Below are 56717 nucleotides of genomic sequence, written 5' to 3'. Positions count from 1 at the left end.
CACCGTCGCGCCGGCCGCGCCCCGCAGCACGGCCCCGGTCGCGCCCCGCACGCCCCCCACCCCGGTCGTGCGCCCCGGCGTCAATCCCGGCGAGATCGGCCGGATCACCCTGCGGGTCTCCCTGGAGACCATGCCGTACCTGCTGGACCACTGCTTCTTCGTGCAGCCGGACGACTGGCCGGACCCGGAGGACCGGTGGCCGGTGGTGCCCGCGACCGCCCTGGTCGCGCACATGATGGACGCGGTGGAGCAGCTGCTGCCCGGCACCCGGGTGGTCCAGGTGCACGACGCCAAGTTCAACAAGTGGCTGATCGCCGAGCCGGCCACGGACGTCGAGATCGTGGTGAAGGCCGCCGGACCGAACCTGTACTCGGTCGTCTTCGCCGGCTACGCCCGGGCCACGATCGAGGTCGGCACCGCGTACCCGGCACCGCCGGAGGTCTGGACGCACGACCCGGCCACCGAGCGCCCGCCCACCCTCGGCGCCGCCGAGATGTACGCGGAGCGGCTGATGTTCCACGGGCCGCAGTTCCAGGGCGTGACCGAGGTCCACGCGCTCGGCGACATGCACGTGCGGGGCATCGTCACCGCCCCGGTGCCGCCCGGCGCGCTGCTGGACAACGCGTTGCAGCTCATCGGCAACTGGCTGATCACCACCCAGCCGTTCCGGACGGTGGCCCTGCCGGTGGGGCTGGGCCGGGTGCGGTTCTTCGGGCCGCCCCCGCCGGCCGGCCGGGCGTTCGTCTGCGTCGCCCGGGTGCAGTCCATCGACGACGGCAAGCTCGTCGCCGACACCCAGCTCAGCTACCAGGGGCGGGTGTGGGCGCAGATCGAGGGGGCCGTCGACCGCCGGTTCGACAGCCACCCGCAGGCCCGCGTCGCGGAGCGCTTCCCCGAGCGGTACCCGATGTCGCACTTCCAGCCGGAGGGCTGGACGATGGCCTTCGACTGCTGGACCGACCTGGTCACCCGGGGCATGGCGGCCCGGGGCATCCTCGGCGGCGCGGCCTACGCCGAGTACGAGCGGCACCCGGCCAAGACCCGCAAGCAGTGGATGCTCGGCCGGATCGCGGCCAAGGACGCGGTGCGGTCCCGGCTGTGGGAGCAGGGCCACACCGACATCTACCCGATCGAGCTGACCGTCGGCAACGACCCCGACGGGCGGCCGTGGGTGCGCGGTCGGCCCGGCCGCGGCCTCGACGACTGCGACGTATCGCTGGCGCACTGCGCCGAGATCGGGGTGGCGATCGCCCGGTTGCGTCCCGCCGGTTCGCCGGCCGCGACGCCGGGCGTCGGCATCGACGTCGCCGAGGTCACCGACCACCCGGACAGCACGTTCGGCTTCGCCCTCACCGACGGCGAGGCGGCGCTGCTGGCGTCGCTGGCCGGCGGGGACGCCGCCGCACGCCGGCTGTGGTTCACCCGGTTCTGGGCGGCGAAGGAGGCCGTCGGCAAGGCGGAGGGCACAGGGCTGGACGGCAAGCCGCGCATGTTCCAGGTGCGCGAGGCCGCCGACGCCGTGCTGACCGTCGAGGTCGCCGGACGCGGCTACCGGGTCGGCTACCGGGAGGTCGACAACCCCGAGGACCTGCCGCCCCGGCGCTACGTCGTCGCCTGGACCTGGGGCCCGGAGCCGGCCCCCGCCACCCCGCCCGGGGTGTCCCGACCGTGAACGACCGACCGGGCCGGCCGACCGGCCGGCCCACCCCGACAGCAGGTCACCCCACCGGAACAGTAGAAGGAGCAACCATCATGGCCGCGGCCCAGGACAGCATCCTCGCCGACCTCACCGAGATGATCAACGCCGTACTGGGCGACTTCGCGACCGACCAGGTCATCACCATGGACACCACGTTCCGCGACGACCTGGGCATGGAGAGCATCGACGTCGTCTCGCTCGCCGGCCGGCTGCAGGCCCGCTACGGCGACACCGTCAACTTCGCCCACTTCGTGGCGAAGCTGGACCTGGAGACGGTGGGCGAGCTGCGGGTCGGTCAGCTCGTCGACCACATCGCCACCTCCCTGGAGGGCGACGGGGTCCCGGCGGGCAGCCGGTGACGATGGTCAAGGCGAACGGGATCACGCTGCACGTGCAGCGGCTCGATCCCGCCGGTCCGGCCCCCGCGGGCCGGACCGGGCCGACGCCGACGGCGGTGCTGATCCACGGCATGGCCTCGGACACCATGGCGAGCTGGTACTTCACCATGGCCGAGCCGCTGACCCGGGCCGGCTTCCCGACCGTCCTGTACGACCTGCGCGGCCACGGCCGCAGCGACCGCCCGGCCACCGGGTACGCCCTCGACGACTTCGTCGACGACCTGGCGGCGCTGCTGGTCGAGCTGGACGTCACGGGGCCGCTGCTGCTGTTCGGCAACTCCTTCGGCGGGACGATCGCCTTCGGCTACGCCGCGCGCCACCCGGACCGGGTGGCCGGCATCGTGGCCGTGGAGTCGTCCCCGCCGACGCCGGAGTGGATGGGCCGGGTGCGGATGCGGCTGGAGCGGGTCGCCGCCCGGCTTCCCCGCGAGGGGGCGCTGGCCGAGATCGGCGCGGCCCGGGGGCGCATCGCCGCCCGCCGGGCCGCCGACACCGGCCGGATGCTCGCCGAGACCACCATGACGGCGGAGCTGCCGGCGAGCCGGCTGCCGGCGGGCGACGCGCTCGCCGCGATCGCCTGCCCGGTGCTGTGCCTCTACGGCGGCGACTCGGCGGTGGGCGAGCTGGCCCCGGCCGTACGCGGGCTGCTGCCGCAGACCCGGGTCGTCGTCCTGCCCGACGAGAAGCACTCCGTCCTGATCGACCGGCCCGACTCGGTACGCCGGCACGTCCTCGCCTGGCTGGGCGAGGAGTGCGGGCTCGACGTGGCCCCACCCGTCACCACATGACAGCGCGACTTCCAGGAGGAATCCCGATGGACACCCCGATCACGGGTCGGTCGATCATCATCAGCAACGGACGCTGCGGCTCGACGCTGCTGTCCGACCTGATCCACGAGGAGCCCGACACGCTGTCGGCCCAGGAGTTCTTCATGTCGGTGACGCCGTGGGCGCGCAGCGCCGAGGTGATCACCGGCGCGGAGTACTGGGCGGTGCTGGCCAGCCCCAAGCCGGAGCTGGCCACGCTGTTCCGGATCGGGCTGCCGCCCAAGGAGGTCCGGTACCCGGCCACGGGCCGCTGGGCCGGCCGGATGACGGAGCTGCCCCGGATCCTGGCGATCACCCTGTCGAAGCTCACCGACGACCCGGACACCCTGTTCGACCAGCTCGCCGAGCGGGTCCCGAGCTTCGGCACCCAGTCGGTGGCCCGCCACCACAGCGACTTCCTGGACCTGCTGGCCACGCTCACCGGCAAGACGCGCTGGGTGGAGCGCTCCGGCGGCTCCAGCCACCTGGCGCCGCACCTGCTCAAGGGCTTCCCGGACTGCAAGATCGTCTATCTGACCCGGAACCGCGAGGACACGGCGAAGTCGATGAGCCGGCACTCGTCGTTCCAGCTTATCCAGCTGCGGGTGGAGTTCCTGGGCCGCTGCGGCCTGGACCCGTTCCGGGTCACCGACGCCGACGACGTGCCGGCGGACCTCCAGCCGTTCCTGCCGCACCGGCTGACCGCCGAGGCGCTGCGCGAGCGCGGCGAGGACATGCGCCGCTACCTCGGGTTGTGCGCGTTCATGACCAGCCAGGCCGACCAGGCGCTGGCCGACGTGCCGCCGGAGCACCTGCTGCGGATGCGCTACGAGGACCTGGTCGCCGACCCGGTCGGCGAGCTGACGCAGCTCGGCGAGTACCTGGAGTTCCCCGAGGCCGCGCAGTGGGCCGAGCGGGTCGCCGGGCGGGTCGTCGCCCCGGCCCGCAAGCCCGCGCCCGCCGCCGCCTGACCCGCCCCACCCCACACCGCACCCCGTTCTCCTGCGCGCCGCGGCCCGGACCGCCGGGCCCGGCCGCCGGTGTCCCACCCTTTTTGCTGGAAAGAGAGGCAGTTGGTGAATCCACTCCGGATCTCCACTCGGCGGCTGTTAGCCGCCGTTGCCGTGCTCGGGCTCGGGCCCGTGCTGGCGGTTCCCTCGGCGGCGCTCGCCGCGCCGCTCGACGCCGCCGGGGCGGCCGGCGGCCAGCCGCCGACCACGCAGCTCCTCGCGAAGGCCCCGCCGGACGAGTGCTTCGCCGGGATCGGGCAGCCGTACCCGGCTGGTCCGCCCTGCGCCACGGGGCAGGCGAAGGTCAACCAGGCGTACCTGTGGGGGATGACCCGCGCCGGCCGGACGCTGTTCTTCGGCACCGGAGCGAACGTCAACTGCCTCACCAGCGGTCGGACGCTGGAGAACACCGTGCCCACGCAGAACGCCGACTGGGTCTGCGAGTACGGCGAGAGCCAGATCGCCAAGCGCAACCCCCAGTTGCCGGTCAAGCTGGGCGACCACCGCATCCCGCGGCTGTACACGTACGACACCAAGTCGAACCAGCTCACCGAGAAGACCGACGTGGTGAAGGCCGCCTCGCCCGACGACGCGACCCGGCTGCAGAACACTGTCGGCATCCGGGCCGCCGGCAACTACGGCGGCGTGGCCCTGCTGGGCGGACCGGCGCTGGGCGAGAGCATCAACCTCTTCGCCTTCGACACCGACACCGGTGCGTACCTGGGCTCGCACAACTTCACCTCGTACGGCAACATCCGGCACTTCACCGTGGCCGACGGCGCGCTGTACGCGGGCGTGGGCGTGGGCAACAACGGCGGCAACCGCGGCCACGTGCTGCGGTGGATGGGCAGCAAGACCGACCCGTTCAACTTCGCCCAGGTGGCGACCCTGCCCGCGCAGGCCGCCGACCTGACCGTCCACGAGGGCCGGATCTTCGTCACCACCTGGCCGGGCTCGGACAACGAGCTCGGCGGCGAGGCCGCGCCGGCCCCGGTGCCGGCGAGCATCGCCTCGGTGTGGATGAGCCCGAAGCTCTCCGACGGCGCGCCGGGGCTCACCCCGGACGACGACGCCGCCTGGCAGCAGGTGTGGAACGTGGCCAGCTACGAGCCGGACGCGGTGGTCGCCCGCAGCTACGGCCTGGGCGGCCTGGCCTCCTACGGCGGCTACCTGTACTGGGGCACCATGCACGTGCCGATGAAGGCCACCAGCCTGCACCTGAGCATCTACCCGCCGGTGGACGAGGCCGGGATCACCGCGACGGCCCAGAACACACAGCGGGCGATCAGCATCTACCGGGGCAAGGGCTTCGGCTCGTCGAAGCAGAAGGTGGACCTGCTCTACGGCTCGACCGAGCTGCCCGCGTTCGACCCGGAGGCCAACGGCGGGGTCGGAGCGTGGACGACGAAGTCGACCAACTACACGCCGAAGTACGGCCCCGCCGGCTTCGGCAACCCGTACAACAACTACACCTGGAAGATGGCGGTCGCCGGCGGCAAGCTCTACGTCGGCACCATGGACTGGAGCTACCTGGCCAAGGAGTTCGGCCAGCAGACCGCCGCCCAGCTCGGCCTGTCGCCGCAGATGGGTGACGTGCTGGCCAAGGCCCCGGCCGTGGCGGCGGCGCCGGCCGGAGCGCGGGCCACCGCCGAGATCCCCGAGGCGGTGTACGGCGGTGACCTGTACGCGTTCCCGTCGACGAAGAAGGCGGCGACGACGATCAGCGACACCGGGGTGGGCAACTACCTGAACTACGGGGTGCGCAACATGGTGGTCGACGGTTCGACCATCTACCTGGGCATGGCGAACCCGATGAACCTGCGTACCGACCCGAACGACGACGTTCCCGAGGGCGGTTGGGAGCTGATCAAGCTCAAGGCCGGCTGCTGATCTCCGTGCCGCCGGCCCGGCGTCCCCTCCTGCGCCGGGCCGGCGGCCGGCAGCCCTTGCCGAACCCTGGCCCGTTCCTGACATTCCTCGAACATTCGCGGGCGAAAGTGTTCATATGATGACTTTTTCCGATTTTCGCCCTGCCGTCGGGGCTCCCGGCGGTCGGTCACGCCGGTCGCCCTCCCCCGCCGCCACCCGCCTCGCCGGGGCGCTCGCGCTCCTCGTCGGGCTGACCCTGCTCGCCGGCTGCACCCGGGGCGGCGGCGGGGCCGACGACGGCGGGCCGGGCGCCGGCCCCGCCTCCGACGGCGCGTCGGCGGCGGACGTGCCCGTCGGCTCCTCCGAGCGCACCCTGACCGTCGACGGGCGGGACCGCACCTACCGGCTCTACCGGCCCGCCTCGGCGAAGCTGACCGACCCGGTCCCGCTCGTGGTCATGCTGCACGGCGCGGCCGGCACCGGCGAACAGGCCGAGGAGGCGTACGGCTGGACGGAGGAGGCCGACCGCAAGGGCTTCGTGGTCGTCTTCCCCGACGGCATCAACCGTGCCTGGGCGGTCGGGCCCGAGTGCTGCGGCGCGCCCGCCCGCGAGGGCGTCGACGACGTCAAGTTCATCACGGAGCTGGTCCGCACCGTCGGCGAGACCGTCCCGGTCGACCCCGCCCGCACGTACGTCTCCGGGATCTCCAACGGCGGGCTGCTCGCGTTCCGGCTGGTCTGCGACACCACGGTCTTCGCCGCCGTCGGCGCGGTGGCGACCACGCTCACCGGGCAGTGCGCCGACCCGAAGCCGGTGTCGGTGCTGCACATCCAGGGCAAGCTCGACAAGACCATGCCCTACGGCGGCGGCCCCGGCCGGCGCGACAACGGCGGCACCGGCCGCAACCCGGTGAAGATCGACGGCCCGCCCGCCCCCGAGCTGGCCGCCCGGTGGCGCGCCGTCGACGACTGCGGCGAGCCGAAGACCACCACCGAGGGCCCGGTCGTGCGCACCGCCGCGACCTGCCCCGAGGGGCGCGGCGTCGAGCTGATCACCATCACCGACGCCGGCCACCAGTGGCCCGGCGGCAAGCCCAACCCGCCCCGCGCGCAGCGGCTGCTCAACCTCGACCCGCCCTCCACCGCGCTGAACGCCACCGAGACCATCTGGCAGTTCTTCAGCGCCCACCCCAAGCCCGCCGGCGGCTGACCGCCGCACCGCGCCGTCCGCCGCCGGCACCCCTCGTGCCGGCGGCGGACGGCGGCACCCCGCACCCCCAGACAGGAGAGCAGATGCCCAGCAGAGACGGGCCGGCCGTGGTCGAGGTCGCCGACCTCGTCAAGCGCTACCCCCGCAGCGACACCAACGCCGTGGACGGGCTGTCGTTCACCGTCGCGCCGGGCGAGATCTTCGGGCTGTTCGGGCCCAACGGCGCCGGCAAGTCCACCACCGTCGGCATCCTCACCACCCGGCTGCGGGCCACCGGCGGCCGGGTGATGGTCGGCGGCGTCGACGTCGGGCGCGACCCGGCGGCCGCCCGCGCCCAACTGGCCGTCGTGCCCCAGCACAACAACCTGGACCGTGCCCTGACCCCCCGGCAGAACCTGGTCTACCACGCGACCTACCACGGGCTGCCCCGGCGGGAGGCCGAGAGCCGGGCCGGGGAGCTGCTGGAACGCTTCGGTCTCACCGAGCGGGCCGACCGGCGCATCGAGGCGTACTCCGGCGGGATGGCCCAGCGGCTGATGATCGCCCGGGCGCTCACCCACGACCCGATGGTGCTCTTCCTCGACGAGCCGACCAACGCCCTCGACCCGCAGACCCGGCTGCTGATCTGGGGCCAGATCCGCCAACTGCGCGAGCGCGGCGTCGCGATCGTGCTCACCACCCACGCGATGAACGAGGCGACCCGGATCGTCGACCGGGTCGGCATCGTCGACCACGGCCGGCTGCTCACCCTCGACACCCCGGACAACCTGGTCCGGGGCCTGGCCGGCGACGCGCTGCTCGACCTCACGCTCACCCCGGCCCCCGGCGACGACCCGGAGGCGCTGTGCGCCGCGCTGGGCGAGCTGGACGGCGTACGCAAGGCGGAGCGGCTCGCGTCGCCCACCGTGCCGGCCGGTCTGCGGCCCGGCGCGGGGCTGCCCGGCGGGGCCGGCGGCGGCGCGGCGCTGGCCGCCCTGGCCGCGCGGGCCGGCGGCGGGGCGCGGCCCGGTGGCGGCGGCCTGGCCGCCCTGGCCGGCGCGGGCCTGCTCGGGCGCGGCGGCGCGGCGGGCCGCAACGGCGGGGGCCCGGCCGGTCGTGGCCGGCTGCGCGTGCGCCTGCACCTGGCCACCGACCCCGCCGCGCTGCTCGGCGCGGCGGTCACCGTGCTCACCGCGCGGTCGGCGGCGCTCAACGCCATCGACATCGGGGAGCCGAGCCTGGAGGACGTCTTCATCGAACTGACCGGAAGGGAACCACGGTGACCGCTGTAGACACGCCGACCCCGCTGCGACCGGCGGTCACCCCGCGCGCCCGGCCCGGCGCCGGCCGGGTGTTCGCCGCCGTGCTGCGCCGCGACCTCATGGTCACCGGCCGCGAACTGTGGGTCATCCTGGTGCAGGTCGGGCTGACGCCGCTGTTCATGCTCTTCGTGTTCGACACGATCCTCGGCGGGCAGGGCATCGTCGGGCGCAACTTCGCCGACCTCTTCCTGCCCGGCATCATCGCGCTGGCCGCCCTCACCACCGCGCTGCAGAGCGTGGCCCTGCCGCTGGTGAAGGAGTTCGGCTTCACCATGGAGATCGAGGACCGGCTGATGGCCCCGCTGCCGACCAGCCTCGTCGCGATCGGCAAGCTGGTCATCGCCACCGTCCGGGGGCTGCTCGCCGCCCTGCTGATCTATCCGCTCGGCGCCCTGGTGGTCGGCTCGGCCCCGTGGCGGCCGGAAGGGCTGCCCCTGGCGTTCGTGGTGGCGCTGCTCGGCGCATGGATCGGCGGGGCCATCGGGATGAGCCTGGCCACCACCCTGCCGGTGCAGCGGATCAACGTCACCTTCTCGGTGATCCTCACCCCGATCATCTGGACCGGCTGCATCCACTACCCCTGGCCGAGGCTGTCGCTGCCCTGGTACCAGGTGGTCACCGCGCTCAACCCGATGACGTACGTCTCGGAGGGGGTGCGCGGCGCGCTGCTGCCCGAGGTGCCGCACATCCCGGCGTGGGTGTGCCTGAGCGTGCTCACCGGGGTGGCCGTGGCGCTGACCTGGCTCAGCGTCCGCTGCTTCAGTCGACGGGCGGTCCAATGACCGCCCGGGCGTTTCCCACCGGCCCCTGCGAGGAGCTGCCATGCCGCCCCTGACCCCTCCGGAAACCGACGCGGGCCTCGCCCGCCGGCTCGCGGCCCACGCCGGCGAGCTGCTGCTGCGGGTACGCTCCGCGCACGGCCACGGTGACCCGGCCGCGCTGAAGGCCGCCGGTGACCGGGCCTCCCACGACCTCCTGCTCGCCGAGCTGGCGACCCACCGCCCGGACGACGCGGTCCTGTCCGAGGAGGACAAGGACTCCCGCGTCGTCGGAAGCGTCGACGCCGGCGGCCGGCTCACCGCCGACCGGGTGTGGATCATCGACCCGTTGGACGGGACCCGGGAGTTCTCCGAGGAGGGCCGTTCGGACTGGGCGGTGCACGTGGCGCTGTGGGCGCGTACGGCGTCGACGCCGCACCGCCTGGTGGCGGGGGCCGTCGGCCTGCCCGCGCAGGGGCGGGTGCTGGTGACCGACGACCCGCCGGCCCCGCCGGCACCGTCCGCCGGCCCCGGCGCGCCGCTGCGGCTGGCGGCCAGCCGCAGCCGTCCCCCGGCCTTCCTGGCAGAACTGGCCGCCGAGATCGGCGCCGAGCTGGTGCCGATGGGCTCGGCGGGGGCGAAGATCGCCGCTGTGGTGACGGGTGAGGTCGACGCGTACGTCCACGCGGGCGGCCAGTACGAGTGGGACTCCGCCGCCCCGGTGGCCGTGGCCACCGCCGCCGGGTTCCACGCGTCGCGCGTCGATAGTTCCCCGCTGACCTACAACCAGGCTGACCCGCGCCTGCCCGACCTGCTGGTGTGCCGTCAGGAGCTCGCCGCGCCGCTGCTCGCCGCCCTCGCGCGGCAGCTCTCCGGCGCGGCGGCCCCCGGCTCCGGCGTCCCCTCGACCGGAGGCGTCCCCTCGACCGGAAAGGACACGCGATGAGCAGCGGATCGGCTGCGTACCAGGTCTCCCAGCTCGACGAGTTGGAGGCGGAGAGCATCTTCGTGATGCGTGAGGTGGTTGCGGAGATGGAGCGGCCGGTGCTGCTCTTCTCGGGTGGTAAGGATTCGATCGTGATGTTGCGGTTGGCGCAGAAGGCGTTTGCGCCGGCGAGTGTGCCGTTTCCGGTGATGCATGTGGATACGGGGCACAACTTTCCCGAGGTGTTGGAGTATCGGGATCGTCGGGTGTCGGAGTTGGGGTTGCAGTTGATCGTGGCGTCGGTGCCGGAGGCGTTGGCGCGGGGGTTGGTGCGGGAGTCCGGGGACGGGATGCGTAACCGGATCCAGACGCCGGTGTTGTTGGACGCGGTGGAGAAGCACCGGTTCGATGCCCTGTTCGGTGGGGCGCGTCGGGATGAGGAGAAGGCGCGGGCGAAGGAGCGGGTGTTCTCGTTCCGGGACGAGTTCGGGCAGTGGGATCCGAAGAACCAGCGGCCGGAGTTGTGGTCGTTGTACAACGGTCGGCATCATCCGGGTGAGTCGATCCGGGTGTTCCCGTTGTCGAACTGGACCGAGTTGGATGTGTGGCACTACATCGCCCGGGAGCGGATTCCGTTGCCGTCGATCTATTTCGCGCACGAGCGTGAGGTGGTGCAGCGGGACGGGATGTTGTATGCGGTGAACGAGTTCTTCACCCCGAGGGCGGGTGAGGAACGGTTCGTGGAGGTGGTGCGGTACCGGACGGTGGGTGACGCCTCGTGCACGGCGGCGGTGCGGTCGGATGCCGACACGGTGGCGGCGGTGATCGAGGAGGTGGCCGCGACGCGGATCACCGAGCGGGGCGCGACGCGGGGCGACGACCGGGTCAGCGAGGCCGCGATGGAGGACCGTAAGCGGGAGGGGTACTTCTGATGAGCATCGACATGGCGCCGGTCGAGGTGGAGACGCGGCCGATGGATCTGTTGCGGTTCGCCACGGCCGGGAGCGTGGACGACGGTAAGTCGACGTTGATCGGCCGGCTGTTGTATGACACGAAGTCGTTGTTCACCGATCAGTTGGCGGCGGTGGAGGCCGTCAGTGCGGCGCGGGGGGACGAGTACACGAACCTGGCGTTGTTGACCGACGGGTTGCGGGCGGAGCGGGAGCAGGGCATCACGATCGACGTGGCGTACCGGTACTTCGCGACGCCGCGGCGGAAGTTCATCATCGCGGACACGCCGGGGCACATCCAGTACACGCGGAACATGGTGACGGGGGCGTCGACGGCGGACCTGGCGTTGATCCTGGTGGACGCGCGTAAGGGCCTGGTGGAGCAGTCGCGGCGGCACGCGTTCCTGTGTTCGTTGTTGCGGGTGCCGCATCTGGTGTTGTGTGTGAACAAGATGGACCTGGTCGACTTCGACCGGGAGGTGTTCGAGGCGATCGCGGACGAGTTCACGGCGTTCGCGGCGAAGCTGGACGTGCCGGACCTGACGGTGGTGCCGGTGTCGGCGTTGCAGGGTGACAACATCGTGTCCCGGTCGGAGAACATGCCGTGGTACGAGGGTCCGTCGTTGTTGCACCATCTGGAGCGGGTGCACATCGCCTCGGACCGGAACCTGCAGGACGTCCGGTTCCCGGTGCAGTACGTGATCCGGCCGCAGTCCACCACGGTGACCGACTACCGGGGGTATGCCGGTCAGGTCGCCTCGGGCGTGTTGAAGGCCGGTGACGAGGTGATGGTGCTGCCGTCGGGGTTCACCTCGCGTATCGCGGCGGTGGAGACCGCCGACGGGCCGGTCGAGGAGGCGTTCCCCCCGATGTCGGTCACCGTGCGCCTGGAAGACGAGATCGACATCTCCCGCGGGGACATGATCTGCCGCCCCCACAACGCCCCGACCGTCGCGCAGGACATCGAGGCGATGGTCTGCTGGATGGACGAGACCCGACCGTTGACCGTCGGCGGCCGCTACGCCATCAAGCACACCACCCGCAGCGCGCGGGCCATCGTGCGGGGCCTGCACTACCGCCTCGACATCAACTCCCTGCACCGCGACGAAACCGCCACCGACCTCAAACTCAACGAGATCGGCCGGATCCGCATCCGCACCACCGTTCCGCTGCTCGTCGACGACTACCACCGCAACCGCACGACGGGAGGCTTCGTGATCATCGACGAGGCCACCAACCGCACGGTGGGCGCGGGCATGGTCGTGCAGCGCGACTGACGTCGCGCCGCGAAGAGGATCGGGGGTCGGCGTTCGCCGGCCCCCGATCGTCGTGTGCGCCGGCGGCATCGTCGGGCACGCCACCGCGATCGTCGGGCACGCCGCCGGCAGGTTCGTGCACGTCGCGCCGCGATCGTGGGCGCAGCGGCCAGCTAGGCCCCGCGCCCCGGCGGGTCGACCCGGGCCGCCCAGCGGCGCAGCAGGTCGATGCCCTCGTCGAGCTGCCCGCGCTCGGTCAGCAGCGTGATCAGCAGCGGCAGGGACCGCCGGTTGCCCTGCTCGACGGAGCGGCGCAGCAGGTCGATCGCCTCGTCCGGGCGGCCACCTGCGGCCAGCAGGGCCGCCAACTCGTCGTGCGCCCCGGGATCGCCGAGGTCGGCGGCCACGCGCCAGTAGCGTTCGGCCTCCTCGGCCTGGCCCCGCTCGGCCAGCAGCGCCGCCAACCGGGCGGCGGCGTGCCCGTCGCCGTGGTCGGCGCGCAGCCGCAGCTCGTCGGTGTGCCCACGGTCGGCCAGCAGGTCGACCAGGACGCTGCCCGCCCCCCGCGCCCCGGAGGCCCCCGAGTCGGCGAGGTCGCGCAGGTAGCCGGTCGGGTCGGGCACCGGGGTCAGCCCGGTCGCCTCCGACCCGAAGAACCGGCTGCCGCCGAACTCCAGGCGCAGCCGGTCGTCGAGGTCGTCGGCCAGGGCGATCATTCCGCGTACGGCCAGCAGCAGGTGGGTGGGGACGAAGTCCTGCCCGAAGACGGGGATGGAGGCCCAGACCGTGCCGCCGGTGCAGTAGACCCGGCCGACGACCAGCCCGTTGGTCAGGTCGGAGAGGCGCTGGTAGAGCGTCTCGGTCGGCTCGACGCCGGTGAGCAGCGGCGAGAAGACGTCCACCAGGGGCGGGTCGTCCTGGACGCGTACGAAGATCATGGCGGAGCCGGCGCGGATGCCCACGTCGCCGTCGGCGTCGACCCGCAGCTGGTCGGCGGTCACGCCCAGGACGGCGGCCAGGATTCCCTTCACCCGCTCGGTGAGCTTGCCGCCCTCGGCGTGCGCGTCCCCGAACGCGGACGGCGGCGGGCGGCGCGGGCCGGCGACCGGCCGCGCGGCCAGCGCGGCGGCCAACCTGGTGCGCCCGGGAACGGGTGCGGCGGTCGTGGTCGTCGCCGGCCGGGCGGCCAGCGCGGCGACCCACCGCTGCCACCGGCTGTCACGCGCCGTCATCGTGGTCACCGTCCGGTGTGTCGGCGGGCGGTTCGGCCGGCGGTTCCACCCGGACCTGGTCGAACATCTTGGCGATCACCAGCGGCGCGGCCACCCCGAAGGTGAAGCTGGCGAACGCCGTGTCGGCCAGGCCACCCGCGCCGGCCGCGGCGGCCAGGCCGGTCCCCGCCGCCGCCCGCAGCAGGACGGCGAAGACGACGATCGGCCGGTCCCGCCGGTCCCGCCACGGCCACTGCCACCGGCCCCCGGACTCGCTGGTCGGGCGCATCATGGCGGAGAGATTCAGTGCCTCCGCGACGGCGCTGCCGACCATTCCCCACATCGCGGCCATCCATAGAGACACGTCCCAACCCTAGCGATCGAGGGAGCCGCCACCGGCACCGCCCCACGCGTGGGTGGCGACGCCACTGCCCACGGTAGCCGGGCGCCACAACGGACCGTCCGGCCCGGACCGTCCGTTGTGGTGGGCCGCGAAAGCGCGGTCAGGAGGCCGCCGGCACGGTCAGCAGGTAGTCGTCGGCGTCGGCGCTCCACCGCAGGTCGACGACCCCGCTGGTCGCGGCGGCCTTGCAGAACTGGAGGAAGCTGCGGTAGCCGAGCTTCTTCTCGCTGAAGTCCGGGCGCGCCCGGCGCAGCTGGTTCTTCAGCCCCGACAGGGCGACGTCGCCCTCGCCGCGAGCCAGGTCGGCGACGACGGACCGGAGCAGCCCGAAGGCCACCTCCCGGTCGCCGTGCTCGGGCAGGGACACCTCGGGGTCGCCCTTCGCCGGCCCCTCGGCCAGCTCGATCACCGTCCGGCCGGCGAGGTGCCGCAGCAGCTCGCCGAAGGTGCGGAAGCCGTAGTCGGACTCGCTGAACGTCGGGTCCTTGCGCAACAGGGTGCGCTTGAGCGTCGAGGCGGTGACCTCCCCGCTGGAGCTGCCCTGGAGGCCGGCCACGGTCTGGGCCACCAGCACGCTGAGCGTGTCGACGTCGCGGGCCGGCTCCGCGCCCACCGGCTGCGCCTCGGGCTCCGCCGCCTCCACCGGCTCCGCCTGCTCGACCTGCCCGGCCTGCTCGGGCTCCGGGCTGGGCAGCCGGGCGGGCCGGCCGCGCCGGGCCCGCGCCGGCGGGACGTCGACGCCCTCGAGACGGTCGTAGTAGAGGAACTCGTCGCACGCCGGTGGCAGCAGCGCCGAGGTGGACTTCTCCACGCCCACGCCGATGACCCGCTTGTTGAGCTCCCGCAGCTTGTGGACCAGCGGGGTGAAGTCGCTGTCGCCGGTGCAGATCACGAACGTCGAGACGTACGCGCGCTCGAAGGCCAGCTCCACGGCGTCGACGGCCATCTTGATGTCGGCGGCGTTCTTGCGCGAGGCGCCCATGCGCTGGGGCATCTCGATCAGCTCGACGTGGGAGCGGGTGAGCATCCGCCGGTCCTCGTCGAAGTAGGACCAGTCGGCGTACGCCCGGCGCACCACCACCCGCCCCCGCTCGGCGAGGGCGTCGGCGATCGGACGCAGGTCGAAGACCATGCCGCCGAGGTGCTCGCGCGCCCCCAGCGCGAGGTTCTCGTAGTCGAGGAACAGGGCGATGCGGTCTTCGTGATCCACGGACGCCAGCGTACGCCCGGGGCCGGCCACCTGCGGCGTACGCGCCGCGCGGCACGGCTGTCGGAGGTGGCGGCGCGGCGCGACTGTCGGAGGTGGCGGCTAGCGTGCCGGCATGGACCTCATCCTGATCCCGGGCTTCTGGCTCGACGGCTCGTCGTGGCGCGGGGTCGCGCCGGCCCTCGAACGGGCTGGCCACCGCGTGCGGGCGCTCACCCTGCCCGGCCTCGACCCGGCCGACGTCGACCGCGCCGGCGTCCGGCTGCGCGACCACGTCGCCGCGGTGGTGGCCGCCGTCGACGAGGCCGACGGGCCGGTCGTGCTCGTCGGGCACTCCGGCGGCGGGGCGATCGCGCACGCCGCCGCCGACGCGCGGCCCGACCGGGTCGCCCGGGTCGTGTACGTGGACGCCGGGCCGCTCGGCGACGGTCAACCCGTCAACGACCAGATGCCGGTGGTCGACGGCGTGATCCCGCTGCCCGACTGGTCCGCGTTCGGCGAGGAGGACCTGCGCGACCTCGACGACGAGCTGCGGGCGGCGTTCCGGGCCCGGGCGGTGCCCCAGCCCGCGGCGGTCGCCCGCGACCCGCAGGTGCTCACCGACGCGCGCCGCTACGACGTGCCCGCCACGATCATCGCCTGCGAATACCCGGCCGCCCAGCTGCGCGAGTGGATCGACCAGGGGCACCCGTACGTGGCCGAGCTGGCCGCCGTGCGCGACGTCGAGTACGTCGACCTGCCCACCGGCCACTGGCCGCAGTTCACGAAGCCGGCGGAGCTGGCGCAGGCGATCCTCGCGGCGGTCGACCGACGCTGAGACGGCGGCCGGGCTGCGGAGCGGCGGCGGGCACGGCGCGCCGGGGCTACGCCGGGGCGGGGGCCGGGGCTACGCCGGGGCGGGGGCCGGGGCTACGCCGGGGCGGGGGCCGGGGCTACGCCGGGGCGGGGGCCGGGGCTACGCCGGGGCGGGGGCCGGGGCTACGCCGGGGCGGGGGCCGGGCGGATGACGGTGAACACCGCGCCCGCCGGGTCGGCGAGCGCGGCGACCCGGCCGGTCGCGACGTCCCGAGGCGGCACCAGCAGCCGCCCACCCAGCCCCTGCGCCCGCCCGGCCACGTCGTCGGGGTCGGCGACGGCGAAGTAGACCATCCAGCCGGTGGGCAGCAGGCCCGCCAGCGGCGGGGGCAGCGCCAGCCGGCCCGCCACGGGCCGCCCGGCGGCCAGCAGCAGGGCGTACGAGTCGTCGGGGGCGCCCGGCGGCGTGCTCGCCCGCAGCCCCAGGGCGTCGGCGTGGAACCGGTCGGCGTCGGCGGGGGCCGTCGTCATGTACTCGTACCAGCTGGGCCGGCCGGGGCCGGGGGCGACGAGGTCGGTGCCGGCGCGCAGCCGGAAGGACCCGCCGAGCGGGTCGTGCACGTCGTCGCCGTCGAGGCGCGCCCCGGACCGGCCGGCGGCGGCCCGGACGGCCTCGACGTCGCCGGCGGCGAGGACCGTCCACCAGCGGGCCGGGGCGGCAGCCGGCTCCAGCTCGGCGGCGGGTGTCCCCCCGGCGTACGCGGCGGTCGCCCCGGCCCGTGCGGGGTGCGGGCCGGCCGGCGCGGCGTACGTCCAGCCGAGCAGGTCGGCGTAGAAGGCGCGGGCGGCGTCGAGGTCGGGGGTGGCGAGCGTGACGCCGCCGGGCAGCGCCGGTGCGGGGGATGCGTTCACCTGGGTCTCCGGGGGGCGGCGGGTCGGTGGTCGGGCCGGGGCGGCGGTCAGTGGTCGGGGCGGCGGAGCGGAGCGTCCAGGGCGACGGGACCGTCGTCGGGCACCCGGTTGAGCAGGACGTCCAGCGGGACGGGACGGCCCAGGTGGAAGCCCTGGCCGGCGTCGACGCCCAGCCGGCGCAGGGCGGGCACCAGCGCGTCGCGGTCGACCGACTCGGCGACGGTGCGCATGCCCAGCCCGTGCGCGGCGCGCACGACCGCGTCGATGAGCACCGGGTCGGCGCCGCCCCGATCGGCCTGCCGGACGAAGTCCCCGGCGATCTTGACGGTGCTGAACGGCAGGTGCTTGAGGTAGGCGAACGAGCCGAAGCCGGCCCCGAAGTCGTCCAGGCTCAGCCGGCAGCCGGCGTCGCGCAGCGTACCGGCGAGGTTGCGCACGGCGGCGACGTTGGTGATCGCCGCCGTCTCGGTGACCTCCAGGCCCAGCCGGCGGGCCTCGACGCCGGCCGCGCGCAGCCGCCCCACCACCCAGTCGCCGAAGCCGGGCGACTCCAGCGACCGGGCGGAGATGTTCACGTCGAAGCGGGTCCCGGCCGCCGCGGCCGCCGGGTCGGCCAGCGCCGCCGTGGCGGTGGCCACCACCCACCGGTCCAGCTCCCCGATGAGGTCGTCGCGCTCCACCGTGGGCAGGAAGTCGGCCGGCGCCAGCTCCGGCTCCCGGCCGTCGCGCAGCCGGATCAGCAGCTCGTGGCTGACCACCTCGCCGGTCAGCAGGTCGATGATGGGCTGGGCGTCGAGGCGCATCCGGCGCTCGTCGAGGGCGCTGCGGACCCGGGCGACCACGTTGACCCGCTGCACGGCGTGCCGGTACTGCTCGGGCAGGTAGAGCCGGGCCCGGTTGCGCCCGGCGTTCTTCGCCTCGTAGAGCGCGAGGTCGGCGTGGGCGAGCGCCACGTCGCGGGTGTCGCCGGGGGTCAGCGACGCGGCCCCGATGCTCAGGGTGACCCGCAGGCCGGCGTCGACCAGCGGCACGGGGCTGCGCACCGCGGCGTTGCACAGGCTCTCGGCGACGGCGAGGGCCCCGCCGGCCGTGGCCTCGGGCAGCACGACCGCGAACTCGTCGCCGCCGAGGCGGCCCAGGACGGTGCCCGCCGGCAGGTGCCGGACGAGCAGGCGGGCCAGCACGCGGAGCACGTCGTCGCCCACGGCGTGCCCGTGCACGTCGTTGATGTCCTTGAAGTTGTCGATGTCGATCAGCAGCAGGGCGCCCGAGCGGCCGCCGCCGGAGGCGAGCAGGTCGTCGAGGCGGGCGAGCAGGGCGCGCCGGTTCGGCAGGTCGGTCAGGGGGTCGCGCTCGGCCAGCCGGGTCAGCTCGTCCTGGGCCCGGCGCATGGCCGTGATGTCGTGGGCGGTGCCCAGGACGCGTTCCGGGGCGCCGGTGGCGCCGGTGACGACCTCGCCGTAGCACTCGAAGACGCGGATCGTGGCGCGGTCGGGCAGGTACATGCGGTGGGTGTAGGAGAAGGGCGCCGCGTTGGCCAGCGCCGTCTCCAGGGTCCGCTCGATGAGGCCGATGTCGTCGGGGTGCACCAGCTGCCGGTAGGACGGGTAGTCCAGGGTGGTGCCCGGCGGCAGGCCGAACATCTGCAGCAGCACGTCGGACCAGACGACCTCGCCGGTCGCCACGGTCCACTCCCAGGTGCCGACCTTGGCCAGCTGCTCGATGCGGGCCAGTCGCCACCGGTGGTTGCGGCCCCGCTCGCGCTCGCGGCGCTCGGCGCTGACGTCGCGTACCTCGTACACGCGCAGGGGTTGCCCGTCGGAGTCGACGCCGTGGCAGCACACCTGCAACCACCGGGTGGCGTGCTCGGCGGCCGGCCAGGGGACCTCGACGGCCGGGCCGCCCGGCTCCACCCGCGCCAGCGGCAGCTCGTCCGGCCGGACCCCGAGCCGGCCGGCGGCCACGTTGGACCAGAGGCAGCGGCCGTCGGGGGCGAGCACCAGCAGGGCGGTGCAGGAGGCGTCGGCCGCGACCGCCGCAAGAGTCATCACCTGGCGGGCACCCCATCCCTCTCCCCGGGCACGGATCGCACGAGGACGCCCTCGCACGAGGGGCCCCGACGCATGGTCATCCGGCCGCGACGCGGAGTCTACCCACGGTCGTGGCCGCCGCGCGTCCCGCGCGCCGCGCGCCCTGGTCCGTCCGGCGCGGCCAGGTAGTCGGCGAGGTCGCGGCGCGGCCGGTAGCCCTGGGCGAGGGCCCGGCCGAGGTCGAGCACCATGTCGCGGGCGAGCTGGTCGACCGCGTACCGGGTCAGCAGCGGCGGGCGGCGGGTGAGCCCCGACCACGCGGTCGACGCCGACGCGGCGGCACGGGCGAGACCGGCCGGCAGGTGCGCCAGCCGCGCCGGATCGCCCGCCGCGGCGAGGACCGCGCGCAGCACGGCGTCGCGCGAGTACGGCCGGGCGTCGGCGATGTTGTACGCCCCGGCCGGCCAGGCGGGGGCGGCCAGGCAGGCGTCGGCCAGGTTCTCCACGGCGGTGAGGCTGAGCCGCACGTCGGGGCCGGGCACCGGCAGCCATCCGCCCCGGCGGGCCCGCAGCAGCCGGGGCAGCAGGTGCGGGTCGCCGGGGCCGTAGACCGCCCGGGGGCGCAGCACGACGGCACCGGCGGCGAGGGCGAGGCGCTCGCCGGCGGCCTTGGTGCGCCCGTACGCGGAGAGCTGCCCGTCGGTCGGGTGGTCCTCGGTGACCAGGGCCGCGCCCTGCGGCCGGTAGACGCTGGCGCTGCTCACCCAGACCAGTGGGCGACCGGCGGCGGCGTCGAGCACCCGGGCCGCCCCGTCGACGTTGACGGCCCGGTAGGCGCGTTCGGCGGCCCGGCCGGGCGGCGGGTCACCGACCGCCGCGGCGAGGTGGACGACGACGTCGGCGCCGGCGAGGTCGGGGGCGGTGCGCGCGGCGTCCCACGGGACGTGCCTTCCGACCGGGCCGGGGCGGCGGCCGAGGCAGCGCACCCGGGCACCGGCCGCCAGCGCGGCCCGGGCCACGGCGGCGCCGCAGAAGCCACTCGCCCCGGTCACCGCCACCTCGGCACCGTGGAGGTCCACGCGCCCGCCCCGCGCACCGGCCGAACTCACGCGCCGGCCCGGATCACCAGGCGCGCCCAGCCGGGCAGCGCGGCGCGGCCGTCGGCGCGGGCCCGCGCCACGACCGGCCGGTGCGGGGCGAGCGCGGCGAGGGTGTCGGCGAGCTGCGCGCGGGCCAGCCGGGCCCCCGGGCAGGAGTGCGGGCCGGCACCGAAGACGAGCCGCGCGATCCGGGGCGGGGCCGGGGCGGCCGGGTCGGGTCCGGCGCGGTGCGCCCCGGCGGCGTGCCGGGCGACCAGCAGCAGCCGGTCCCCGGCCCGGACGGGGCAGCCGGCTGCGGTGCCCGCCGCTGCGGCGGCCCGGGGCAGCAGCGGGCTCGGCGCGGTGACCCGCAGCAGCTCGTCGACCAGGGTGTCCCGGCGGGCCGGGTCGGCGGCGGCGGCCCACAGCCGGTCGTCGGCGCACCAGGCGACCGCCCGGGGCAGGCCGGACACGGTGGTGTTGACGGCGGCGACGGCGAGCATGCCGGCCAGGCCGGCGGCGTCCGGCGGCACGCCGAGCAGGGCGGTCAGGTCGGCCACGGCGCGGCGGGCGGCGCGGGCCCGGCCGGGCGGGTGCGGGCCCGGTAGCTGCGCGGCGGCGGCCGTGGCGGCGGCGCGGCGGGCGGCGGCGGCCAGGGCGGCGGGGTCGGCGTCGATGCCCAGCAGCGCCGCCGTGGTGACGCCGGCCAGTTCGGCGGCGACCGGCACCAGGTCCACCGGCTCCCCGGCGGCGAGCGGGGCGAGCCGCCGCCGCAGCACCGCCGTCCAGACCGGGCGCAGCCGGGCCACCCCGGAGCCGCCCAGCCCGTCGTGCAGGGCGCGGCGCAGCCGCCGGTGCTCGGGGCCCTCCTGGTCGAACAGGAGCCCGTCGGCGCCGAGCCGGTGGGCGGTCCCGCCGACGGTGCCGGCGGCGGCCCGGTCCAGGGGCAGCCGGGTCAGCGCGTCGAGGTACGCCTGCGGGTCGTGCACGAGCACGGTGCGGCCCAGCCGCAGCGCCGGCCGGTGCCGGGTGGCGACGAGCAGGCCGAACAGCAGCGGATAGCGCCGCAGGTAGACCCGGCGGTCGCGGCGGCGGCCCCGGCCGGGACGTGCGGCCCCGGCGGGCCAACCGGGCCCGGCGGGGGCCGCGTCGGCAGGGGCCGCGGCGGCGGGGCGTTCAGCCACGGCCGCCCCGCCGGGGGCTCGGGACGGGCCGGCCCGTCGCGGCGGCGGCCAGGGCTGCCGTGGCGGCCCGGTCGGGCTTGCGGGACCGTCCGCTCGTCGGCACCGGGGCGATGAGCAGCGCGTCGGGGCGGGCGGCACCCATCCGCGCGAGCACCGGGTCGAGGGCCCCGCGCAGCCGGCCGGGGTCGGTGCCGGGCTCGGGTTCGACGACGGCCACGAGCCGTTCGTCGCCGTCGCCCGCGGGCACGCCGACCAGCACCGCCAGGTTGACCCCGGGCACGTGCAGGGCCGGCTCGTACAGGCCGGGGTAGATGTTCTCCGCGCCGCGCAGGATCATGTCCTTGCTCCGGCCGGCGAGGACGATGCGGTCGCCGTCGAGCCGGGCGACGTCGCCGGTGTCGACCAGCTCGTGCGGCTCCTCGCCGAGATAGCGGTGCGCCTGCCCCGGCCCGGTGAGCAGCAGCCGCCCGTCGGGCCCGACCCGGGCGTCCACCCCGGGCAGCGGCGCGCCGACGAGGTCGCCGTCGCCGGTGAAGGCGGCCTTCTCGGTCGCCTCGACGGCGGCGGCCGGGAAGAGCTCGGTGAGGGCGTACACCCCCCATGCCTGCTCGGCGCCGGCCCGCCGGGCCCGGTCGAGCAGGGTGGCGCTGACCGGCGCGGAGCCGCTGTAGAACCGGCCGGACAGCCGGGGCCGCTGCGCCAGCAGGGCGCGCAGCTGCGGCGGGGTGAGGTAGCTGGCCTGCGGGCACAGCCGGGCCACCTGCCGGGCCAGGACCCGGGGCGAGCGGGCCGGCAGGGCCACCGGCGCGCCGCTGGCCAGGGCCGGGACGAGGACGAAGAACGTGCCGCCGAGCACCGGCGCGCCCGCGCGCGGCCGGACCAGGTCGGCGACGGCGCGCATCCCGGCGTCCAGGCCGGCGCGGCGGTGCACGACCGCCCGGGGCCGGCTGGTCGTGCCCGAGGTGAAGATGATCACCGCGTCGTCGTCGGGTCCGCCCCGGTCGGGGGTCGGGCCGGAGCGGGGGCGCAGCGCCGGGGCGCAGCCGGGCAGCCGGCGGCCGACGGTGCGCACCGGCCCCAGCTCGGCCAGCCGGGGCAGGGCCAGCCGGGCCCGGTCGGCCAGCGGGCGCGCCCACCCCGCGACGGCCTGCGCCGCCGCGTCGGCGACGACCAGGGCCGGGCGGGCCAGGGCCAGGCGCGCGGTGAGCACGTCCGGGCCGGCGCTGGGGTCGAGCACCGCCACCCGCAGCCCGAGCCGGTGCGCGGCGAGCAGCACCGACAGGGCCCGGGGGCCGGGGCGCACCGCCACCCCGAGGGTGTCCCCGGCGGCGAGGCCGTGGTGGTGCAGGGCGGCGGCGTACCCGTCGGCGAGGTCGGCCAGCTCGCCCCGGGTGGCCCGGGTGCGGGTACGGCCGGTGGGGCCGGCGGCGAGCACGGCGGGCCGGTCGGGGTGGCGGCGCAGCACGGCGGCCAGTTCGTTGAGCATCGTGGGACTCGTTTCCGGGCGGGGGTGCGGTCAGCGCGGGTCCGGGGAGAGCCGGCCGCTGCCCCGGTCCAGGTACCAGGCGGCGGTGCGGCGCAGCCCGTACGCCCGCAGCCGCCGGGTGGAGTTCTCCACCACCATGGTGCGCTCGTGGACGATGGCGTCGGTGTGCCGGCGTACCCGGTTGAGGAACTCCCGGTCGGTCGGGGACGGGCGGCGGGGCATGCCCCCGGCGGCGAGGTACGCCTCGGCGGTGATCGCCATGTTGTTGCCCGCGTGCATCCGGTACGGGGCCCGGTAGCCGGGACCCCGGTGGGCGGGGCGCAGCCGGCCGAAGGTGGCGGCGACGGCGACCAGGCAGCGGAACCCGGCCCGGCCCAGCGGGCCGTGCTCGTCGCGGCGGGCCTCGATCCGGCCGCACGCCATGGCAGCCCCGCCGGTGAGGGCGCGGCGGGCGGCGGCCACCCAGCCGGGGTGGGGCAGGCAGTCGGCGTCGGTGCGGGCCAGCAGCGTGGCACCCTGCGCGATCGCGTGCCGGAAGCCGGTGTCGACGGCCGCGCCGACGCCCCGCTGTTCCTCCCGCAGCAGCCGGGTCGGCACCGGCGCGCGCACGGCGAAGCGGCGCACCTCGTCCCGGGTGCCGTCGGTGGAGCCGTTGTCGACCACGAGCAGGGTGAAGTCCCGGTCGGTCTGTGCGGCGAGGGCGGCGAGGGTGCCGCCGATGCGGGCGACCTCGTTGTACGCGGGCACCACCACCCACAGGGCGGTCACGACTTCTCCCAGACCATCGTCATCAGGCTGACGCCGCCGCCGAGGCCGACGAAGAGCACCCGGTCGCCGGGGCGCAGCGTGGCGTCGACGCGGGCGAGCTGCACGCCGAGGGTGGCGCTGGCGAGGTTGCCCAGCTCGCCGACGGTGATCTCCAGCTTGTCCCGGGGGACGCCGGTGACCTCGACGAACCGGTCGAGGTAGGGCAGGGTGACCTGGTGGACCAGGACCCGGGCGTAGTCGGCCCAGTCGAGGCCCGTGCGGCCCCGGACCCGGTGCAGGATGTCGCCGCCGATCTTCTCGAACACGTCGCGCAGGGCGCGCCCGTCGCCGGTGAAGTAGGTGTGTTCGTCGCCGCGGGGGTGGCGGGAGCCGCCGCCGGGGATGCCGCCGACCGTCCAGTGCTCCGACCAGGTCTCGGTGTCGACGTCGACGATCCCGCCGCGCGCGACCGGCTCGACCAGGACGGCGGCCCCCGCGTCGCCGAAGGTGTAGCCGGCGAACGCGCCCCGGGCCTGGTCGAGGTCGGTGACCTGCCAGCGCATGGCCCGGGTGGGGGTCTCCCCCGTCACGACCAGCGCGCGGCGGGCCCGGCCGGCGAGGATCGCCGAGCGGGCCAGGTCGATGCCGTTGAGGAAGCTGTTGCAGGCGTTGGTGACGTCGAGGGCGTGGGCGTGGCTGCCGAGTTCGGCCTGCACGATGTGGGCCGTGGCGGGTTCGGCGACGTCCCGGGTGGCGGAGGCGAACAGCAGCAGGTCCACCTCCTCGGGTTCCCGGCCGGCGGCGGCGAGCGCCTGCCGGGCGGCGCGCACGGCGAGCGTGGAGGCGTACTCGCCGTCGGCGGCCAGCCGCCGGGAGGAGATGCCGGTCATCCGCGCGAGCAGGCCGTCCGGCAGGGTCAGCCCGCTGGCCTCGGCGAGCCGCCGCTGCACCTCGGCGGTGGGCACGGCCTGCCCGGGCAGGCTGGCCCCGACGGCGGTGATGCCCACCCGCCCCCGGGCCGGGCTCAGTGGTGGTGTGGGGTCCATCATGCGTCGAGCTTGCCCAACGCCCCCGGCCAACGGATGAGTAGGGGTGCTCATGTTCGCCCGGCGGGGGCACGGCGCGCGCTCGCGGGCGCGCGGGGTGGCGGCGGAGTCGCCCGCCGCGACGCCACCCTGTGGCGGGAATCACGCGCCGCGGCGGCCCGGCGGGAATACCGGGCCGCCGCGCGGCGCGTCGTCCGGCCCGCTACCTGCGGAAGGGGCCGGTGATCTCGAACGTCGTGCCGGGGGCGTAGCAGTTGACGTACATGGTCCGCCGGTCGTCGGCGAAGCAGGCCCCGGCGAACTCGCCGTACGACGGCGCGGACTCGGTGCCGAGGTTCTGCCGGTTGCGGGCGAACAGGTACGGCTCGCCGTCGACGGTGGTGCCCATCAGGTAGCTGTCGCCGTCGCCGTCCTGGCAGAGCATCAGGCCGCCGGCCGGGGTCATGCAGATGTTGTCGGGCGTCTTGTACAGCTCCGCCCCCGGGTCGGTGCCACGGAACACGACGACCAGCGTCAGCGTGTTGGTGGCGGGGACGTACCGCCACACCTGGCCCTGGTGGTCGGCCTCGGAGCCGTGCTCGCGCACCGCGAAGGAGGAGACGAAGTAGGCCGCGCCGTCGGTGCCCCACCACGCGCCCTCCAGCTTCTGGGCGTGCGTCACGCCGCCGGGGCCGTAGTCCTGCAGCCGCACGGGCACGCTCGTGGCGAGGGGGTCGGGCACGTCGAGCCACTCGACGCCGCCGAAGACGGCCCCGGGCTCTCCAACGGTGGACAGGTCGGCCACGCCGGGCACCCGCATCACCTGGAGCCGCCCGCCGGCCCGCAGGCTGCCGTGGCCGCCGAGCGGCCGGCGGGGCAGGAAGCGGTAGAAGCAGCCGAACTTCTCGCCGTAGGCGTCCTCGGTCTCGTACACCACGCCGGTGCGGGGGTCGACGCAGGTGGCCTCGTGCGCGAAGCGGCCCATGGCCGTGAGCGGCGTCGGGTCCACGTTGCGGTCGGTGCGCCACGGGTCGACCTCGAAGATGAAGCCGTGGTCCTTCTCGTGGCCGCCCTCGCCCCGCCGGATCTCCGTCTCCTCGCAGGTCAGCCACGTCCTCCAGGGGGTCACCCCGCCCGCGCAGTTGGTCGAGGTGCCGCCCAGGCTGATCCGCTCGGCCACCCCGCGCGGCCCGACGACCAGCGTCGTGGTCCCGCCCACGGCGACGGGGTCGTAGGTCAGCTCGGCGGGCGCGACCACCGGCGCGGCGGCGCCCACCCGGTTCTCGTGGTTGCGGACGAGCCGGACGTCCCGGCCGGGGCCCGAGAACGCGGCCATCCCGTCGAAGCTGCTGGGCGCCGCGCCGCCCGGCGCGGTGCCGCGCTCCCGGGAAAGGACCCGGTAACGGAATCCGCGGGGCAGGTCCAACAGCCCGGCCGGGTCGGCCACGAGTGCGCCGTATCCGCCGCCGTGGCCCGCGAGGGCGGGGGCCGCCGTGAAGAGCGCGTCAATTGTGCCCGAGAGCGCGACACCTGCGCCCATGATTCCTGTTTGCGCGAGGAAACTTCGCCGGTCGAGACCCAAGACAGCTCCTTAGTACGAGAGGGCGAGCAATCGTAACCGCTCAATGCCAGGACTGTCGTTGCGCGTTACCCGTACATCGTCCGTACCAGTGCCCCTATTTCTTTTCGCGGGCCCCCTGTCCCGGCGGCCGGCGGGCGTCCGGCGCGCGCCCCGCGCCGGGCGCGCGCTGCTACGGTGCGGGGCGTCGCGGGCCCGGAGCCGACGGGCCGTCGCACGGGGAGGTCGGGCCGGGATGCCGCTGCGCGTCGTCACGTACAACATCTGGGGCACCGGAACCCCGCACCGGTACTGGCACGACCGGGCCGTCCTGCGCGGGGCCCGGGCGGGCAGCCCGGCCCTCGCCGAGGCCGACGAGCGCCGGGTGTGGCGACGCCGGGCCGCGCTGTTGACCCGGGCGCTGGCCGACGCCGACGCCGACCTGGTCGCCCTCCAGGAGGTGCCCGCGCCGGCCGGGTCGGGGGCCGGGCGGGCACGGGAGCTGGCCGACGGGCTGCCCGGGCGGTGGGAGGTGGCGCACTCCGGCCCCGGTCACGCGCCCGGCCTGGCGGTGCTGAGCCGCGCGCCGATCCACTCGTGGCGGGTCTTCCCCGTGCCCGGCTTCGGCGGCTTCGGCGGGCACCCGGGCGTGCTGGAGGTGTCGACGTCCGCCGTCACGGTGTGGGTGGCGCACCTGCCGGTCGGGCCCGACGAGGTGAAGGAGGCGTGCCTGCGGGGCCTGGAGGCGGCGGCCGGGGCGGCCCCGCCGGAGCGCCCGCTGCTGGTCTGCGGCGACCTGAACTGCCCGGCGGACGGCGCCCTGATGGGCCGGTTGCGCGACCGGGGCGCACTGGTCGACGCGTGGGCGGCCGCGGGCGGCTCCCCGGCCGCGCTGACCATGCCGGCGCCGACGCCGACCTGGCGGCTCGACCACGTCCTGGTGCGCGCCGCCGACCCGGTCCGCGCGAGCCGCCCAGCCCTGCTGGGCACCGCCTGCGACGACAGCGGCCAGTATCCCTCGGACCATTTCGGGGTGTCGCTGTCGCTCGACGTGCGGACGCCCGCGTCCGCATCGTCCGACCCCGCCTCGCATTGACCGACGACAAAGCAATGCGACCGCCGACACGCGAAGGGGAAACGGCATCAGGGGTCGCCCCCGATCGGCAACGCTGGTACGTTGACCGCGATCCACGCCGATACCCGATCGTGACACCGCCGGCCGGAAGGAGAAGGAGTTGTCTCATGGTGGCGTGTCCGTAGCCGTCATGACGCATCCGTCCCGGCGACACCTCGCGGAGGACCTCGCGCGGCGGCTGGCTCCCTACCCGGTCGAGATCGTCCTCGACCCCGAGCCCGACGGCCCGCCGCGGACGCTGCGCACCGCCAGCGCGGCGTGGGCCGCCGTCGGGCCCGGCTGCACCCACCACCTGGTGTTGCAGGACGACGCGGTGGTGTTCCCCGGTTTCCTGGAGCACGCCTTCCGGGCCGTGCAGGCCCGGCCGGACGGCGCTGTCGCCCTGCACAGCGACTGGGGGTCGCGCAACGGGGCCGCCGTCCGGATGGCCGCGCTGCTGGGCGCGCGCTGGGTCCGCGCCGTCTGCGACTACGTGCCGACCATCGCGCTGGCCCTGCCGGCCACGGCGGCCAAGGGGCTCGTGGACTACCTGGCCGGACAGGACCCGGACGAGGCCGACGACGTCGCCGTGGCCCACTTCGCGCGGGAGGTCGGGCTGCCGGTCCACCTCACGGTGCCGAACCTGGCGGCGCACCACGACGTGCCGAGCGTGGTCGGCAACAACGACCGGGGCCGCCGCGAGGCGTCCTGCTACGTGGGCGAGCCGCCGCCGGGCTGGTCGCCCGACCCGGCGCGCACGCTCGACGGCTTCGACTGCCTGCCGTACTTCAAGCACAGCGAGCCGCGCGTCGTGGTCGAGAACGACCGGCCCACCAACAACTGGAGCCCGGTGCCGCTGGAGGCCGCCGTCGACCGGTTCGGCGTCGACGTGCCGGCGCTGCGCGAGCGCTACGCCCGTGACGTGGCGGACCCGCAGCCCTGGCTGACCGACCTCGCGGCGCGCGTGCCGGCCGACCAGCTGTGGTCGCTGTGGGTGACGGCGTGCCTGATGGGCCTGGCCCGCACACGGGTGGAGCCGTTCCGGTCGCTGTGGGACTCGTGGGGCCGGCCGGTCGAGCCGGTGCTGCGCGATCGGGTCCTGGCCACGCTCGCCCTCGGCGGGATGTTCCCCCGGGTGACGCACCCCGAGGTGGAGCGGCTCGGCGCGGCTCCGGCGCGGCTGGCCGCGTTGGGGTTGGCCGCCGGCGACGCCTGGGGGCGCGACTGACCGCCGGGGCCGCCCGCGCCCCTCGTCGTCCGTCAGATCGGAGCACAGCGCCATGGCCCCCACGGCCGCACTGGTCGAGGCCTCCGGCCTCGTCAAGGAGTTCCGCCGCCCGCGCAAGGCGCCGGGCCTGGCCGGCGCGCTCCGGCACCTGGTCACCCGGCGCTTCGACGTCCACCGCGCCGTCGACGGCATCGACCTGCGCGTCGACGAGGGCGAGTCCGTGGCGTACGTCGGTCCGAACGGCGCGGGCAAGTCGACCACCGTGAAGCTGTTGACGGGCATCCTGGTGCCCACCGCCGGCGAGGTGCGCGTCGCCGGGGTCGTGCCGCACCGGGACCGGGTCGCCAACGCGCGCAACGTGGGGGTGGTCTTCGGCCAGCGCACGCAGCTGTGGTGGGACCTGCCGGTGCAGGACACGTTCGAGCTGCTGCGCGACATGTACCGCATCCCGGCGGCCGACTACCGCCGGTCGATGGACCGGCTCTGCGAGGTGCTGGAGATCGGCCCGCTGCTGCCGGTGCTGGCCCGCAAGCTGTCCCTCGGGCAGCGGATGCGGGCGGACCTCGCCGCCGCGCTGCTGCACGAGCCCCGCATCGTCTACCTCGACGAGCCGACCATCGGGCTCGACGTCTCGGTCAAGGACCGGGTGCGCGCCTTCCTGCGCCAGCTCGTCGCCGACGGCACGACCGTCCTGTTGACCACGCACGACGTGGGCGACATCGAGGAGGTGTGCCGGCGCATCGTCGTCGTCGACGAGGGGCGGATCCGGCACGACGGCCCGGTCGACGTCCTGCGCGACACCCTGGCGGGCCACTCGACGGTGCGCTTCCAACTGGCCGCGCCCGCGCCGCTGGAGCTGATCCGACAGCACCTGCCCGACGCCGAGGTGAGCGCCGGGGCCGGCGAGCGCGACCTGGTGGTCCGCTTCGACCGGACGCTGCGCCCGGCGGGCGCGGTCGCGGCCGCCGTGATGGGGCTGGTCGAGGTGCGGGACCTGCGCATCGACGACGAGGGGGTCGCCGACCTGATCCGCCGGCTGCACGAGCGCGACTCCCCGGCCGCCCTGACCGGTGCCGGCTGATGCGGCCCTACCGGGCCATGGCGCGGATCGCCTGGCGCAACGCCCTGGCCTACCGGGTGCCGTTCCTGATGAGCCTGTCCATGCTGGTGTTCAACCTGGTGGCCATGTTCGCGCTGTGGCGGGCGCTGCTGGGCGACGGCAACTCGCTGGCCGGCTTCACCTGGCCGCAGATGAAGGCGTACCTGCTGGTGTCGTTCTTCACCAACTGCCTGGTCTCGACGTTCACCGACTTCGCGATGGCCTCGCGGATCCGCAGCGGCGCGGTGGCCGTCGACCTGGTCAAGCCGGTGGACTACCAGAAGGGCCGCTTCGCCGAGGCGCTGGGCTTCGCGCTGCTGGAGACGGTGGCGGCGGCGACCGTGTGCGCCGTGGTCCTGGTGGCCTTCGGCGGGGTGCCGCTGCCGCCGCCGGGGCGGCTCGCGCTGTTCGTGGCGAGCCTCGCCGCCGTGGTGCCGCTGAAGTTCCTCATCGTCTACATGTGCGGGCTGCTCTGCTTCTGGACGCAGAACTACCTGGGCATCAGCCTGGCCCGGGTGGCGGTCTCCGGGATCCTGTCCGGGGCCACGGTGCCGTTGGCGTTCTTCCCGGCGTGGCTGCGCCACGTCGCCGAGGTGCTGCCGTTCCAGGCCGTCACGAACACCCCCGCGATGCTGTTCCTGGGCCGCTCCCCCGGGCTGCCGGGCGCGCTGGCGGTGGCGGTGCAGCTGCTGTGGGTCGTGGCGCTGTGGTGGCTGGCCCGGCGGTTGTGGCACGTCGCGGTCCGCCGGCTCACCGTGCACGGGGGCTGAGCCGGTGCACACCCTGCGCGTCTACCGGCGCTGCCTCGGCGCGCACCTGCGGGCCACCCTGGAATACCAGGCCGACTTCTGGATCCTGGTGGTCGCCGCCGTGCTGACCCAGGGCGCCGGCCTGCTGCTCATCGCGACGATCTTCGCCCGGGTCCCCCGCATCCACGGCTGGGGGGTGTGGGAGGTCGTGTTGATCTTCGGGATGATGGTGCTCGCCCAGGGCGCCAGCGAGCTGCTCGCCGAGGGCACGTGGGGGCTGGCGGGGCTGATCAACCGCGGCGAGCTGGACCGGATGCTGCTGCGGCCGTACCCGTGCCTGTTGCAGGTGTGCAGCAGCCGGGTGGGCATGAACGCGTTCGGCAACCTGACCGTCGGCGGCGGGCTGCTCGGCACCGCGCTGGCGCACCTGGACGTGGCGTGGACGCCGGGGCGGGTGGCGCTCGCGGCGGTGCTGCTGCCGAGCGCGCTGCTGATCAAGGTGTCGCTGACGGTGGTGGCGAACTCCACCTCGTTCTGGCTGCGGGGGGCGATCAACACCTTCGCCGCCGGCCTGGACCAGCTCGGTGAGCTGACGAAGTATCCGCTGAGCATCTACTCGGTGGGGTTGCAGGCCGTGCTGGCGACCGCCCTGCCGTTCGCGTTCATCGGCTTCTTCCCGGTGTCGGCGTTCCTCGACCACGGGCGGCTGGCGTGGGTGGGCCTGCTGACGCCGGTGGTGGCGGCCTGGTGCGTGCTGCTCGCCGTCGCCGTGTTCCGTCGGGGGCTGCGCCGCTACGACAGCGCCGGGAACTGAGCCGACCGAGTCGGCCCCGGGCGGCCGCCGCCCGCCCGCCTCAGCCGACCGACGCCCGGGGGCCGTCGAACGCGTCGAGGGTGAGGGTGGCCTCGCCGGCCCGCGCGCGGATCGCCGCGACGGTCTCGTCGACCGTCAGGTCGCCGTTGTCCAGCCAGAGGCCGACGCCGGCCAGCTCGCCGGCCATCTCATCGGCCAGGTGCAGCCAGCCGTGCAGGACCGTCTTGTGCGGGCGGCGCTCGTCGCGTACCGCCGCGACGGCCAGGTCGGGACGCAGCATCACGAAGCCCAGCGGCGCGGGGTGCAGCAACTCCAGGTAGTGCCGCAGCCGCTGCCGGGACGTCACCACGTAGTCGAGGGCGACCAGGAAGTCTGCGGCGAGGAACGAACGCGCCAGCAGGCACTGGTTGCGGACGTTGAGCAGGATCTGCCGCTCGGCCTCCTCGTCGTGCTGCGGCTGCGGCGGCCGGCTGCCGGCGACGATGAGCCGTTGCAGCGCGTCGCCCTCGACGTGCACGCCCCGGGGCACGGAGCGGGCCAGCGCGCGGGCGGTCGTCGACTTGCCGGCCCCCGGCACCCCGGTGACCATCCAGACCCGGGGCCCGGCGTCACCCCCCGGCACCGGCCATGACCTCCTCGCGCACGTCGCGCAGCAGGCGCAGGGCGCGGGTCAGGTCGCCCGGGTCGGCGGACAGGGCGGCGAGCGCCGCCTCGACGCCCCCGCGGAACCCGGCCGGGGTGGTCGGGAAGGTCGCCGCCTCCGCCACCGCGCCCTTCTCGTTGACGAGGTAGCGGCCGGCGGTGGCGAAGAGCACCTGGGTGAGGCAGGCGACGGCCCGGTAGGCGCAGCCGGTGACGTACGCGACGTCGCCCCGGCCGGCGGCGGTGACCGCCGTGTCGAGGGCGAACTGCGACTCCCAGCCGAACTGCCCGACGAGCGCCTTCGCCAGCGGCTCCGGGTAGGGGTCGGTGAGCGAGCGCAGCTGCGCGAGCACGCCCTGCGGGTCGTGGAACGCGACGTTGTGGTGCAGCTCCCCGGCGTAGATGACGGTGCAGAACCCGTGCGGGTGGCCGGGCTGGTAGTGGATCTCGGGGCGCCCGGCGGCGCACGCCCGCACGACGGCGCGGACGCGGTCGACCTCCCGCAGCAGGACGTCGGTCTTCACCCCGTCGACGACGAGCCAGCCGCCGCCGTTGATCCACGGCCCCCACTCGCCGTAGTCGGTGCACCCGGCGTCGCCGCTGTCGTCGATGCGGGCGAACGCGGCGCTCAGCTCCCGGACGTCGGGCCGGCCGTCGCGGTGGTAGTAGACCCCGACGTCCACGTCGGAGCTGCGGTCGGCGGTGCCCCTCGCGCGCGATCCGCCGAGGGCGAGGCCCGCGATGCCGGGCAGCCCCGAGAGCGCGTCACGGATCTTGGCGAGGATCGCGTCCTGTTCGGCGTCACCCACGGGCCGCCACCCTTTCTGTACCGTCACCGGCCGCGTGCCAACGTAGCACATCCCGGGCCCGCGCCCGGCCTCCCTCCGGGGCCGGCAATAGGGGTTTCCAGCCGTTCTCGGCGTGTCGTATAAGGGCGTCGCATCGGCACTGGGAAATCAATTCTGGACCGGTCGAAGACATTGACGTACGCTGCGGTCTGACGACACGGTGGCGTCGCCATGGCATCGAGTGCCATCGACGGCCACGACCGAACCACGAACCATTGCGGGGCTCTCATGATTCGGCCTTTGCCGTGACGGATGCGCAACGCCGGGCGCTCGCCGAGAAACTGCGCCGCCACGCGGCGACGGCCGGGCGGCCGGTGCGGTCCTTCCTGCGCCGGCCGTACCCCACCGTCTTCCCGTCCACGGCGCGGCTGCGCCGCTGGCGGCACCGCGGCCACGCCCGGCTCGCCCACGGCCGCACGTTCTGGGGCGACCGGCTGCGGGTGCGGCTGCCCGACGAGATCTCCATCGCGATCCGCCGGCACGGCTTCATCGAGTACGAGCTGAGCGCCTTCCTGCTGCGCCACCTGCGCACCGGGGCGACCTTCCTCGACGTCGGCGCCCACCTCGGCTACTTCACGGTGCTGGCGGCGCGCTGCGTCGGCGAGTCCGGCCGGGTGGTGTCGTTCGAGCCCACGCCCGCGACGTACGCGCTGCTGGCGCAGAACGTGGCCGACCTCGGCAACGTCACGGCGGTGCCGGCGGCGGTCTGGTCGTCGCCGGGGACGCTCTCGCTCACCGACCACGGCGTCGGCTACAGCCCCTACAACTCGGCCTACCGCTCCCGGCTGCCGGCGGCGGTGCGGCAGCGGGTGGCCACCACCGTGCACGAGGTCGCCGCGGTCACCCTCGACGAATACGTCGCGGCGCGGGCGCTGACGCCCGACGTGGTGAAGGTCGACGCCGAGAGCGCCGAGAAGAACGTCCTGGAGGGCATGGGCCGCCTGCTGGGCACGGTGCGCCCGGTCGTCTCGCTGGAGGTCGGCGACCTCGACGTGCCGGGCGCGCCGCGCAGCGCCGAACTCGTCGAGTTCATGGTCGGCCACGACTACCGGGCCTACGAGCTGTCCGACGGAATACCGCGACCGCATCGACCGAGGTCATCGTATGAATACGACAACCTCGTCTTCGTCGCCGCCGAGAAAGGACACCTGTTCGATGTATGACGTCGTCGTTCGGTCCGGCACGGTCGTGGACGGCACCGGGGACGCCGCCCGGACCGGTGACGTCGCCATTTCCGACGGCCGGATCGTGGCGGTCGGCAGGGTTTCCGGCCGGGGCCGGCGCGAGATCGACGCGGACGGGTGCATCGTCACTCCCGGATTCGTCGACATCCATACGCACTTCGACGGCCAGGTGACCTGGGACCCGTTGTTGACGCCGTCCTGCTGGCACGGCGTGACCACGGTGGTGATGGGCAACTGCGGCGTCGGTTTCGCCCCGGTGACCGAGCCCAACCGGGAGTGGTTGATCGGGCTGATGGAGGGCGTCGAGGACATTCCCGGCGCGTCGCTGTCCGAGGGCATCCGGTGGGCGTGGGAGAGCTTCCCGGAATACCTGGAGGCAGTCGCCGGCCTGTCCCGGGTGATGGACGTCGGCGCCCAGGTGCCGCACGGCGCGGTCCGGGCGTACGTGATGGGCGAGCGGGGCGCCGCCAACGAGCCGGCCACGCCGGAGGACATCGCCGCGATGACGGCCATCGTCCGGGAGGCGATGCACGCCGGGGCGCTCGGGTTCTCCACCTCCCGCACGACCACCCACCTGGCGATCAGCGGCGAGCCGGTGCCCGGCACGTTCGCGGCCGAGGACGAGCTGTTCGCCCTCGGCGGGGTGCTCGGCGAGCTGGGCACCGGCGTGTTCCAGCTGGTGCCCGCCGGGGCCGGCGGCGAGCCGATGGAGGACCAGTTCCGCGAGGTCAAGTGGATGCGGCGGCTCTCGGCGCAGGTGGGCCGGCCGATCACGTTCGGCCTGTTCCAGAACGACCACGAGCCGCACCTGTGGCGGGAGATCGTCGACATGGCGCGCCGGGCCAACGAGACCGAGGGCGCGCAGCTGTACCCGCAGATCGCCGGGCGGCCGTTCAGCGTCATCGTGGGCCTGGAGAGCACCCACCCCTTCAAGCGCCGCCCCACCTACCAGGAACAGCTGGCGCACCTGCCGCTGGCCGAGCGGGTGGCCCGGATGCGCGACCCCGAGATCCGGCGGCGGATCCTGGCCGAGTCCCCGGCCACGGTCAACCCCCGGGCGCACCTCTTCCCCGAGGACTACGAGAAGTACTTCCCGTTCGGCCGGCAGCCCGACTACGAACCCGGGCGCGAGGACAGCGTCGCCGCCATCGCGGCCCGCGCCGGCCGCGACTGCGAGGAGGTCATGTACGACCTGCTCGTCGCCGGGGACGGCACGCAGACCTTCCTGCGTCCGCTGCTCGGCTACAGCGAGTTCAGCCTCGACCCGATCCACCAGATGCTCCGCGAACCGCACTGCGTGGTCGGGCTCAGCGACGCCGGCGCGCACTGCCGGCTCATCTGCGACGCGAGCACCCCGACGTCGCAGCTGACCCACTGGGCCCGGGACCGCTCGCGCGGCGAACGGCTCGGGCTGGAGTTCGTCGTACACAAGCAGACCTGGCAGACGGCAGCCCTGTACGGGCTGCGCGACCGGGGGCTGCTGCGGCCCGGGTTCAAGGCCGACGTCAACGTCATCGACTTCGACAACCTCGCGCTGCGGCCCCCGCAGTTCGTGCACGACCTGCCGGCCGGCGGCGGCCGGCTGATCCAGCGGGCCGACGGGTACCGGGCCACGCTGGTCTCCGGCGAGGTGACGTTCGTCGACGGCGAGCACACCGGCGCGCGCCCCGGCCGGCTGGTCCGGGGCGCCCGCGACACCGCCGGGGCGCGGCCGTGAGCCGGGCGCGGCGGCTGCGGGTGGGGCTCGTCGGGTGCGGCCAGATCGGCCGCATGTACGCCGAGCACCTGGCGGCGTCCGGCGACGTGGCGCTCACCTGCCACGACGTGCGCGCCGGGCAGGCGGCGGCGCTGGCGGCGCAGGTCGACGGCGAGGCGTGCGACGACGTCGAGCGGCTCCTCGACGGCGCGGAGGCGGTGGTGGTGACCTCCTCGACGGAGAGCCACGACGCGCTGGTCGCGCTGGCGCTGGAACGCAAGCTGCCCACGTTCTGCGAGAAGCCGCTGACGCTGGACCTGCACCGGACCCGGGAGCTGGGCCTCGCCGCCGACCACGGCGGCACCCCGCTGTGGATCGGCTTCCAACGCCACTTCGACGCCGGGTTCAGCGCGCTGCACGACCGGATCGCCGACGGCGACCTCGGCACCGTCTACACGGTGCGGATGTTCTCCCACGACGCCGCCTGGCCGCCGCTGGAGCGCCTCGCCGCCTCCGGCAGCATCTTCCGCGACCTGATGCTGCACGACTTCGACATGGTGCGGTGGCTCACCGGCCGGGAGGTCAGCGGCGTCGCCGCGATCGGGGACGTGCTGGCCGTGCCCGAGCTGGTCGAGCTGCACGACTACGACGCGGTGGCGGCGACGCTGGGCGTCGAGGGCGGCGGGGTCGCCGTGCTCACGGCGGGGCGGCACAGCCCGCTCGGCTACGACGTCCGCATCGAGGTGCTCGGCTCGCGGGACTGCCTGACCGTGGGGCTCGACGACCGGACCCCGATGCGGCAGGTCACCGAGCACGGCCCCGACCGGCGCCCCCGCCACCGCGACTACCGCGACCGCTTCGCCGCCGCGTACCGCGCCCAGATCGACGCGTTCCTCGCCGCCGCGCGGGGCGGCGAACCCGACCCCCGGGCGGGCACCTGGCGCGACTCGTACGCGGCGCTGGCGCTGGCCATGGCGGCGGAGCGGTCCGTGCGTACCCGGTCCTTCGAACCGCCGGTCGAGGCGACGCCGTAACGCGCGGCCCGCCGTGACGCGGCCCGGGGAGCGCACCGACGCACCGACCCGTCGGGCGGGGCGCACCGGCCCCGGCGACGTACCGCCACCTGACTGAAGGGTTGTCCCATGACCAGACGCGCACTCGTCACCGGAGCCGGCGGCTTCATCGGCGGCCACCTGGTGACGTACCTGCAGGACCAGGGCTGGTGGGTCCGCGGCGCCGATCTGCGGCTGCCGGAGTTCCGCGCCACGACCGCCGACGACTTCGTCGTGGGCGACCTGCGCGACCCGGAGGTCTGCCGGCGGGCGTGCGACGGCGTCTCCGAGGTGTACGCCCTCGCGGCGGACATGGGCGGCATGGGCTTCATCTCGAAGGACCCGGCGACGATCCTGCGCAACAACGCGCTGATCAACCTGCACACCGTCGAGGCGGCCCGGCTGGCCGGCGCGCAGCGCTACTTCCTCGCCTCGTCCGCCTGCATCTACCCCGAGTACGCCCAGACCACCCCGGACGTGCGGCCGCTGCGCGAGGACGACGCCTTCCCCGCCGGCCCGCAGGACTCCTACGGGTGGGAGAAGCTGATGGCGGAGCGGCTCTGCGTGTACTACGCCGAGCAGTACGGCCTGGACGTCCGCATCGCGCGCTACCACAACGTGTACGGCCCCTACGGCACCTGGGACGGGGGGCGGGAGAAGGCCCCCGCCGCGCTGTGCCGCAAGGTCGCCGAGGCGCCTCCCGGCGGCGAGGTGGAGATCTGGGGCGACGGCCGGCAGACCCGGTCGTTCTGCTACGTCGACGACTGCGTCGAGGGCACCTACCGGCTGATGCGCAGCGACCACGCCGAGCCGGTGAACATCGGCTCCGACCGCCTGGTGACGATCGACGAGCTGGCCGCCCTGGTGATGACGGCGGCCGGCCGCGACGACCTGCGCCTGCGCCACGTCGCCGGGCCGCAGGGGGTGCGCGGGCGCAACTCCGACAACACGCTGGTGCGCCAGGTGCTGGGCTGGGCCCCCCGCATCCCCCTCGAGGAGGGTCTCGCCGTCACGTACCGGTGGATCGCCGGTGAGGTCGCGGCCGCGCGGGGCGCCGCGGCGCACGCGACGCCGGCATGACGTCCCCCGGTTTCGTCCTGTTCGACCTCGACGGCACGCTCATCCGGCCCGGCGCACCGGTGCAGCGCCTCCACATGTCCACGATGGCCGCCGCCATCGCCGACGTCTGCGGCACCGCCGAGGAGTTCCGCTACGAGGGCGGCCAGCTCTTCTACGCCGACATCGACCTGGCGGGCTTCACCGACGCCGGCACGGTGCACGCGGCGCTGCGCCACCACGGCGTCCCCGCCGGCCGGCTCCCCCGGCTCACCCGGCAGGTCATGGACGCGCTCGCCGCGCGCATCGGCGGGTCCGCGGCCGACGGGGACGCGGGCGCCGGCGACCTGCTCCCCGGCTGCCGGGCCCTGCTGGAGGCGCTGCGCGGCCACGGCTGCCCGCTGGGCATGAGCACCGGCAACGCCCGGTCGGTGGCCCGGTGGAAGATGCGCCGCACCGGCCTGGCGGACCTGCTGCGCGACGGCGGCTTCGGCGACGCCGCCCGCGACCGCGACGACGTGGTGGCCGCCGGGGTGGCCGCGCTGGGCGGCCACGGGCCCGGCGTGGTGGTCGGCGACACCGCCAAGGACGTCACGGCGGCGCACGCGTCGGGCCTGCGCTGCCTCGCCGTCGCCACCGGGGCCACGCCGGCCGACGAGCTGCGCGCGGCGGGCGCGGACGCGGTCGTGGCGGACCTCGGCGGCAGCGCCGCCCTCGACGCGGTGCTGCGGCTGCTCACCCCCGTTGCATCCACAGAAGGAGTCCGATGAGCGAGACACTGCCCCGCGTCGACGTCGTGATGACGACCATCGGCGACGGCGAGGCGTTCCTGTCGGCGTACCGGACGCTGCTCGGCGCGGCCGACGCGTACGGGCGGGTGCGGATCGTCGTCATCCCCGACCGCAAGACGCCCGCCGCCCTGTTCGACAACGTCGAGCGGGCCCGCCGCGACGGCCTGCACGTCGTCTGCCCCACCGTCGCCGAGCAGGACGCCCTCCTAGCCGACCTGGGCGCCCCCACCCTCGTGCCGTACGACTCCGACAACCGGCGCAACGTCGGCTACCTGCTGTCCTGGCAGTCCGACGCCGACTTCCTCGTCTCCGTCGACGACGACAACTTCCCTATCGACGGCGACTTCCTCACCGCCCACGCGATCGTGGCCGCCGGCCCCCGGCCGGCGCGGGTCGTCACCGCCGCCTCCGGCTGGTGGAACCCGTGCGGGCAGCTCACCGTCGCGCCGATGCCGGTCTACCCGCGCGGTTTCCCGTACGCGCACCGCAACCCCACCCCGACCTCCGAGCGCACCGAGACGGTCGACGTGCGGATCAACGCCGGGCTGTGGCTGGGCGACCCCGACGTCGACGCGATCACCCGCATCGCCGTGCGGCCCGAGGTGACCGCCATGCCCGCGCCGGCCCTGGTCTGCGACACCGACACCTGGGCGCCGGTCAACTCGCAGAACACCGCCGTGCACCGCGACGCCATCCCCGCCTACTACTTCCCGCGCATGGGCTACCGCCACCACGGCCAGGAGATCGACAGGTATGCCGACATCTTCAGCGGCTACTTCGTGCAGGCGTGCGCGAAGCGGCTCGGGCACGCCGTGCGGTTCGGCGACCCGCTGGCCCGACACACCCGCAACGAGCACCTGCTGCTGCGGGACCTGCAACAGGAGCTCACCGCGATCGCGGTTCTGGAGGACGTGCTCGGCTGGCTGCACGACGCCAAGCTCGACGGCGACACCTACGCCGAGGCATACGTGTCGCTGTCGTACCAGCTCCAGGACGCCGTCGAGGCGATGACCGGCCGGGTGTGGACCCACGAGCTGCGCGGCTTCGTCCACCAGATGGCCCACCTGATGCGGCAGTGGGTCGGCGTGCTCCAGCGCTGCCACGGCGGAACGCCGGCATGACCCGGCGCACCGTCCTCGTCACCGGCGCGACCGGGGCGATCGGGCAGGCGGTGGCGCAGGCGCTGGCCGGCCCGGACGTGTCGCTGGTGCTGCACTACCACCGCGACGAGGCCGCCGCCGAGCGCCTCGTGGCCGAGCTGACGCCGCACACGGCCGGCGTCGCCACCGTACGGGCCGACGTCGGCACCGACGCGGGGGTCGCGGCCGTGCTCTCGGCGGCGCGCCGGTCCGGGCCGGTCGACGTGCTGGTCAGCAACGCGGCGGTGCTGCGCCCGGCCCCGGTGGCGCGGGTGCGCGCCGACGACTGGTCGGCCACCCTCGCGGTCAACCTGACCGCCGCGATGCTGCTCATCCGGGGCGTGCTGCCCGACATGACCGGCCGGGGACACGGCCGGATCGTGGTCACCACGTCCGTGGCGGGGCTGCGCGGCTGGCCGTTCCAGGCGGCGTACGCCAGCGCGAAGGCGGGGCTGGTGGGGCTGGTCAAGTCGGTGGCCCGGGAGACCGCCCGGTTCGGGGTCACCGCCAACGCGGTCGCCCCGGGCTACGTGCCGTCGGCGATGAGCGCGCTGGGCGGCGACCCGGCCCGCGAGGCGATCCTGGCGCAGACGCCGATGGGTCGGGCCGGCACGCCCGCCGAGGTGGCCGCCGCCATCGCGTTCCTCGCCTCGCCCGGGGCCTCCTACGTCACCGGGCAGGTCCTCGCCGTCGACGGGGGGATGAGCGCGTGACGACCCCCCGGTACGCGCTGCTCTTCCCCGGCCAGGGCGCGCAGTTCCCCGGCATGGCCCAGCGCTTCCACGACGCCTCCCCCGCCGTGCGGGACCTGTTCGACCTGGCGGAGTCCCGCACCGGCCTGCCGCTGCGCGAGATCTGCTTCCGCACCGAGCGCACCGACCAGGCGCGGACGGACTGGAACCAGCCGGCGGTGTTCCTCGCCGGCCTCGCCGGCTGGTACGCCCTGGTCGAACAGACGGCGCGGCGCGGCGCGGAACACCCGCCGGTGTGCGTGGCCGGGCACAGCCTCGGCCACTTCACCGCCCTCGCGGCGGCCGGGGCGTTGTCCGCGACCGACGCGCTGGACCTGGTGGCCCGGCGCGGCGAGCTGATGCACCGGGCCAGCCTGGCCGCCGACGGCGCGATGGCGACCCTCATCGGGCTGTCCGAGCCGGCCGTCGCCGACCTGGTCCGCGCGGCCGGGGACGACGCCGTCTCGGTGGCGGCGGTGAACGGCCCCGACCAGGTGGTCGTCTCCGGCGCGGGCCCGGCCGTCGCCGCCGTCTCGCAGCGGGCCGTGGCGGCGGGCGCGGAACGGGTGGTGCCCCTCGCCATCGCCCTCGCCGCGCACTCGCCCCTGATGGCCCCGGCCGACGCCGGGTTCACCCCGCTGGTGGCCGACGCCGACCTGCGGGAGCCCCGCGTCCCGGTGGTGCTGAACACCACCGGGCGGGCCAGCCGCGACGTCGCGGAGATCCGGGCCGACCTGCACCGGCACATGCTGGCCCCGGTGCGCTGGTGGCAGTGCCTGGCCACCGCCCGGGACGCGGGCGCCGACCTGCTGGTCGACGCGGGGCCCGGCCGCACGCTGAGCAAGGTGCTGCGCCGGGACCTGCCGGCCGACGCCGTGCACTCCCTCGACCATCCCCGTGGACTGGAGGCGCTGCTCCCATGACCCGAAAGGTCCTCTTCTGCCCCTGGTCGGCCGGCGGCGGCGCCGGGTACACCGGCCGGGCGCTCGCCGCCGCCGCGCGGCTGCGCGGGCGCTTCGAGTGCGCCTTCGGCCCGTCCGGGGTGCCCCGGATGGTCGCCGAGGGCGGCTACCGGATGATCGGGGAGCCGGCGCCGGACGGCGCGCCGAAGCGGGTGCCGGCGTTCCTGCCGTTCGCCAACGTGGAACGCGTCTACGCGGTGACCGCGCGCTACTACCGCCGGTCGGTGCTGGCCGAGCACCTGCGGCGGGACCTGGCCGCCATCGACGAGTACCGGCCCGACGTCGTGGTCACGGACATGCAGCCCACGGCGGTGCTCGCCGCCCGGCTGCGGGGCCTGCCCCTGGTGTCGATCGCCGACACCGACTTCCTCAGCCCCGACCCGCTGGCGTGGATGCCGTGGAGCGCCGCCGACCCGACGACGCTGCTGCCGCACCCGAGCGCCCTGGACGCCCTCGACGCCGTCGCCACCGAGCACGGGCTCGACCCCGTCGGCAGCATCCCCGAGCTGCTGTGGGGCGACCTGACGGTGGTGCCGAGCGCGCCGGAGGTGGAGCCGCCCCCGCCGGCACCGCCCGGCCAGTCGGGTCCGGCGTACGTCGGCCCGCTGTACTGGGATCCGCCCGGCGCGCCGTACGTGCCGCGCGCCGCCGCCGGCACCCGCCGGGTGTACGTCTCCATCGGCAGCGGTGGGATGGTGGCCGACACGGCGCTGCGGGAGGTGCTGGCCGCGTGCGACCGGCCCGACCTGTCGGTGTTCCTGTCGGCCGGGTTCGCGGCCCGCGAGTGGCTGCACCGCTACCCGAACGTGGAGCTGGGCGGGTTCACGGGCATCACCGGGCCGATCGGCTGGGCGGACCTGGTGGTCAACCACGGCGGCTACTCCACGGTGCTCGCCGGCCTGCTGCACGGCAAGCCGCAGGTGGTCCTGCCGTTCATGAGCGAGCAGGAGGCCAACGGCCGGCAGTTCCTGGCCGACCACGGCGCGGGCCTGGTGGCGCGGACCACCGAGGTCGAGCCCGACGGCCGGATCCGGTACGTCAACCGGCACTCGGGGGCCACCGACGATCCGGTCGTGCCGGCGGCCGACCTGGCGGCCACGATCGGAGAGGCGCTCGACGACGCCACGCTGGCGCAGCGGGCCGGCTACGCCCGGGACAGCCTCGCCCGGCTGCGCGCCGAGTCCGACCTCGCGGAGTCGTTCGCGGCGCTGCTGCGCTGAGCGGCCCTCGTCCGCGCCGAGCGGCCCGCCGCTGTGCCGAGCGGCCCGTGTCCCACCACGGCACGCCGCCGGTGCCCGACGCCGGCCCGCCCGCGCGGGTCAGCGCCAGGTGCCGGCGGCCAGCCCGCGCAGCAGCTCGGAGCGCAGCAGCTTGCCGTTGACGTTGCGGGGCAGCCGGTCGACGACGACCACCCGGGCCGGCACCTTGTACGCGGCCAGCCGCCCGTGCAGGAACGCGTACAGCGCCCGGTGGTCCAGCTCGCGGACGGTCTCGACGAACGCCACGACCTCCTGCCCGCCGCCGGGCCCCGGCGCGCCGACCACCGCGCAGTCCCGCACGGCCGGGAACGCCCGCAGCGCGTCCTCGACCTCGGCGGCCGGCACCTTGTTGCCGGCGACGTTGAGCGTGCCGCCCCGGCGGCCGAGCAGGTGCAGCCGCCCGTCGCCGTCGAGCCGGCCCACGTCGCCGGTCGGCTGGGGCCCGTGTCCGGCCGGCCCGGGGGCCGGCCCGGCGGCGTGGACGCGGGTCGGCGGGCCGGCGCAGGACACGAGGACGTCCCCGGGGCCGGGCGCGGGGTCGACGGTCAGCGTCACCCCGGCGACCGGCCGGCCGACGGAGCCGGCGACCGACTCGGTGTCGAGGGTCAGCATGCCGTGCTCGGAGGTGCCGTAGTGCTCGCCGATGCGCCAGCCCACCGCCTCCGCCCACCGCCGGCGGTCCTCCGGCGGCAGCGGCGCGCCCGCCGAGACGCAGAGCCGGGGCCGGTGCCGGGTGGCGAGGCCGGCGGTCGAGAACCACCGGTACAGCAGCGGCACGGACAGCAGCACCGCCACCCGGTGCCCGTCGACGGCGTCGGCCACCGTGCGAGGGCCCGGCCGCTGGTCCAGCGCCACGTACGTGCCTCCGGCGACCAGCGTCGTGACGAGGCCGCCGCACAGGGCGTAGCTGTGGTGCGGCGGGGTCGTGCAGGCGACCACCTCGCCGGGGGACAGCTCCAGCGCCGCGGCGAACGCCCGCGCGTTGGCCGTCACCGCCGGCCAGGGCCGCTCCACGCACTTCGGCCAGCCCTCGCTGCCCGAGGTCGACAGCCCCAGCCCGGCGGGCCCGTCCCCGCCGGGGTCGCCGGGTGGCCCGTCGTGACCCGCGACGGCGAGCCGGTCGGCGTCTCCGGCGGCGAACCCGTCGAGCCCTGCGAACCCGGCGAGCCCTTCGACCGTGAGCCGGTCGCCGTCGCCGGTGACGAGCCGGTCGGCGCGGAACAGCGACCGGGCCCGGTCCCGCTCGTCGTCGGCGGCCCGGGCGTCGCCGACGAGCAGCGGCACGTCCGCGATCGCGGCGGCCACGACCGTCACGGCGACGTCGTCGGCGCACCGCGCGACGGTGGCGGCCCGGCCGGTCAGCCCCGCCGCGAGCCGGTCCGCCCGCCGCAGCAGCTCGGCGTAGGTCAGCGTCCGGTCGCCGGCGACGACCGCCGGGCGGTGCGGGCTCCTGCCCGCCACTTCGGCGAGCGCGTCCGCGAGGGTGGCCGGGCCGCTCATCGGGCGAGCACCACGTCCCACGCCCCGGGCCGACCGGCCACCACGACCACGACCCGGCCGGCGGCCTCCCCCTCGGCGGCGGCGGTTTCCGTGCCGGCGTCAGCGGGCGGGGCGACCGCCTCGGCGAGGGCGCACACCGGCCCGACGGCCGGCGAGGACGCCCCGCCGACCCACGTCCGGGCCCGGGGGAACGCCGCGCCGAACTCGGCGCGGGCGGCCTGCTGGACGGCGACGGTCGCGCCGCACAGCCGCACGTCGGCGACGGCGGCCGGGTCGACGCCGGCCGCGTCCAGCACGTCGGGCAGCGCCCGACCGGACGCCACGCCCCGGGCCACCGACAGCAGGTGGCGGTCACCGGCGTCCCCGGTCGCCTCCCGGCCGAGCAGCACGGCCGCCACGTCGCCGAACTGGGCGTGGTGCGGCACCCCGAGCCGGTCCAGCGCCGCGTCCGCGAACGGGGTGAGCGCCTCGTACGCGCCGACCAGCACCGTGTCGGCCTGGCCGGTGGCCAGCCGGCGCACCGCGTGCAGGAGGGCCTGCATCCCGCCGTCGCGGCCGAGCAGCGTCGTGGCGGCGCCGCCGAGCCCGTGCGCCACCGCCGCCGCCGACACCAGCGAGTGCGGCGAGTAGTAGACGAACATCTCCGGCGCGAGCCACTTCGGCCCGGCCTCGTCGAGCTGCTCGTGCATGACCTCGCCGACGCGGGCCATGCCGTAGAGGGTGCCCACCGCGATCTCGGTCTCCCGGCGGGCGGCGGCGTCCAGCCCACCGGCCGCCACGACCCGGCCGACGACGTCGGTGAACCGGTCGACCACGACGCGGGTCAGGTCGGGCTCGGCGGGCCAGCCGTCGCGCCCCCGGGCCCGGTTGCGCGCCGCCTCGTCGAGGGCGAACCGGTCGCTGCCGCCGGCCGCCAGGCGCACCGTCGTCACGGTCGCCGCGCCGGCCGCCGCCGTGTGCACGCCCGCTCCCGTGCCCACCCCGGCTCCCGTGCTCACGCCCGCTCCCAGACGACCGCCGTGTTGACGCCGCCCAGGCCGCAGGAGACGGAGACGGCCGACCGGGCGTCGGCGAGGTCCCGGGGCTTGGTCACGATGTCGTACTCCCTCCACTGCGGGTCGACGGGCTCGGCCGCCGTCGTCGGGGTCAGCGTCCCGTGCCGCAGCGACAGCAGGCACGCCAGCGACTCGATGACCCCGGCCGCGCCCTGACAGTGCCAGAGCAGACCCTTCACGCTGTTGATCGGCAGCGCCCGGACCCGGTCGCCGAAGACGTCCGCGAGCGCCCGCATCTCGGCCACGTCGCCGAGCTTGGTGCCGGGGCCGTGGGCGTTGACGAACGAGACGTCGCCCGGCGCGAGGGACGCGGCGGCCAGCGCGCGGCGCAGCGCCAGCTCGATCCCCGCGGACTCGGGGGCCGCCATGTGGGTGGTGAAGCTGCTCGCCCCGTAGCCGGCCAGCCGGCCGAGGACGGCGTCGTCGCCGGGGGACGGCCGGCGCAGCAGGCAGGCGGCGGCGGCCTCGGACAGCGCGATGCCCCGCCGCGCCTCGTGGAACGGCTGGCAGCCGTCCACGCCGAGCGTGCGCAGGGCGGCCAGGCCGTGGAACGCGGACTTCGACACCGTGTCCGCGCCGACGACGAGCGCCTCCTCGGCGTCGCCGGCGAGCAGCAGGTCACGGGCGTACCCGAGGGCCACCGCCCCGGAGGCCGACGCGCTGCCCACGGTGACGGCCGCGCCGAGGCCGAGCTTCTCGGCGGCGCGCTCGGCGACCCACCCGGCCAGCGCCGCCCGGTCGTCGCCCGCCCCGGCGAGGGCGTGGCCGAGGGCGTTGCCGCCGGTGTCGGTGGTGCCGACGACGAGCGTGACGCCGGCCCGGCGGCCCAGGTCCAGGCCGTCGAGCGCCTCCCCGGCGGCCAGGCAGACCAGGTCGAGCAGGCGGTCCGGTGCCACCACCTCGGCGGCGGACGCGCCGGCCACCGCGCCGGCCCGGTGGCCGCGCGCGGCGTCGTACGGCATGGGCAGCCGGTGCGCCCGCTCGGCCAGCAGGCCGTCCCACAGGGCCGGCACGCCGTGGCCGGTGGGCGCCACGACGCCCATCCCGACCACGTCGAGCCGGCCGCCGGCGCGGCCGTCCGGCCGGTCGGCGGCGACGGCCGCGGCGGCGAGGGACGCGACCGACGCCGCCGGGTCGAGCACGGCGTCGTCTCCGATGGTGAGGTCCCACCGCTGGTGCAGCTCGGCGGCGACGGTGATCAGGGTGACCGAGTCGACGCCGAGGACGGCCAGCGGCTCGTCGTCGCCGAGGCCGTCGACCTGCGCCGGGTCGCGGTAGCGGGCCAGCAGCTCGCGGACGCGGTGGACGACCTGCCGCCGGCCCGGTTCAGCCATGGGCGGCCGCCTCGGCGGCGCGGAAGCCGGCTGCGGTCGCCTCCAGCGCGGCGTCGACGTCCTCGTCGGTCATGGCACCGCAGACGTACCAGTGGTGGTTGGGGTGCAGCAGCAGGCCCCGCCGGGTCGTCTCGGTGTAGAACGCGTCGTGCGCCCGGCCGCGCGCCGCCTCGTCGGGGTCGGTGAACCGCAGGAACGGCATCTGCGGCACCCCCAGCACCCGGCCGGGCAGGCCGTGCTCGGCGAGCTGCTTGGCCAGCCCCGCCTGGAGCCGCTCGCCGAGGCGCTCGACGTGCGTGAGGATCGCACCGTCGCGCAGCTGGCTGATGGTGGCCACCGCCGCCGCCATCTCGGCGCCGTTGACGTGGAACGTCGAGCTGATGTGCACCTCGCCGACGGCCCGCATGACCTCCTCGCGGCCCACCAGGGCCGAGATCGGGTAGCCGTTCGCCATGGCCTTGCTGAACGTCACCAGGTCGGCCCGGACGTCGTAGCGCTCCTGCGCGCCGCCGGGGGCCACCCGGAAGCCGGAGCGCATCTCGTCCAGGACGAACAGCGCGCCGTGCTCGTGGGCCAGCTCGGCCGCGCCGGCCAGGAAGCCGGGGGCCGGCGGGTCCACCTCGAAGGGCATCATCAGCAGGCAGGCGACCTCGCCGGGGTGGCGCTCGAACGCGGCCCGCAGGCTGTCCAGGTCGTTGTAGTCGAAGCTGTCCACCACGGCCTGGGCCTCGGTGGGCACCCCGCCGGGGCGGGTGGCGCACCAGTCGTGCCAGCCGTTGTAGCCCCAGCGGATCACCCGGGTCCGCCCGGTGTGCACGCGGCTGAGCCGGACGGCGGCGCTGGTGGCGTCCGAGCCGGTCTTGAGCAGGAAGACCTTCTCGGCGTGCGGGATCACCGTCGTCAGCAGCTCCGCCAGCTCCACCTGGACCCGCTTGCGCAGCGTGATGGCGAAGCCGTCGCGGATCTCCCGCAGGACCGCCTCGGAGACCACCGGGTCGGCGTGCCCGAGGATGATCGTGCCGTAGGCCAGGATCAGGTCGAGGTAGCGGTTGCCGTCGACGTCCCAGATGTGGGCGCCGCTGGCGCGCTCGCCGTACAGCGGGTACGCCCCGTCGACGAGGCGGTCGCGGGCCAGGACGTAGCCCTCGTAGGCGAGGGTGGCGTCGACCGCCACGGCGCGCCGCCGCAGCGCCTGGGACTCGCTCAGGTCGAGTGGGCCTTCTCCGGTCATCGGTTCCTCTCCTCGTCGCGGTGCTGGTCGGCGGGCGCGACCCGGTCGGCGTAGCACCACGCCTGGTTACGCACGATCCGCCGCCAGACGCCCTCGTCGTCGCCGTCGGCATCGGGGTCCGGCGCCGGCAGGTCGAGCTGGCGGTGCAGCTCGTCGCCGAGCCGGGCCAGCGCCGCCTCACACGCCTCGAAGACGGCGAGCACCGGGGCGTACACGGAGGTGTCGTCGGCCTGCGCGCCCGCCCAGCGGTGCGCGCCGATGAGGGTCCGGCCGAGCTTCTGCGCCGCGCGGGACGCGGCGAGCAGCTCGGTGGCCAGCGCCGGGTACGCCTGCTCGACGGCCAGCGCGGTGAGGAACAGCGACGGCTGGACCGCGCCCAGCACGACCACGTGCAGGGCCCGGGCGGCGGGCCCGGTGAGGCCGTCGCGCCGCCAGCGCCGGGCGACGGCGCGCAGCGCCGGCAGGTCCTCGGCCAGCGCCACGGCGGTCGGCTCCAGCAGCGTGGCGCGCAGCGCGGCGGCGTCGTCGCGGGGCGGGGTGAAGTGCACGGTGGCGAACCGGCAGCAGCCCCGGACCACGTCGGGCGTGACCTGGATCCGGCGGCGGTACCCGTCGGCCGGCGGCGCGTCGGTGTCCAGCACCTCCAGCACCTCGCCGTCGTACGCCACGGCGAGCACCATGTGGTCGAGGAAGTGCGCGACCCCCTCGAACTCGTCGCCGGGCCAGTAGTAGCGGTCCGGCATCAGCACGCACGGGGTGCCCGAGGCGACCAGCGCGGTGAACTCGTCCCAGTGCTCGTGGCCGTCGACCGCGTTGCGCCAGTCCAGCCGGCCGTGCCGGAACCAGGAGGACTTGCGCCGGTCGCCGCGCAGGTCCAGCGGCACGGCGAGGGCCTGGGCGATCTCCCGGTTGTCGAAGCCCTCGGCCCGCAGCGCCGACTCGACGCAGCGCAGCAGGCAGCTCAGCCCGTCCAGGGGGCCGTCGTCCCAGCCCAGCGACAGCCCCGGGTCCATGACCGGGGGGCGGCGGGTCCGCGTCGCGCCCTCAGCCATTGATCCGCGCGTCGATCGCCTTGGCCAGGTCGCCCACCGTGACGTACCGGCTCAGCTCGAAGTCCTCGTCGGCGAAGTCGGCGTCGTACTGGCGCTCGAAGTGCGACATCAGGTACGCCATGTCGATCGAGTCGACCGCCAGGTCGAGCAGCCGGTCGTCGGGGCCGATCGAGTCGACCGGGTTGCCCTGGCGGCGCAGCAGCAGCGCGACGAGCTGGTCGAGGGTGCTGTCGGCGTCGGTCATCTCAGTTCTCCTTGATCGATTCGCTGACCGGGATGCCCACGTGGCGGCCGGGCACGGCGGAGATCGCCAGCATCCGGTCGCCGACGGCGATGGCGGTGCAGTTGGTCACCGCGCCGGCCGCGTCGAACAGCCGCACGTGCCAGTCGTCCTGCACGATGGTGTTGATCGTCGAGTCGCCGATGCGACACTCGATCAGGCGCAGCGGACGCATCTCGGTCTTGATCCGGCCGACCAGGACCGGACGGGCGCGCCCGGCGGTGTTCACGGCGAGGACCTGCTCGCCGGCGCTGAGGTCGGTGATGTACGCGGTGCGCCCGGCCGGCGTCCACACGTAGGAGTGCACGGCGCCGGCGTTGACCCGGAAGGGCCGCAGGTTCATGTACGGCAGGTAGTGCACCTCGGCGCAGACCAGCAGCCCGCCCGAGGAGGTCGAGCCGACCAGGATCCCCTCGTCGGGCTCGAACAGGTCGGTCGTGTCCACGCAGCCGCGCATGCCCATGCCGATGGACCGCACCGCCGTCACCTCGGCCTCGACCAGGTCGAGCTGCTCCGTGCGCCGCTCCAGCAGCTCCCGGGCCAGCCGCACCACCTCGCCGGGGGTGGAGACACGCAGCAGCATCGCGTCCGGGCCGTGCTGGAGCACCCCGCGGGTGACCAGGGCGTCCACGGAGTTGTGCACGCGCTTGACGACCGTGGTGCGCTGCGACTGGGCCTCGGCGACGATGAGCTCCAGCGGGATGTTCGTCTCGTCGGCGAAGCTGACCAGCAGCACGTCGACGTGGCCGAGCGCCGCCACGGCCTCCTGCATCGTCTCGGCGTCGGTGACGTCGATCCAGCGCCCCCGGCGCCAGCGGCCCCCGTGCGGCACGGCGGCGAGGGTGGCGTGGTCGGCGGCGATGACGGTCAGCGCCCGGGACGGGTCGAGCTTGTCGAGCTGGGCCGGCTCGGTGACGAGCACCGCCACCTCGACCCGGTCGGGCAGGGCGGTGTCGGGCACCGCGTCCGGCGGGACCATGACGCCCCGCACGGGTGCCTGGACGACCGCCGCCACCATGTCGGGCAGGCCCTCGCGCAGGTGCGACAGGTCGCACCAGAGCGGGATCAACGCGTCACTGTCGGACACGGTCGTGCCTCCTTCGTCGGGGTCAGCCGGGGTTGTTGGCGTGCACCAGCGCGTGCAGGTCCGCGAGGGCCGCCTCGGGCGCGGCGTGCTGCTGCACCTTGCGCCCGATGCAGACGCCCGCCGCGCCCGCCGACAGGGCGTCCTTCACATCGAGCAGGACGTCCTCCCAGGAGTCGGACGGCTCGCCGCCGGCCATCACGACCGGGGCGAAGCAGCCGTCGACGACCGTGGCGAACGAGTCGGCGGAGCCGGTGTAGGGGACCTTGACGATGTCGCTGCCCAGCTCGGCGGCGGCGCGGGCGGCGTGGGCGATCTTCTCCGGGGCGGCGGTGGGGTCGACGCCGGCGACGTACACCATCGCCAGCAGCGGCATGCCCCACTGGGCGCACGCGCCGGCGAGCTGGGCGAGGTCGCGCAGCATGTCGGTCTCCTCGGGCACGCCGAAGGTGACCTGCGCCGACACGGCGTCGGCGCCGATCCGGACGGCCTCGACGACGTCGCCGGTGAGCGTCTTGACGTGGCCCCGGCCCGACAGGGCGGTGCCGGCGGAGAGGTGCATGACGACGCCCGTGGACCGGGCCACCTCCGCCGGCACCCGCCGCAGCACCCCCCGGTGGCCGATGATGCCGTTCGGCGCCCCCGCCAGCAGCCGGACGAGTTGGGAGTCGATCGCGTCCAGCCCGGCGATCGGGCCCATCGTCACGGGTTGGTCGATCGGCATGAGCACGGTGCGTCCACTGGTCGGACCCCACAGCCGCCGCAGCCGCCGCTCACGACCCGTTGACTCCATGTGTGCCTCCTTCAGGCGGACGATGACCCGGACCCGGGCGACCGCGGACTCGCGTGGTGACCAGGACGTGCGCGAACGGGCCGGCCGTGGACGCACGGCCGGGCGGGGCGGGGCCTCGCCCGGCCGCCCAGGGGGCACCCGCTCAGGGGGCCGGCACGGCCGGGTCAGGTGTCGGGGCCGGGGTCACCGGCAGACGGCGTGGGCCGCGACTTCGCCATTCCCCCGTGTACGTCAGCATCGTGGGTAGCCAACCGCCCGTCGTATCCGATTCGAGTCGCCGCCACATCCGCAAAGCCCAGCAAGCATTGTGGGACATTTGCCGGCGTCAGTGTAGCGAGGATCAGGACGCGGGACACCCCTTAGTCTCGACCCCTAACATCGCCCCGTCCGCCGTCACGCGACACAGCGGTCGGCAGATCGACGCCGATCACGCGCCGCCACTGCCGGACGATGGGCCGAAACCCGCTCCCACGTGCCCGGACGCCAGGCAGAGCCGCGCGCCGCCGTCAGCAGATCGCGCCGCAGGGAGCACGCCGACCAGCCGAGCCGCGACATTTGTCGACATGACGGATGTCAATGACAGCGGTAGCCTGAGCAACGCCGGTAAACCATTCGTCCGCACACCTGCGGCGCGGTTCAGTCGCGCGCTGCCGACGACGGAAGCTGCCGGTCGTGCAGCCGGCTGAGCAGGGCCAGCGACGTGATTGCGCCGAGCAGCGCCAGGAACATGTCCCACTGGGTGTCCCAGACGTCTCCCTGGGTGGCGAGGAAGTCGTCGGCGGCCGAGCCGCCGGCCACCGCCGCCCACCACTCGATCATCTCGAAGAAGGCGCTGAAGGCCAGGCAGGCGCAGACCACGAGCGGGGCGAGCCAGCGGCTGCCCCGCAGCGGGGAGCGGCGGACGAGGATCTCCCGGACCAGGATGGCCGGCACGAAGCCCTGCGCGAAGTGCCCGAGCCGGTCGTACGGGTTGCGGGACAGGTCGAACAGGTCGCGCACCCAGTCGCCCAGCGGGGTGCGCGCGTACGTCCAGTGGCCGCCAGCGATGAGGATCAGCGCGTGGACCGCGAGCAGGCAGCACAGCAGCGTGCTCAGCGGGAAGCGTCGCCAGGTGAGCAGCACCACCGGCACGCCCACGATCACCCAGACCGTCTCCAGCAGCCAGGTGAGCCGGTCGTACGGCCGGATGCCGGACGCCACCAGCGCCACCAGGACGAGGGCCAGCAGTGCCGGGGGGAGGACCGCGCGCGCTCGGGACACCGACGACCGCCTGTTCGGTTGTGCCAGGCCGGCAGCCGCCGGTCGGTCGCCGACGATATCCCCCGCTGATCGGCCACTCGGCGGCAGGGCGGGCGCGCGCCGGGAGTCAGCGGCCGGAGTCAGCGACCGGGGGCGGAGCCCGCCTTCAGGGCGGCCACGAAGCCGCCCCACGCGGCCGGGCCGAAGGCCAGGGCCGGGCCCGCGACGTCCTTGGAGTCGCGTACGCCGACCGCGTCGCCGCCGAGCCGCACCTCCACGCAGTTGGCGTTGCTGGAGCTGCGGGACGACTTGCACCAGTCACGACGACGGGCGGTCACGTCATCTCCTTGGCGATGCGGCGGATCAGGTCGACCGACTCGTCCGACCCTAACGCGAGTTCCCGGGTCTCGGCGAAGGTGACGATGTAGTCGGTCACCCGCACGGACTGGTCGATGATGTCGATGGAGGTCAGGATCTCCTGCCAGACCAGGTCGGGCAGCCGGGGCGAGGGAAACGACAGGACCTGGAACGGCCCGCCGAACGCGGGGTGCGCCCCGGCGCTGAACGGCAGCACCCGCACCTCGACCTGCTCGGGCCGCTCGGTGGCCAGCCGGACGAGGTGGTCGAGCTAACGGCGCATCACCTGCGGGCCGCCGACCTGCTGGCGCAGCGCGCCCTCGCTGAGCAGGGCGGACACCCGCAGCGGGTGCGCGCCGTCGAGGCGTGCCTGCCGGGCCATCCGCACGGCCACCCGCCGCTCGACCTCGGTCAGCCGGATCGTGGTGGTGCCGCCCCGGATCACCGCGCGGGCGTACTCCTCGGTCTGCAACAGGCCGTGGATCGCCTCCGGGTGGAAGCTGCGGATGTGCTCCGCGCCGGCCCGGAGCTGCTCCAGCTCGGCCGCATCGTCGGGCTCGAACTCGTACGCCTCGATCATCCCCCCAGCCGGCGGGCGGGTGACCCGGCCCGACTCCACCCCGGAGACGTACGCCTGGATGATGCCGATGGCGCGACCGGCCGCCGCCGCGGTGAAGCCGACCTCCTCGCGGCGCTGGCGCAGCCGGATGCCCAGCTCCCACGCCTGCACCACCGGCGACGACTCCAACTGCGACAGTGCCGCGCGCGGCCCGGACGACCCCGGGGATCCAGCGGGCATGGTTCCTCCTTCACGGACCAGCAACAGGGTCGGTGGGTCTACCAGGAGGAGAAGGTTCCGCACGCGTTCTCGCTGTGCCGGGTGCTCGACGCCGGCACCTTCGAACACCCCGGTGCCCTACTGTCGCTGCTGTCCTGTGGGGAGGAGGCGGCGATGGCATCGGACGAGCACGATCGACCCGGCGCGGCTGCCGCCCGCCGGTGGGTGCCGGCCGCCCGGGTCCGCGTCAGCCTCGACGCGTTGGAGCGCCTCGTCGGCGGGCTCGGCACCGCCGTCCTGGCCCTGTCCGCCCTGGCCCTGCTGACGGTCACGGCGCTGACCTGCCTGGTCGGCGTCGGCCTGCCGGCGGTGCCGTACGCGCTGCGGGCGCTGCGCCTGGTCGCCGACCGGGAACGCGACCGGCTGTCCCGCACCGGCCCGGACATCGCCGCCGGGCTGCCGGCCCCGCAGACCCTGCGGTCCGCCGTGGCCGACCCGACCGTACGGCGGGAGGCGCGCTGGCTGGTCACGCACGCCACCCTGGGGCTGTTCCTCGGCCTGCTCGGCCTGACACTGCCGATCAACGTGCTGCGCGACGGCACGTTCCCGCTGTGGTGGCGGCTGCTCCCGGCCGGCGAGGCGACCTCGGCGCTGGGCTTCCCCGTCGTGACCGACACCGCCGGGGCGCTCGGGGTCGGCCTGTTCAGCCTCGGCTGGCTGGCCCTCGTCGGCTACGCCACGCCCGCCCTGGCCCGCCTCCAGGAGCTGCCCGGCCGCCGGCTGCTCCCGCCCGCCCCGGGCGCCGACCTGGTGCTGCGGGTCGCCGAGCTGACCGCGACGCGGGCCGCCGCGCTCGACGCCCACGCCGCCGAGCTGCGGCGCATCGAGCGGGCCCTGCACGACGGTACGCAGAACCGCATCGTCGGCGTCACCGTGCTGCTCGGCGCGGCACGCCGGGCGGTGGCCCGCGACCCGGCCGACGCCGACGCGCTCCTGGAGCGGGCGCAGCGGGCCGCCGAGGACGCCCTCGCCGAGCTGCGCGCGGTCGTCCGCGGCATCCTGCCGCCCGTGCTCACCGACCGCAGCCTGCCCGACGCGCTGCTGTCGCTGGCCGCCACCTGCCCCGTTCCGGCCCGCGTCGACGCGGACGTGCCCGGCCGGTGCGCCGCGTCGGTGGAGGCCACCGCATACTTCGTGGCCGCCGAGGCGCTGACCAACGTCGCCCGGCACAGCGGGGCGCGACGGGCCACGGTGACCGTGCGCCGCGCCGGCGACCGGCTGCGCGTGACGATCGTCGACGACGGTCGCGGCGGCGCGGACGAGCGCGCCGGGTCGGGACTGTCCGGCATCCGGCGGCGCGCCGAGGCGCACGACGGGACGCTGACCCTGACCAGCCCGTCGGGCGGTCCGACCACTGTGGAGGTGGACCTGCCGTGCGGATCGTAATCGCCGAGGACGACGCGCTGCTGCGCGAGGGCCTGGCGCTGCTGCTGCGCGCCGAGTCGCTGGACGTCGTCGCCACCGCCGACAACCCGACCACGTTCCTGGCCGCCGTCGATGCGCACTGCCCCGACGTGGCGATCGTCGACGTGCGGATGCCGCCCACCCACACCGACGAGGGGATCGTCGCCGCCGTCGAGGCCCGCCGCCGCCAGCCCGGCCTCGCCGTCCTGGTGCTCTCCGCGTACGTCGAGCAGGCGTTCGCCACCGACCTGCTCGCCCGGGGCGGCGCCGGGCTCGGCTACCTGCTCAAGGAGCGGGTGGGCCGGGTGGAGGAGTTCCTGGTCGCCCTGCGCCGGGTGGCCGGCGGCGGCACGGCCATCGACCCGGACGTGGTCGCCCAGTTGCTGGTCCGCAGCCGGCCCGACACCCGGCTGGACCGGCTCAGCCCCCGCGAACGCGACGTGCTGGCGCTGATGGCCGAAGGGCTGGGCAACGCGGCCATCGCGGAGCGGCTCTTCGTCACCGACGGGGCCGTGCACAAGCACATCCGCAGCATCTTCGCCAAGCTCGACCTCGCACCCACCGACCGCACGGACCGCCGCGTCGCCGCCGTCCTGCACTACCTCAACACCCCCACCCCCACCTGACCCACCCACCCCCACCCCCGCCCCCGCCCCGCCCCACCCCGCCCCGGTGATCAAGAGGTTTGTGTCAGGCCGAAGATCAAACTTGACGCAAACCTCTTGATCACCGTCGTCGGCGCGGTCGGCGCGCGTGCCGGTGGGCGGCGTGGGGGGTGGGGTTGTCCCGGTTATTACGATGAGTTCTCGTCGATATCGCGCTTCGGGGGGATTCGCGTGTCATCTTCCGGATCCGGAGGAAGGCGGGGCCGTCGCAGGCCACGGGTGCCACGGCCGACGGACACGCCGCACGGCACGCCGACGGGCACGCCGACGGGCAGCCGGGAGCCCGGCCCGGCCAGCACGCCGCAGCCGCCGCCGACACCGGCGCCCGGGGCAGGGCGGGCGGCCCCCGGGAGCGGCCGGACGGTGCCCGAGGCCACGCCGGAGCACGCCACGGAGCAGAGCGGCGGGCCGCCGGCCCAGTTCTCCCGGCGTGCCGTGCTGTGGGCGGCCGGCGGCGGCCTGGCGAGCGCGGTCGTCGGCGCGGTGGTCGCCGAGGTGGCCAGCCGGCTCACCTCCTCCGACCAAGCGGTGCGCGACGACCGGGCCGTCGAGGCGGCGAAGCAGTCGGCCGCGCAGCAGAAGCCGCCCCTGTCCGTCAACGCCTACTACTACGACCGCTCCGACGACGCCTCCGTCTGCCTGTTCCCGGGGCCGCTGACCGGCGAGCAGCGGCACCGCCTGCTCGACCTGCCGAGGACGCCGACCACCGTGGCCGACCTGGCCGCCACCGGCGACGCCGTCGACACCGTGTACCCGGGCGGCCCGCGGCACCCGTACCGGCTGTTCACCCGGATCCGGCTGTCGGTGGTCGGCCAGTGGACCGGCCCGGTGTTCGTGACCCAGATCCGGGCCCGGGTGCAGCGGCGCTCCGCGCCGTTGTCCGGCGCGTACGTGTACGAGGGCAGCCAGGGCGGCGGCGAGCCGCTGAAGATCGGCTTCGACCTGGACGAGCCGGACAGCATCGCGCGGGTCGTCACGGAGAAGCTCGAACTCGGTGCGGCCTACGTGGACGGGCACTCGCTGACGCTGTCGCCGGGCGAGCCGCTCACCGTGGACGTGCAGGCGCAGACGGACCGGTCGTACTGCGAGTGGGTCATCGAGCTGGACGTCGACCTCGGCGGCGAACGGCGGGTGCTCACCGTCGACGACGACGGCCGGCCGTTCCGCAGCACCAGCCTCGCCCGCCACTACCAGGAGCGGTACTACGCGAAGATCACGGGCGGCTGGGGGGCCGACGGTCCCGGGCCCTTCGAGGGCCGGTCGTGAGCGCCGGTCGACGGCTGCTCCGGGTCGTCGCCATCGGGGTGCTGCCGGCGGTGCTGGCCTTCGCCGCGGTCTACGCGCTGCGCTCGGGCAACGACGGCGGCGGCGACCGGGTCGAGCCGGGCCGCACCACGGCCACCGGCGGCGCTCCGCCGGATCGGGCGGGCGCGGGCAGGCGGCCGGCCGCCTCCGCAGGCCCGGCCGGGGCCGTCGAACTGGCCGCCACGCTCTCCGGCACCGCGTACAGCACCGAGCTGACGTTCGAGGTGCCGGAGGCGCGGGCGCGGGTCAGCCCACCGGAGTGGGTGCACGACTGCGGCCGGTTCGCGGCGTGGGCGCGGGACAACGGTGGCGTACCGGTCGGCCCCGAGCCCGTCCACACGCTGACGCTGCGTGCCCGGCGCAGCGTGGACGTGCAGGTCGCCACGGTCCGGGCAGT

52 protein-coding genes and 2 pseudogenes (2 of these 54 running past the window's edge) are annotated in these 56717 nt (G+C 75.3%); 30 read left to right on the top strand and 24 right to left on the bottom strand.

Annotated elements, in window-relative coordinates; all coding sequences use genetic code 11:
* The 11 genes from TK50_RS14875 to cysN all read left to right on the top strand — a co-directional run.
* A protein-coding gene (locus tag TK50_RS14875) for a type I polyketide synthase (RefSeq protein ID WP_043963277.1) crosses the window boundary here: on the top strand, nt 1–1672 show its 3' end. 3290 nt of this gene lie to the left of the window's left edge; 1672 of the gene's 4962 nt are visible here — the last part of the coding sequence; its start codon lies beyond the left edge, outside the window; it ends in the stop codon at nt 1670–1672.
* A gap of 80 nt (nt 1673–1752) precedes the next feature.
* Nucleotides 1753–2058 carry an acyl carrier protein gene (locus TK50_RS14870; protein WP_043963276.1) on the top strand — a complete coding sequence of 102 codons (306 nt, stop codon included), beginning with the start codon at nt 1753–1755 and terminating at the stop codon, nt 2056–2058.
* Between the two features lie 2 nt (nt 2059–2060).
* A complete protein-coding gene (locus TK50_RS14865) occupies nt 2061–2885 on the top strand; it encodes an alpha/beta fold hydrolase (protein ID WP_043963275.1) in 825 nt (274 codons plus the stop codon).
* A 26-nt stretch (nt 2886–2911) separates the two neighbouring features.
* The gene (locus TK50_RS14860; RefSeq protein ID WP_043963274.1) at nt 2912–3874 is read left to right on the top strand and encodes a sulfotransferase; all 963 of its coding nucleotides are present in this window, start codon (nt 2912–2914) and stop codon (nt 3872–3874) included.
* A 105-nt stretch (nt 3875–3979) separates the two neighbouring features.
* The gene (locus TK50_RS14855) at nt 3980–5803 is read left to right on the top strand and encodes a hypothetical protein (protein ID WP_043963273.1); all 1824 of its coding nucleotides are present in this window, start codon (nt 3980–3982) and stop codon (nt 5801–5803) included.
* Nucleotides 5804–5921: 118 nt separating this feature from the next.
* The gene (locus tag TK50_RS14850; RefSeq protein ID WP_229406966.1) at nt 5922–6992 is read left to right on the top strand and encodes an extracellular catalytic domain type 1 short-chain-length polyhydroxyalkanoate depolymerase; all 1071 of its coding nucleotides are present in this window, start codon (nt 5922–5924) and stop codon (nt 6990–6992) included.
* An 83-nt stretch (nt 6993–7075) separates the two neighbouring features.
* Nucleotides 7076–8254 carry an ABC transporter ATP-binding protein gene (locus TK50_RS14845; protein ID WP_043963272.1) on the top strand — a complete coding sequence of 393 codons (1179 nt, stop codon included), beginning with the start codon at nt 7076–7078 and terminating at the stop codon, nt 8252–8254.
* On the top strand, nt 8251–9075 hold the full coding sequence (locus TK50_RS14840) for an ABC transporter permease (RefSeq protein ID WP_144420248.1): 825 nt from the start codon (nt 8251–8253) through the stop codon (nt 9073–9075). Before TK50_RS14845 ends, TK50_RS14840 begins: the two co-directional genes overlap by 4 nt.
* 40 nt (nt 9076–9115) lie before the next feature.
* Entirely contained in the window at nt 9116–9997 is an 882-nt protein-coding gene (locus tag TK50_RS14835; RefSeq protein ID WP_082106326.1) for a 3'(2'),5'-bisphosphate nucleotidase CysQ, read from the top strand.
* A complete protein-coding gene (gene cysD, locus TK50_RS14830) occupies nt 9994–10908 on the top strand; it encodes a sulfate adenylyltransferase subunit CysD (RefSeq protein ID WP_043963271.1) in 915 nt (304 codons plus the stop codon). Before TK50_RS14835 ends, cysD begins: the two co-directional genes overlap by 4 nt.
* Nucleotides 10908–12203 (top strand): sulfate adenylyltransferase subunit CysN, encoded by a 1296-nt coding sequence (gene cysN / locus TK50_RS14825; RefSeq protein WP_043963270.1) that lies wholly within the window; start codon nt 10908–10910, stop codon nt 12201–12203. Before cysD ends, cysN begins: the two co-directional genes overlap by 1 nt.
* Nucleotides 12204–12829: 626 nt before the next feature.
* Here the strand turns inward: cysN and TK50_RS34880 are convergent.
* From TK50_RS34880 to TK50_RS14810, 3 genes and pseudogenes are all read right to left on the bottom strand, one after another.
* A pseudogene (locus tag TK50_RS34880) lies at nt 12830–13225 on the bottom strand (T3SS (YopN, CesT) and YbjN peptide-binding chaperone 1); the annotation flags it as partial.
* A 175-nt stretch (nt 13226–13400) separates the two neighbouring features.
* A complete protein-coding gene (locus TK50_RS14815) occupies nt 13401–13757 on the bottom strand; it encodes a hypothetical protein (RefSeq protein ID WP_141722256.1) in 357 nt (118 codons plus the stop codon).
* 139 nt (nt 13758–13896) lie between these two features.
* Complete coding sequence (locus TK50_RS14810) at nt 13897–15006, bottom strand: PIN domain-containing protein (protein WP_043964600.1); 1110 nt, start codon at nt 15004–15006, stop codon at nt 13897–13899.
* Between the two features lie 112 nt (nt 15007–15118).
* Between TK50_RS14810 and TK50_RS14805 the strand changes: the two genes are divergently transcribed.
* A complete protein-coding gene (locus TK50_RS14805) occupies nt 15119–15820 on the top strand; it encodes an alpha/beta fold hydrolase (RefSeq protein WP_043963269.1) in 702 nt (233 codons plus the stop codon).
* 161 nt (nt 15821–15981) lie between these two features.
* Here the strand turns inward: TK50_RS14805 and TK50_RS14800 are convergent, their stop codons facing one another.
* The 8 genes from TK50_RS14800 to TK50_RS14765 form a co-directional block, all read right to left on the bottom strand.
* Entirely contained in the window at nt 15982–16710 is a 729-nt protein-coding gene (locus TK50_RS14800; protein WP_043963268.1) for a VOC family protein, read from the bottom strand.
* Nucleotides 16711–16757: 47 nt separating this feature from the next.
* Nucleotides 16758–18758 (bottom strand): putative bifunctional diguanylate cyclase/phosphodiesterase, encoded by a 2001-nt coding sequence (locus TK50_RS14795; protein ID WP_052503783.1) that lies wholly within the window; start codon nt 18756–18758, stop codon nt 16758–16760.
* Nucleotides 18759–18859: 101 nt separating this feature from the next.
* On the bottom strand, nt 18860–19819 hold the full coding sequence (locus tag TK50_RS14790; protein ID WP_241773993.1) for an NAD-dependent epimerase/dehydratase family protein: 960 nt from the start codon (nt 19817–19819) through the stop codon (nt 18860–18862).
* 26 nt (nt 19820–19845) lie between these two features.
* Complete coding sequence (locus TK50_RS14785; protein ID WP_241773992.1) at nt 19846–21003, bottom strand: cytochrome P450; 1158 nt, start codon at nt 21001–21003, stop codon at nt 19846–19848.
* Entirely contained in the window at nt 20996–22489 is a 1494-nt protein-coding gene (locus TK50_RS14780; protein ID WP_043963267.1) for a class I adenylate-forming enzyme family protein, read from the bottom strand. Before TK50_RS14780 ends, TK50_RS14785 begins: the two co-directional genes overlap by 8 nt.
* Before the next feature lie 30 nt (nt 22490–22519).
* Complete coding sequence (locus TK50_RS14775; RefSeq protein WP_199486029.1) at nt 22520–23257, bottom strand: glycosyltransferase family A protein; 738 nt, start codon at nt 23255–23257, stop codon at nt 22520–22522.
* On the bottom strand, nt 23254–24285 hold the full coding sequence (locus tag TK50_RS14770) for a 3-oxoacyl-ACP synthase III family protein (RefSeq protein ID WP_229406080.1): 1032 nt from the start codon (nt 24283–24285) through the stop codon (nt 23254–23256). Before TK50_RS14770 ends, TK50_RS14775 begins: the two co-directional genes overlap by 4 nt.
* A 199-nt stretch (nt 24286–24484) precedes the next feature.
* The gene (locus TK50_RS14765) at nt 24485–25801 is read right to left on the bottom strand and encodes an alkaline phosphatase PhoX (protein ID WP_063838575.1); all 1317 of its coding nucleotides are present in this window, start codon (nt 25799–25801) and stop codon (nt 24485–24487) included.
* A 274-nt stretch (nt 25802–26075) separates the two neighbouring features.
* Here TK50_RS14765 and TK50_RS14760 point away from each other — a divergent pair, with 274 nt between their 5' ends.
* The 5 genes from TK50_RS14760 (at nt 26076) to TK50_RS14740 (ending at nt 30823) form a co-directional block, all read left to right on the top strand.
* Entirely contained in the window at nt 26076–26915 is an 840-nt protein-coding gene (locus tag TK50_RS14760) for an endonuclease/exonuclease/phosphatase family protein (protein ID WP_043963265.1), read from the top strand.
* A gap of 154 nt (nt 26916–27069) precedes the next feature.
* On the top strand, nt 27070–28161 hold the full coding sequence (locus TK50_RS32270) for a hypothetical protein (protein ID WP_144420245.1): 1092 nt from the start codon (nt 27070–27072) through the stop codon (nt 28159–28161).
* 52 nt (nt 28162–28213) lie between these two features.
* On the top strand, nt 28214–29242 hold the full coding sequence (locus tag TK50_RS14750) for an ABC transporter ATP-binding protein (protein ID WP_043963264.1): 1029 nt from the start codon (nt 28214–28216) through the stop codon (nt 29240–29242).
* Nucleotides 29242–30030, top strand: a complete 789-nt coding sequence (locus TK50_RS14745) for an ABC transporter permease (protein ID WP_043963263.1) — start codon at nt 29242–29244, stop codon at nt 30028–30030. The genes TK50_RS14750 and TK50_RS14745 overlap by 1 nt, the downstream gene beginning before the upstream one ends.
* Before the next feature lie 4 nt (nt 30031–30034).
* Nucleotides 30035–30823: an ABC transporter permease gene (locus TK50_RS14740; protein ID WP_043963262.1), complete on the top strand. Its 789-nt coding sequence runs from the start codon at nt 30035–30037 to the stop codon at nt 30821–30823.
* A 40-nt stretch (nt 30824–30863) separates the two neighbouring features.
* Here the strand turns inward: TK50_RS14740 and TK50_RS14735 are convergent, their stop codons facing one another.
* Nucleotides 30864–31445: an AAA family ATPase gene (locus tag TK50_RS14735; RefSeq protein ID WP_198956553.1), complete on the bottom strand. Its 582-nt coding sequence runs from the start codon at nt 31443–31445 to the stop codon at nt 30864–30866.
* On the bottom strand, nt 31432–32274 hold the full coding sequence (locus TK50_RS14730; protein WP_052503781.1) for a nucleotidyltransferase domain-containing protein: 843 nt from the start codon (nt 32272–32274) through the stop codon (nt 31432–31434). The genes TK50_RS14735 and TK50_RS14730 overlap by 14 nt, the downstream gene beginning before the upstream one ends.
* A 284-nt stretch (nt 32275–32558) precedes the next feature.
* Here TK50_RS14730 and TK50_RS14725 point away from each other — a divergent pair, with 284 nt between their 5' ends.
* From TK50_RS14725 to TK50_RS14685, 9 genes are all read left to right on the top strand, one after another.
* A complete protein-coding gene (locus TK50_RS14725) occupies nt 32559–33476 on the top strand; it encodes an FkbM family methyltransferase (protein WP_229406085.1) in 918 nt (305 codons plus the stop codon).
* A complete protein-coding gene (locus tag TK50_RS14720) occupies nt 33469–35214 on the top strand; it encodes an N-acyl-D-amino-acid deacylase family protein (protein WP_043963261.1) in 1746 nt (581 codons plus the stop codon). The genes TK50_RS14725 and TK50_RS14720 overlap by 8 nt, the downstream gene beginning before the upstream one ends.
* On the top strand, nt 35211–36227 hold the full coding sequence (locus TK50_RS14715; protein ID WP_052503780.1) for a Gfo/Idh/MocA family protein: 1017 nt from the start codon (nt 35211–35213) through the stop codon (nt 36225–36227). Before TK50_RS14720 ends, TK50_RS14715 begins: the two co-directional genes overlap by 4 nt.
* Before the next feature lie 108 nt (nt 36228–36335).
* Nucleotides 36336–37325, top strand: coding sequence for an NAD-dependent epimerase/dehydratase family protein (locus tag TK50_RS14710; protein WP_043963260.1), 990 nt, complete (start codon nt 36336–36338; stop codon nt 37323–37325).
* Nucleotides 37322–38071 (top strand): HAD family hydrolase, encoded by a 750-nt coding sequence (locus tag TK50_RS32265; protein WP_052503779.1) that lies wholly within the window; start codon nt 37322–37324, stop codon nt 38069–38071. The genes TK50_RS14710 and TK50_RS32265 overlap by 4 nt, the downstream gene beginning before the upstream one ends.
* Complete coding sequence (locus tag TK50_RS14700) at nt 38068–39213, top strand: hypothetical protein (RefSeq protein WP_043963259.1); 1146 nt, start codon at nt 38068–38070, stop codon at nt 39211–39213. Before TK50_RS32265 ends, TK50_RS14700 begins: the two co-directional genes overlap by 4 nt.
* On the top strand, nt 39210–39944 hold the full coding sequence (locus tag TK50_RS14695; RefSeq protein ID WP_043963258.1) for an SDR family oxidoreductase: 735 nt from the start codon (nt 39210–39212) through the stop codon (nt 39942–39944). Before TK50_RS14700 ends, TK50_RS14695 begins: the two co-directional genes overlap by 4 nt.
* Nucleotides 39941–40885 (top strand): ACP S-malonyltransferase, encoded by a 945-nt coding sequence (locus TK50_RS14690; RefSeq protein ID WP_052503778.1) that lies wholly within the window; start codon nt 39941–39943, stop codon nt 40883–40885. The genes TK50_RS14695 and TK50_RS14690 overlap by 4 nt, the downstream gene beginning before the upstream one ends.
* The gene (locus TK50_RS14685) at nt 40882–42144 is read left to right on the top strand and encodes a glycosyltransferase (RefSeq protein ID WP_043963257.1); all 1263 of its coding nucleotides are present in this window, start codon (nt 40882–40884) and stop codon (nt 42142–42144) included. Before TK50_RS14690 ends, TK50_RS14685 begins: the two co-directional genes overlap by 4 nt.
* Before the next feature lie 99 nt (nt 42145–42243).
* Here TK50_RS14685 and TK50_RS14680 read toward each other — a convergent pair whose 3' ends face one another.
* From TK50_RS14680 to TK50_RS34875, 11 genes and pseudogenes are all read right to left on the bottom strand, one after another.
* Nucleotides 42244–43683: a class I adenylate-forming enzyme family protein gene (locus TK50_RS14680; RefSeq protein WP_043963256.1), complete on the bottom strand. Its 1440-nt coding sequence runs from the start codon at nt 43681–43683 to the stop codon at nt 42244–42246.
* Nucleotides 43680–44681 carry a beta-ketoacyl-[acyl-carrier-protein] synthase family protein gene (locus TK50_RS32260; protein ID WP_144420244.1) on the bottom strand — a complete coding sequence of 334 codons (1002 nt, stop codon included), beginning with the start codon at nt 44679–44681 and terminating at the stop codon, nt 43680–43682. The genes TK50_RS14680 and TK50_RS32260 overlap by 4 nt, the downstream gene beginning before the upstream one ends.
* Nucleotides 44678–46072 (bottom strand): beta-ketoacyl synthase N-terminal-like domain-containing protein, encoded by a 1395-nt coding sequence (locus tag TK50_RS14670; protein ID WP_052503776.1) that lies wholly within the window; start codon nt 46070–46072, stop codon nt 44678–44680. Before TK50_RS14670 ends, TK50_RS32260 begins: the two co-directional genes overlap by 4 nt.
* Complete coding sequence (locus TK50_RS14665; RefSeq protein WP_052503775.1) at nt 46065–47303, bottom strand: aspartate aminotransferase family protein; 1239 nt, start codon at nt 47301–47303, stop codon at nt 46065–46067. The genes TK50_RS14670 and TK50_RS14665 overlap by 8 nt, the downstream gene beginning before the upstream one ends.
* Nucleotides 47300–48355: a hypothetical protein gene (locus tag TK50_RS14660; RefSeq protein WP_144420243.1), complete on the bottom strand. Its 1056-nt coding sequence runs from the start codon at nt 48353–48355 to the stop codon at nt 47300–47302. The genes TK50_RS14665 and TK50_RS14660 overlap by 4 nt, the downstream gene beginning before the upstream one ends.
* Entirely contained in the window at nt 48348–48599 is a 252-nt protein-coding gene (locus TK50_RS14655) for an acyl carrier protein (protein WP_043963255.1), read from the bottom strand. The genes TK50_RS14660 and TK50_RS14655 overlap by 8 nt, the downstream gene beginning before the upstream one ends.
* A gap of 1 nt (nt 48600) precedes the next feature.
* Nucleotides 48601–49722 carry a 3-dehydroquinate synthase II domain-containing protein gene (locus tag TK50_RS14650; RefSeq protein WP_052503773.1) on the bottom strand — a complete coding sequence of 374 codons (1122 nt, stop codon included), beginning with the start codon at nt 49720–49722 and terminating at the stop codon, nt 48601–48603.
* Between the two features lie 22 nt (nt 49723–49744).
* A complete protein-coding gene (locus TK50_RS14645) occupies nt 49745–50512 on the bottom strand; it encodes a class I fructose-bisphosphate aldolase (protein WP_043963254.1) in 768 nt (255 codons plus the stop codon).
* A 636-nt stretch (nt 50513–51148) separates the two neighbouring features.
* Entirely contained in the window at nt 51149–51772 is a 624-nt protein-coding gene (locus TK50_RS14640) for a DUF2238 domain-containing protein (protein WP_043963253.1), read from the bottom strand.
* A 119-nt stretch (nt 51773–51891) separates the two neighbouring features.
* Nucleotides 51892–52089: a DUF397 domain-containing protein gene (locus TK50_RS14635; protein WP_043963252.1), complete on the bottom strand. Its 198-nt coding sequence runs from the start codon at nt 52087–52089 to the stop codon at nt 51892–51894.
* Nucleotides 52086–52907: pseudogene (locus tag TK50_RS34875) on the bottom strand (helix-turn-helix domain-containing protein). The gene TK50_RS14635 and the pseudogene TK50_RS34875 overlap by 4 nt, the downstream one beginning before the upstream one ends.
* A gap of 153 nt (nt 52908–53060) precedes the next feature.
* Between TK50_RS34875 and TK50_RS14625 the strand changes: the two are divergent.
* The 4 genes from TK50_RS14625 to TK50_RS14610 form a co-directional block, all read left to right on the top strand.
* Nucleotides 53061–54332, top strand: coding sequence for a sensor histidine kinase (locus TK50_RS14625; RefSeq protein WP_043964568.1), 1272 nt, complete (start codon nt 53061–53063; stop codon nt 54330–54332).
* Nucleotides 54320–54976, top strand: coding sequence for a response regulator (locus tag TK50_RS14620; RefSeq protein ID WP_043963251.1), 657 nt, complete (start codon nt 54320–54322; stop codon nt 54974–54976). Before TK50_RS14625 ends, TK50_RS14620 begins: the two co-directional genes overlap by 13 nt.
* A 402-nt stretch (nt 54977–55378) precedes the next feature.
* Nucleotides 55379–56281, top strand: coding sequence for a hypothetical protein (locus TK50_RS14615; RefSeq protein ID WP_043963250.1), 903 nt, complete (start codon nt 55379–55381; stop codon nt 56279–56281).
* A protein-coding gene (locus TK50_RS14610; protein ID WP_043963249.1) for a hypothetical protein crosses the window boundary here: on the top strand, nt 56278–56717 show its 5' portion. It continues 448 nt past the right edge of the window; 440 of the gene's 888 nt are visible here — the first part of the coding sequence; it begins with the start codon at nt 56278–56280; its stop codon lies off the right edge, out of view. Before TK50_RS14615 ends, TK50_RS14610 begins: the two co-directional genes overlap by 4 nt.

Source organism: Micromonospora haikouensis, from assembly GCF_000876225.1.
Taxonomy (GTDB): domain Bacteria; phylum Actinomycetota; class Actinomycetes; order Mycobacteriales; family Micromonosporaceae; genus Micromonospora; species Micromonospora haikouensis.
The sequence above is the reverse complement of the archived record's forward strand: the minus strand, read 5'-3'. Positions and strand labels throughout refer to the sequence as shown.

What these genes read in the sequence shown, in the direction of transcription:
- TK50_RS14870 (WP_043963276.1), top strand. Translation starts at nt 1,753, where the DNA reads ATGGCCGCGGCCCAGGACAGCATCCTCGCCGACCTCACCGAGATGATC.
- TK50_RS14865 (WP_043963275.1), top strand. Translation starts at nt 2,061, where the DNA reads ATGGTCAAGGCGAACGGGATCACGCTGCACGTGCAGCGGCTCGATCCC.
- TK50_RS14860 (WP_043963274.1), top strand. Translation starts at nt 2,912, where the DNA reads ATGGACACCCCGATCACGGGTCGGTCGATCATCATCAGCAACGGACGC.
- TK50_RS14850 (WP_229406966.1), top strand. Translation starts at nt 5,922, where the DNA reads ATGACTTTTTCCGATTTTCGCCCTGCCGTCGGGGCTCCCGGCGGTCGG.
- TK50_RS14845 (WP_043963272.1), top strand. Translation starts at nt 7,076, where the DNA reads ATGCCCAGCAGAGACGGGCCGGCCGTGGTCGAGGTCGCCGACCTCGTC.
- TK50_RS14835 (WP_082106326.1), top strand. Translation starts at nt 9,116, where the DNA reads ATGCCGCCCCTGACCCCTCCGGAAACCGACGCGGGCCTCGCCCGCCGG.
- cysD (WP_043963271.1), top strand. Translation starts at nt 9,994, where the DNA reads ATGAGCAGCGGATCGGCTGCGTACCAGGTCTCCCAGCTCGACGAGTTG.
- cysN (WP_043963270.1), top strand. Translation starts at nt 10,908, where the DNA reads ATGAGCATCGACATGGCGCCGGTCGAGGTGGAGACGCGGCCGATGGAT.
- TK50_RS14805 (WP_043963269.1), top strand. Translation starts at nt 15,119, where the DNA reads ATGGACCTCATCCTGATCCCGGGCTTCTGGCTCGACGGCTCGTCGTGG.
- TK50_RS14795 (WP_052503783.1), bottom strand. Translation starts at nt 18,758, where the DNA reads ATGACTCTTGCGGCGGTCGCGGCCGACGCCTCCTGCACCGCCCTGCTG.
- TK50_RS14780 (WP_043963267.1), bottom strand. Translation starts at nt 22,489, where the DNA reads ATGCTCAACGAACTGGCCGCCGTGCTGCGCCGCCACCCCGACCGGCCC.
- TK50_RS14770 (WP_229406080.1), bottom strand. Translation starts at nt 24,285, where the DNA reads ATGATGGACCCCACACCACCACTGAGCCCGGCCCGGGGGCGGGTGGGC.
- TK50_RS14765 (WP_063838575.1), bottom strand. Translation starts at nt 25,801, where the DNA reads ATGGGCGCAGGTGTCGCGCTCTCGGGCACAATTGACGCGCTCTTCACG.
- TK50_RS14760 (WP_043963265.1), top strand. Translation starts at nt 26,076, where the DNA reads ATGCCGCTGCGCGTCGTCACGTACAACATCTGGGGCACCGGAACCCCG.
- TK50_RS14750 (WP_043963264.1), top strand. Translation starts at nt 28,214, where the DNA reads ATGGCCCCCACGGCCGCACTGGTCGAGGCCTCCGGCCTCGTCAAGGAG.
- TK50_RS14745 (WP_043963263.1), top strand. Translation starts at nt 29,242, where the DNA reads ATGCGGCCCTACCGGGCCATGGCGCGGATCGCCTGGCGCAACGCCCTG.
- TK50_RS14720 (WP_043963261.1), top strand. Translation starts at nt 33,469, where the DNA reads ATGTATGACGTCGTCGTTCGGTCCGGCACGGTCGTGGACGGCACCGGG.
- TK50_RS14710 (WP_043963260.1), top strand. Translation starts at nt 36,336, where the DNA reads ATGACCAGACGCGCACTCGTCACCGGAGCCGGCGGCTTCATCGGCGGC.
- TK50_RS32265 (WP_052503779.1), top strand. Translation starts at nt 37,322, where the DNA reads ATGACGTCCCCCGGTTTCGTCCTGTTCGACCTCGACGGCACGCTCATC.
- TK50_RS14700 (WP_043963259.1), top strand. Translation starts at nt 38,068, where the DNA reads ATGAGCGAGACACTGCCCCGCGTCGACGTCGTGATGACGACCATCGGC.
- TK50_RS14695 (WP_043963258.1), top strand. Translation starts at nt 39,210, where the DNA reads ATGACCCGGCGCACCGTCCTCGTCACCGGCGCGACCGGGGCGATCGGG.
- TK50_RS14685 (WP_043963257.1), top strand. Translation starts at nt 40,882, where the DNA reads ATGACCCGAAAGGTCCTCTTCTGCCCCTGGTCGGCCGGCGGCGGCGCC.
- TK50_RS14680 (WP_043963256.1), bottom strand. Translation starts at nt 43,683, where the DNA reads ATGAGCGGCCCGGCCACCCTCGCGGACGCGCTCGCCGAAGTGGCGGGC.
- TK50_RS14670 (WP_052503776.1), bottom strand. Translation starts at nt 46,072, where the DNA reads ATGGCTGAACCGGGCCGGCGGCAGGTCGTCCACCGCGTCCGCGAGCTG.
- TK50_RS14665 (WP_052503775.1), bottom strand. Translation starts at nt 47,303, where the DNA reads ATGACCGGAGAAGGCCCACTCGACCTGAGCGAGTCCCAGGCGCTGCGG.
- TK50_RS14660 (WP_144420243.1), bottom strand. Translation starts at nt 48,355, where the DNA reads ATGGCTGAGGGCGCGACGCGGACCCGCCGCCCCCCGGTCATGGACCCG.
- TK50_RS14655 (WP_043963255.1), bottom strand. Translation starts at nt 48,599, where the DNA reads ATGACCGACGCCGACAGCACCCTCGACCAGCTCGTCGCGCTGCTGCTG.
- TK50_RS14645 (WP_043963254.1), bottom strand. Translation starts at nt 50,512, where the DNA reads ATGGAGTCAACGGGTCGTGAGCGGCGGCTGCGGCGGCTGTGGGGTCCG.
- TK50_RS14625 (WP_043964568.1), top strand. Translation starts at nt 53,061, where the DNA reads ATGGCATCGGACGAGCACGATCGACCCGGCGCGGCTGCCGCCCGCCGG.